At 28.9% G+C, this 57671-nt stretch carries 57 protein-coding genes and 4 tRNA genes (2 of these 61 only partly in view); 24 read left to right on the top strand and 37 right to left on the bottom strand.

Features of this window, described 5'->3' with window-relative positions; genetic code table 11:
• Positions 1 to 159 carry the 5' end (the start) of a type I restriction enzyme HsdR N-terminal domain-containing protein gene (locus BLV71_RS01250; protein WP_093868786.1) on the bottom strand. It extends 285 nt beyond the left edge of the window, so the window shows 159 of its 444 coding nt (coding positions 1-159); its start codon is at positions 157 to 159; its stop codon lies off the left edge, out of view.
• Positions 160 to 215: 56 nt separating this feature from the next.
• On the opposite strand from BLV71_RS01250, the gene holA reads away from it, so the two are divergent.
• From holA to BLV71_RS01235, 3 genes are all read left to right on the top strand, one after another.
• Positions 216 to 1220 (top strand): DNA polymerase III subunit delta, encoded by a 1005-nt coding sequence (gene holA, locus BLV71_RS01245; RefSeq protein WP_093868785.1) that lies wholly within the window; start codon positions 216 to 218, stop codon positions 1218 to 1220.
• Between the two features lie 2 nt (positions 1221 to 1222).
• A complete protein-coding gene (locus BLV71_RS01240; protein WP_093868784.1) occupies positions 1223 to 1801 on the top strand; it encodes a Crp/Fnr family transcriptional regulator in 579 nt (192 codons plus the stop codon).
• Between the two features lie 70 nt (positions 1802 to 1871).
• Positions 1872 to 2564, top strand: a complete 693-nt coding sequence (locus BLV71_RS01235; RefSeq protein WP_093868783.1) for a hypothetical protein — start codon at positions 1872 to 1874, stop codon at positions 2562 to 2564.
• 27 nt (positions 2565 to 2591) lie between these two features.
• Here BLV71_RS01235 and BLV71_RS01230 read toward each other — a convergent pair whose 3' ends face one another.
• Positions 2592 to 3293, bottom strand: a complete 702-nt coding sequence (locus BLV71_RS01230) for a hypothetical protein (RefSeq protein WP_093868782.1) — start codon at positions 3291 to 3293, stop codon at positions 2592 to 2594.
• 260 nt (positions 3294 to 3553) lie between these two features.
• Between BLV71_RS01230 and BLV71_RS01225 the strand changes: the two genes are divergently transcribed.
• Both BLV71_RS01225 and BLV71_RS01220 read left to right on the top strand, forming a co-directional pair.
• Complete coding sequence (locus BLV71_RS01225) at positions 3554 to 4360, top strand: GLPGLI family protein (RefSeq protein ID WP_093868781.1); 807 nt, start codon at positions 3554 to 3556, stop codon at positions 4358 to 4360.
• A gap of 41 nt (positions 4361 to 4401) precedes the next feature.
• Positions 4402 to 7116: a carboxypeptidase regulatory-like domain-containing protein gene (locus tag BLV71_RS01220; protein ID WP_093868780.1), complete on the top strand. Its 2715-nt coding sequence runs from the start codon at positions 4402 to 4404 to the stop codon at positions 7114 to 7116.
• Positions 7117 to 7167: 51 nt separating this feature from the next.
• Here BLV71_RS01220 and BLV71_RS01215 read toward each other — a convergent pair whose 3' ends face one another.
• The gene (locus BLV71_RS01215; RefSeq protein ID WP_093868779.1) at positions 7168 to 7419 is read right to left on the bottom strand and encodes a hypothetical protein; all 252 of its coding nucleotides are present in this window, start codon (positions 7417 to 7419) and stop codon (positions 7168 to 7170) included.
• A gap of 305 nt (positions 7420 to 7724) precedes the next feature.
• Between BLV71_RS01215 and BLV71_RS01210 the strand changes: the two genes are divergently transcribed.
• Positions 7725 to 9356, top strand: a complete 1632-nt coding sequence (locus BLV71_RS01210; RefSeq protein WP_093868778.1) for an ABC-F family ATP-binding cassette domain-containing protein — start codon at positions 7725 to 7727, stop codon at positions 9354 to 9356.
• A 16-nt stretch (positions 9357 to 9372) separates the two neighbouring features.
• Here the strand turns inward: BLV71_RS01210 and BLV71_RS01205 are convergent, their stop codons facing one another.
• Complete coding sequence (locus BLV71_RS01205) at positions 9373 to 9912, bottom strand: TPM domain-containing protein (RefSeq protein WP_093868777.1); 540 nt, start codon at positions 9910 to 9912, stop codon at positions 9373 to 9375.
• Between the two features lie 80 nt (positions 9913 to 9992).
• Positions 9993 to 10820: an FRG domain-containing protein gene (locus BLV71_RS01200; RefSeq protein WP_093868776.1), complete on the bottom strand. Its 828-nt coding sequence runs from the start codon at positions 10818 to 10820 to the stop codon at positions 9993 to 9995.
• 308 nt (positions 10821 to 11128) lie between these two features.
• On the opposite strand from BLV71_RS01200, the gene BLV71_RS01195 reads away from it, so the two are divergent.
• The 3 genes from BLV71_RS01195 to BLV71_RS01185 all read left to right on the top strand — a co-directional run bounded on the left by BLV71_RS01195 (position 11129) and on the right by BLV71_RS01185 (position 16344).
• A complete protein-coding gene (locus BLV71_RS01195) occupies positions 11129 to 13105 on the top strand; it encodes a T9SS type A sorting domain-containing protein (protein WP_093868775.1) in 1977 nt (658 codons plus the stop codon).
• Between the two features lie 162 nt (positions 13106 to 13267).
• Complete coding sequence (locus tag BLV71_RS01190; protein ID WP_093868774.1) at positions 13268 to 15007, top strand: amidohydrolase family protein; 1740 nt, start codon at positions 13268 to 13270, stop codon at positions 15005 to 15007.
• A 461-nt stretch (positions 15008 to 15468) separates the two neighbouring features.
• Positions 15469 to 16344 carry a coiled-coil domain-containing protein gene (locus BLV71_RS01185; RefSeq protein ID WP_093868773.1) on the top strand — a complete coding sequence of 292 codons (876 nt, stop codon included), beginning with the start codon at positions 15469 to 15471 and terminating at the stop codon, positions 16342 to 16344.
• 181 nt (positions 16345 to 16525) lie between these two features.
• On the opposite strand, the gene BLV71_RS01180 is transcribed toward BLV71_RS01185, so the two are convergent.
• The 9 genes from BLV71_RS01180 to BLV71_RS01145 form a co-directional block, all read right to left on the bottom strand.
• Positions 16526 to 17665, bottom strand: a complete 1140-nt coding sequence (locus tag BLV71_RS01180; RefSeq protein WP_093868772.1) for a geranylgeranyl reductase family protein — start codon at positions 17663 to 17665, stop codon at positions 16526 to 16528.
• A 55-nt stretch (positions 17666 to 17720) separates the two neighbouring features.
• Entirely contained in the window at positions 17721 to 17957 is a 237-nt protein-coding gene (locus BLV71_RS18790) for an endonuclease/exonuclease/phosphatase family protein (protein WP_255405072.1), read from the bottom strand.
• Between the two features lie 31 nt (positions 17958 to 17988).
• On the bottom strand, positions 17989 to 18735 hold the full coding sequence (locus BLV71_RS01175) for an endonuclease/exonuclease/phosphatase family protein (protein WP_255405071.1): 747 nt from the start codon (positions 18733 to 18735) through the stop codon (positions 17989 to 17991).
• Between the two features lie 65 nt (positions 18736 to 18800).
• Positions 18801 to 19661: a rhomboid family intramembrane serine protease gene (locus tag BLV71_RS01170; protein WP_093868771.1), complete on the bottom strand. Its 861-nt coding sequence runs from the start codon at positions 19659 to 19661 to the stop codon at positions 18801 to 18803.
• A gap of 29 nt (positions 19662 to 19690) precedes the next feature.
• Positions 19691 to 20416 carry a rhomboid family intramembrane serine protease gene (locus BLV71_RS01165; protein ID WP_093868770.1) on the bottom strand — a complete coding sequence of 242 codons (726 nt, stop codon included), beginning with the start codon at positions 20414 to 20416 and terminating at the stop codon, positions 19691 to 19693.
• A gap of 84 nt (positions 20417 to 20500) precedes the next feature.
• On the bottom strand, positions 20501 to 22369 hold the full coding sequence (gene mutL, locus BLV71_RS01160; protein WP_093868769.1) for a DNA mismatch repair endonuclease MutL: 1869 nt from the start codon (positions 22367 to 22369) through the stop codon (positions 20501 to 20503).
• Entirely contained in the window at positions 22369 to 22653 is a 285-nt protein-coding gene (locus BLV71_RS01155; RefSeq protein ID WP_093868768.1) for a riboflavin synthase subunit beta, read from the bottom strand. Before BLV71_RS01155 ends, mutL begins: the two co-directional genes overlap by 1 nt.
• 204 nt (positions 22654 to 22857) lie before the next feature.
• On the bottom strand, positions 22858 to 23364 hold the full coding sequence (gene ribH / locus BLV71_RS01150; RefSeq protein ID WP_093868767.1) for a 6,7-dimethyl-8-ribityllumazine synthase: 507 nt from the start codon (positions 23362 to 23364) through the stop codon (positions 22858 to 22860).
• A 63-nt stretch (positions 23365 to 23427) separates the two neighbouring features.
• Positions 23428 to 24210, bottom strand: a complete 783-nt coding sequence (locus BLV71_RS01145) for a tetratricopeptide repeat protein (RefSeq protein WP_093868766.1) — start codon at positions 24208 to 24210, stop codon at positions 23428 to 23430.
• Between the two features lie 113 nt (positions 24211 to 24323).
• Here BLV71_RS01145 and BLV71_RS01140 point away from each other — a divergent pair, with 113 nt between their 5' ends.
• The 3 genes from BLV71_RS01140 to BLV71_RS01130 are packed head-to-tail and all read left to right on the top strand — an operon-like array spanning position 24324 to position 26224.
• Positions 24324 to 25403 (top strand): DNA replication/repair protein RecF, encoded by a 1080-nt coding sequence (locus BLV71_RS01140; protein WP_093868765.1) that lies wholly within the window; start codon positions 24324 to 24326, stop codon positions 25401 to 25403.
• Between the two features lie 17 nt (positions 25404 to 25420).
• Entirely contained in the window at positions 25421 to 25717 is a 297-nt protein-coding gene (locus BLV71_RS01135; protein ID WP_093868764.1) for a DciA family protein, read from the top strand.
• Positions 25718 to 26224 (top strand): hypothetical protein, encoded by a 507-nt coding sequence (locus tag BLV71_RS01130; protein ID WP_093868763.1) that lies wholly within the window; start codon positions 25718 to 25720, stop codon positions 26222 to 26224.
• A 62-nt stretch (positions 26225 to 26286) separates the two neighbouring features.
• Here the strand turns inward: BLV71_RS01130 and BLV71_RS01125 are convergent, their stop codons facing one another.
• Both BLV71_RS01125 and BLV71_RS01120 read right to left on the bottom strand, forming a co-directional pair.
• Complete coding sequence (locus tag BLV71_RS01125) at positions 26287 to 26706, bottom strand: nucleoside-diphosphate kinase (RefSeq protein WP_093868762.1); 420 nt, start codon at positions 26704 to 26706, stop codon at positions 26287 to 26289.
• A gap of 61 nt (positions 26707 to 26767) precedes the next feature.
• Complete coding sequence (locus BLV71_RS01120; RefSeq protein WP_093868761.1) at positions 26768 to 27772, bottom strand: alkaline phosphatase D family protein; 1005 nt, start codon at positions 27770 to 27772, stop codon at positions 26768 to 26770.
• Between the two features lie 79 nt (positions 27773 to 27851).
• On the opposite strand from BLV71_RS01120, the gene BLV71_RS01115 reads away from it, so the two are divergent.
• The 8 genes from BLV71_RS01115 to ettA all read left to right on the top strand — a co-directional run bounded on the left by BLV71_RS01115 (position 27852) and on the right by ettA (position 36012).
• Positions 27852 to 28880 (top strand): DHH family phosphoesterase, encoded by a 1029-nt coding sequence (locus BLV71_RS01115; protein ID WP_093868760.1) that lies wholly within the window; start codon positions 27852 to 27854, stop codon positions 28878 to 28880.
• Positions 28870 to 29397, top strand: coding sequence for a gliding motility-associated peptidyl-prolyl isomerase GldI (gldI, locus tag BLV71_RS01110; protein WP_093868759.1), 528 nt, complete (start codon positions 28870 to 28872; stop codon positions 29395 to 29397). The genes BLV71_RS01115 and gldI overlap by 11 nt, the downstream gene beginning before the upstream one ends.
• Positions 29398 to 29403: 6 nt before the next feature.
• The gene (locus BLV71_RS01105) at positions 29404 to 30135 is read left to right on the top strand and encodes an FKBP-type peptidyl-prolyl cis-trans isomerase (RefSeq protein WP_093868758.1); all 732 of its coding nucleotides are present in this window, start codon (positions 29404 to 29406) and stop codon (positions 30133 to 30135) included.
• Between the two features lie 89 nt (positions 30136 to 30224).
• On the top strand, positions 30225 to 31265 hold the full coding sequence (locus tag BLV71_RS01100) for a peptidylprolyl isomerase (RefSeq protein ID WP_093868757.1): 1041 nt from the start codon (positions 30225 to 30227) through the stop codon (positions 31263 to 31265).
• Between the two features lies 1 nt (position 31266).
• Positions 31267 to 31842 (top strand): phosphatase PAP2 family protein, encoded by a 576-nt coding sequence (locus BLV71_RS01095; protein ID WP_093868756.1) that lies wholly within the window; start codon positions 31267 to 31269, stop codon positions 31840 to 31842.
• A gap of 128 nt (positions 31843 to 31970) precedes the next feature.
• Positions 31971 to 33998 carry an NADPH-dependent 2,4-dienoyl-CoA reductase gene (locus BLV71_RS01090; RefSeq protein ID WP_093868755.1) on the top strand — a complete coding sequence of 676 codons (2028 nt, stop codon included), beginning with the start codon at positions 31971 to 31973 and terminating at the stop codon, positions 33996 to 33998.
• Positions 33999 to 34110: 112 nt separating this feature from the next.
• Positions 34111 to 34287 (top strand): CAL67264 family membrane protein, encoded by a 177-nt coding sequence (locus BLV71_RS01085; protein ID WP_093869210.1) that lies wholly within the window; start codon positions 34111 to 34113, stop codon positions 34285 to 34287.
• A gap of 33 nt (positions 34288 to 34320) precedes the next feature.
• Complete coding sequence (gene ettA / locus BLV71_RS01080; protein ID WP_093868754.1) at positions 34321 to 36012, top strand: energy-dependent translational throttle protein EttA; 1692 nt, start codon at positions 34321 to 34323, stop codon at positions 36010 to 36012.
• A gap of 43 nt (positions 36013 to 36055) precedes the next feature.
• Here the strand turns inward: ettA and BLV71_RS01075 are convergent, their stop codons facing one another.
• The 8 genes from BLV71_RS01075 to BLV71_RS01040 form a co-directional block, all read right to left on the bottom strand.
• Complete coding sequence (locus BLV71_RS01075) at positions 36056 to 37276, bottom strand: radical SAM protein (protein ID WP_093868753.1); 1221 nt, start codon at positions 37274 to 37276, stop codon at positions 36056 to 36058.
• Positions 37277 to 37348: 72 nt separating this feature from the next.
• The gene (locus BLV71_RS01070; protein WP_093868752.1) at positions 37349 to 37585 is read right to left on the bottom strand and encodes a hypothetical protein; all 237 of its coding nucleotides are present in this window, start codon (positions 37583 to 37585) and stop codon (positions 37349 to 37351) included.
• 270 nt (positions 37586 to 37855) lie between these two features.
• A tRNA-Gly gene (locus tag BLV71_RS01065) sits at positions 37856 to 37928 on the bottom strand.
• 45 nt (positions 37929 to 37973) lie between these two features.
• Positions 37974 to 38046: transfer RNA gene (locus BLV71_RS01060), tRNA-Gly, on the bottom strand.
• A 45-nt stretch (positions 38047 to 38091) separates the two neighbouring features.
• Positions 38092 to 38164: transfer RNA gene (locus tag BLV71_RS01055), tRNA-Gly, on the bottom strand.
• Positions 38165 to 38209: 45 nt separating this feature from the next.
• Positions 38210 to 38282: transfer RNA gene (locus tag BLV71_RS01050), tRNA-Gly, on the bottom strand.
• A gap of 240 nt (positions 38283 to 38522) precedes the next feature.
• Positions 38523 to 39221, bottom strand: coding sequence for a LytR/AlgR family response regulator transcription factor (locus tag BLV71_RS01045; protein WP_093868751.1), 699 nt, complete (start codon positions 39219 to 39221; stop codon positions 38523 to 38525).
• Positions 39199 to 40005, bottom strand: coding sequence for a sensor histidine kinase (locus BLV71_RS01040; protein ID WP_176974324.1), 807 nt, complete (start codon positions 40003 to 40005; stop codon positions 39199 to 39201). Before BLV71_RS01040 ends, BLV71_RS01045 begins: the two co-directional genes overlap by 23 nt.
• 481 nt (positions 40006 to 40486) lie before the next feature.
• On the opposite strand from BLV71_RS01040, the gene BLV71_RS01035 reads away from it, so the two are divergent.
• From BLV71_RS01035 to BLV71_RS01025, 3 genes are read left to right on the top strand one after another with little or no spacing between them, the layout of a single operon-like run.
• Entirely contained in the window at positions 40487 to 41356 is an 870-nt protein-coding gene (locus tag BLV71_RS01035) for an SMP-30/gluconolactonase/LRE family protein (protein ID WP_143032744.1), read from the top strand.
• Positions 41346 to 43526, top strand: a complete 2181-nt coding sequence (locus BLV71_RS01030; RefSeq protein ID WP_093868748.1) for a DUF5916 domain-containing protein — start codon at positions 41346 to 41348, stop codon at positions 43524 to 43526. Before BLV71_RS01035 ends, BLV71_RS01030 begins: the two co-directional genes overlap by 11 nt.
• A 3-nt stretch (positions 43527 to 43529) precedes the next feature.
• Complete coding sequence (locus BLV71_RS01025; protein ID WP_093868747.1) at positions 43530 to 44564, top strand: DUF4405 domain-containing protein; 1035 nt, start codon at positions 43530 to 43532, stop codon at positions 44562 to 44564.
• A 295-nt stretch (positions 44565 to 44859) separates the two neighbouring features.
• Here the strand turns inward: BLV71_RS01025 and BLV71_RS01020 are convergent, their stop codons facing one another.
• The 13 genes from BLV71_RS01020 to BLV71_RS00965 form a co-directional block, all read right to left on the bottom strand.
• A complete protein-coding gene (locus tag BLV71_RS01020) occupies positions 44860 to 45516 on the bottom strand; it encodes a hypothetical protein (protein WP_093868746.1) in 657 nt (218 codons plus the stop codon).
• 175 nt (positions 45517 to 45691) lie between these two features.
• Positions 45692 to 46393, bottom strand: coding sequence for a suppressor of fused domain protein (locus BLV71_RS01015; RefSeq protein WP_093868745.1), 702 nt, complete (start codon positions 46391 to 46393; stop codon positions 45692 to 45694).
• 69 nt (positions 46394 to 46462) lie between these two features.
• Positions 46463 to 46942: a DUF4265 domain-containing protein gene (locus tag BLV71_RS01010; RefSeq protein ID WP_093868744.1), complete on the bottom strand. Its 480-nt coding sequence runs from the start codon at positions 46940 to 46942 to the stop codon at positions 46463 to 46465.
• Between the two features lie 45 nt (positions 46943 to 46987).
• A complete protein-coding gene (locus BLV71_RS01005) occupies positions 46988 to 47839 on the bottom strand; it encodes an IS3 family transposase (protein WP_143032743.1) in 852 nt (283 codons plus the stop codon).
• Positions 47839 to 48210, bottom strand: coding sequence for a transposase (locus BLV71_RS01000; RefSeq protein ID WP_093868742.1), 372 nt, complete (start codon positions 48208 to 48210; stop codon positions 47839 to 47841). Before BLV71_RS01000 ends, BLV71_RS01005 begins: the two co-directional genes overlap by 1 nt.
• A 189-nt stretch (positions 48211 to 48399) precedes the next feature.
• Entirely contained in the window at positions 48400 to 49923 is a 1524-nt protein-coding gene (locus BLV71_RS00995) for a serine hydrolase domain-containing protein (RefSeq protein ID WP_093868741.1), read from the bottom strand.
• Positions 49924 to 50121: 198 nt separating this feature from the next.
• On the bottom strand, positions 50122 to 51402 hold the full coding sequence (locus BLV71_RS00990) for a tetratricopeptide repeat protein (RefSeq protein ID WP_143032742.1): 1281 nt from the start codon (positions 51400 to 51402) through the stop codon (positions 50122 to 50124).
• Positions 51359 to 51958: an HNH endonuclease gene (locus BLV71_RS00985; RefSeq protein ID WP_093868739.1), complete on the bottom strand. Its 600-nt coding sequence runs from the start codon at positions 51956 to 51958 to the stop codon at positions 51359 to 51361. Before BLV71_RS00985 ends, BLV71_RS00990 begins: the two co-directional genes overlap by 44 nt.
• Positions 51959 to 52638: 680 nt before the next feature.
• Positions 52639 to 53556: a PhzF family phenazine biosynthesis protein gene (locus BLV71_RS00980; RefSeq protein WP_093868738.1), complete on the bottom strand. Its 918-nt coding sequence runs from the start codon at positions 53554 to 53556 to the stop codon at positions 52639 to 52641.
• Between the two features lie 65 nt (positions 53557 to 53621).
• Complete coding sequence (locus tag BLV71_RS00975) at positions 53622 to 54194, bottom strand: hypothetical protein (protein ID WP_093868737.1); 573 nt, start codon at positions 54192 to 54194, stop codon at positions 53622 to 53624.
• A gap of 27 nt (positions 54195 to 54221) precedes the next feature.
• Positions 54222 to 54398 carry a hypothetical protein gene (locus BLV71_RS18415; RefSeq protein WP_176974323.1) on the bottom strand — a complete coding sequence of 59 codons (177 nt, stop codon included), beginning with the start codon at positions 54396 to 54398 and terminating at the stop codon, positions 54222 to 54224.
• An 877-nt stretch (positions 54399 to 55275) separates the two neighbouring features.
• Complete coding sequence (locus tag BLV71_RS00970) at positions 55276 to 55656, bottom strand: DUF4345 domain-containing protein (protein WP_093868736.1); 381 nt, start codon at positions 55654 to 55656, stop codon at positions 55276 to 55278.
• A 68-nt stretch (positions 55657 to 55724) separates the two neighbouring features.
• Entirely contained in the window at positions 55725 to 56426 is a 702-nt protein-coding gene (locus tag BLV71_RS00965; RefSeq protein WP_093868735.1) for a helix-turn-helix transcriptional regulator, read from the bottom strand.
• A gap of 325 nt (positions 56427 to 56751) precedes the next feature.
• On the opposite strand from BLV71_RS00965, the gene BLV71_RS00960 reads away from it, so the two are divergent.
• Positions 56752 to 57671: the 5' portion of a sensor histidine kinase gene (locus BLV71_RS00960; protein ID WP_255405067.1), read on the top strand. Its footprint extends 361 nt past the window's final position; the window shows 920 of its 1281 coding nt (coding positions 1-920); it begins with the start codon at positions 56752 to 56754; its stop codon lies off the right edge, out of view.

Here is a 57671-nt window from a genome sequence, read left to right as displayed (position 1 = left end):
ATATTTTTTTTCATTAATTAAAAACTGAACAAAATGTTGACGAACCCATTCTTCAGGAGTTAGTACCATGTATTTTTTTCGTAAACTATCAAAAATAAGCGTCTTATTTTCGTTACTTTTGAGCTTGAAAGGATATGTAGGTAAATTCAGTTTTTGCATTAGTCAAAAATATAAAAACTTTCAATATTTAATTTTCAATTGTTTACTTATTTTAAATGAACGACGTAACACATATAGTTAATGATATAAAGAACGGAGCTCTTAAGCCTATTTATTTTTTAATGGGTGAAGAACCGTATTATATTGATAAAATTTCTGAATACATTGAAAAAAATGTTTTGGACGAATCTGAAAAAGGGTTTAATCAAGTAGTAATGTATGGAAGAGATGTTTCTATAGATGAAATAGTATCATCAGCTAAACGATATCCTATGATGGCAGATCGCCAAGTAATTATCGTAAAAGAAGCACAAGATTTAAGTAGGACTATAGATAAAATTGAAAGTTATGCCAGTAATCCACAGCCAACTACTGTATTAGTTTTTAATTACAAATACAAAAAACTTGATAAACGTAAAAAGGCATACAAAGCAATTGCTAAAAATGGCCTGATTTACGAGAGCAAGAAGTTGTATGAAAACCAAGTTGCAGATTGGATTCGTAAAGTTTTAGGAGGAAAAAAATACAATATTGAACCTAAGGCTTCACAGATGTTGGTTGAGTTTTTAGGAACAGATTTAAGTAAAATAAGTAACGAATTAGATAAGTTAATTTCTGTATTACCAGCTGAAACAATTATTAATCCTTCTCATATAGAAGAGAATATTGGAATATCTAAAGACTTTAATAACTTTGAGTTAAGAAAAGCTGTAGGTCAAAAAGATGTGGTTAAGGCTAATAGAATTATTAATTACTTTGCTCAAAACCCTAAGAATAATCCTTTAGTAATGACTATTTCATTATTGAATAGTTTTTTTACACAAATGTTAATGTATCATGGTTTAAAAGATAAATCTAAAGGGTCAGTAGCTAAAACTTTGGGTGTGAATCCTTATTTTGTTGATGATTATGCTACTGCAGGACGAAATTACCCCATGCGAAAAGTGTCTCAAATAATAGGGTTATTAAGAGATGCAGATGTTAAAAGTAAGGGGGTTGGAGCTAATGCTATGCCACAATCAGACATTTTAAAAGAGTTGTTATTTAAAATTCTACATTAATAATGAATGATAATGATCTTTTATTAAAAGAGTTTGAAGGGATAGGTTTTACAAAAAACGAGTTAGAAAGTATTGCTTCAGGGTATAAAAAAACTACTGTAAAAAAAGGAGATTTTCTCTTAAAAGCAGGTCAAATTTCTGATGCATATTATTTTATAACTGATGGGTTCATTCGTTCATTTGTTATAAATTATGAAGGAGAAGAGGTTACTACTAACTTTTTTTCAAAGAACAGTTTAATCATAGAAGAAAGTTCATTTTTTTTAAAATTACCATCTAAGGAATATATTCAAGCGTTGTCAGATTGTATTTTGTGGAGTAAACACGTTACTGTTTTTAATGAGCACTTTAATGAGTTTGAAAAATATAGAGACTGGGGTAGAGAACATTTGGTTAAAAATTTCTTTGCCTTAAAAGAAAGAAGTTTGGCAATGATAACAGATACTGCTACTTATAGATATCAAAACTTATTAAAAAACAGACCAGAAGTTATCCAAAAAGCACCTTTAAAGCAGATTGCTTCTTTTTTAGGAATAACAGATACATCGTTAAGTAGAATTAGAAAAGAGTTAGCTAACTAGTATTTCTTGTCATATGACAAGATTTTTTTTTACGTAGTAGATTATTTTTGGATATCTAATTTTATGAATTATGATTCCTAATTTACCAATATATATTTCTGTATCTTTTTTAATAATAACTTTTTATGCTCTTTTCTTATTCGAAAAATCAAATCAATTAAAAAATAGTACTAAAGCTTTAATCATTTTTTGGATAGTATTTATTTCTGTAATGGCATACAATGGAGTATATCATTTTAAAGAAGGAGATGTTTTTTCTAGATTTTTATTTGTGCTTTTGCCTGTAATTTTTTTTATCATTTTTCTGGTTAATAGAAGTGTTGTTTATCAAAAGAGAGATTTACGATGGAGTACGGCTGTTCATATTCTTCGATTTCCTGTAGAACTTTTATTATTTCAGTTAGCAATACATAAATGGATTCCTATTGAAATGACTTATGAAGGATGGAACTATGATATTATTCCTGGTGTTACTTCAATTGTATTAGTTATTTTATTAAATTTTAAAAAAATAAGTGATAAATTATTGCTGTATTGGAATATAATAGGGTTGGTTTTTATACTATTTATATTGACTAATGGGTTTTTATCACAAGAGTTATTTTATACAAAGTTTGGATATTCAGTACCCAACAGAGGAATAGCGTACTTTCCAATTATATTGTTGGCTGGGGTAATTGTACCAATAGTTATTTACACTCATATTACTGATATTATAGTGTTAAGAAATAAAATAAAACGTGATTTAAAAAAACACCATTAAAATAATGGTGTTTAAAAAAATGAATTTTTATTTCCAACTACTTCCGTTAGAATTTACTTTATTATTTGGATGTTGTTCATTCCAAAGTCTTGATAAGTAGCGTTTATCAGCTAAATCTTTTTGCCAAAAATTTAACCACCTTAAGTGTTTGTCTTGAGCATTTTCAGAGTTTAATGGATCACCAGGATCTAAGGTTAATATTTTACCTGTAGCGTTATCAAATCGTACTTGAAAATCTGGAACATCAGCTTTTTTAATTTGCGGAATTAAAAGCTCAATACTTTTAATGGCATTTTCTCTTTTTATTTCAGCATCTTCTATAGTAGGTTGAGTTGCTATAAATTTAAGAATTTGAATACTGAATTTTTTAACTTCATCTTCTGAAAAAGCGGTGCCAGCTCTAGGTATTTCAAATCCATCAATTTTTTCTTCAATAAAAGCAATTTTTTTCTCAGTATTTTCTTGAACCTCAAAAATAGCTTCATCAGTAGTTGAAACTCCTAAGTCAGGTGTGTAAACACCATTTTTCTTAAGGGATAAAATTTGATCAATTTCTGCTTTAATTAAACGCTCTTTTGATTTAGGAGCACTCAATACAATCCAAGGAGAATTGTTAATTCCGTATGCTTTCTTATTTACCCCACCTCCAAATGGAGTAAAATAAGTTTTATCAGTTAAATTTTTAGTTGATGCTAGTTCTTTTACTTCTCTAAAAGATAATTTACCCATATAATTAGATTTTTTTAATGCTTTTGGTTTGTGATTTTAAGCTGAGAAAGCATCAAAATTTAAGCCAAATGAACAAATTTTAACATAATTGTTTTATTGATTTCTCTATGTTTTAACTCTAAGACCTCCACTAAACATGCATAAAATATTGGTTTTTAGTATCTTTAAATCCTGAGTAAATGTTAAATTTCTTTAAAGAAATATTGTTTTGTTTAATGTTTATGTATATTTGTTAAACAAAAATTAAATCAACTCTCATTATGAAACCAATTCTTTATAAATTAAGTTTTCTTATTTTTTTCATTCTTGTATCTTTTAAACCAACAGCAAAAGAGTTTACTGGTCAAGCAGTATATTTTTCTAAATCTAAAATGGAGTTAGGCCGATGGGGAGCAAGAATGAGCGAAGCTCAGAAAAAGAAAATTCAAGCACGTTTAAAAAATAGATTAGAAAAAACATATGTATTAAATTTTAATAAAAAAGAATCTTATTTTAAAGAAGAAGATAAGTTAGATGCTATTTCTGGAGCAACAGATTCTTGGGGGAAAAATTTTACACAAGGAGAACAATACAAAAATGTAAAAGAAAATACATTGGTACAAAGTCAAGAGTTTTATGGGAAAAAATTTTTAGTAAAAGACAAGTTACAAGTAATTAAGTGGAAACTTGGAAAAGAATCTAAAAAAATAGGAAAGTATTTGTGTTTTAAGGCTACTGCGTCTATACCAACATCAGAGTTAACGTGGTATAATTTTTCATGGAGCGATTTAAGGCCAAGTAAAGATAAAGAAGAAACTGTGAAAATGACAGATGTCGAAGCTTGGTATACACCACAGATACCCGTTAGCCATGGTCCTGCAGAATATTGGGGATTACCAGGACTTATACTTGAGGTAGGAGCTGGAAATACCATTATGTTGTGTTCTAAAGTAGTTTTAAATCCTAAAGAAGAAATAATTATAGAGGCTCCTGAAAAAGGAAAAGAAATAACAAAGAGTGAATACCAAAAAACTATTAAAGGAAAAATGATTGAAATGAGAAATAACAGAGGAAGAAGAAGGAGATAGTTAAAATAAAACTTTTTATAAACCATAAGTCATTTCACATCATGAAAAAAACAGTTAGTTTCTTGTTTTTATTTATAATAATCAATTCCTACGCACAAATAAGTTTTCAAGGAATTGTAAAAGATAGTTTAAATACTCCTTTAGAATTAGCAAATGTAATAGCTATAAATAAAGCAACAGATTTATTAGAATCATATGGAATTACCAATTCTGATGGTACATACAAGTTAGAACTTAAAAAGAATGAAACATATAAAGTTCAAATAAGCTATGTGGGAATGAAAACGTTAGAAGAAGTTTTGGTTACTAAAGAAAATAAAATTATTAAAAACTTTACACTGCAGTTAGATAATACTTTAGATGAAGTAGAAGTTACTTATGAAATGCCAGTGACTATAAAAGGAGACACTTTAATTTATAATGCAGATTCTTTTAAAAATGGAACAGAAAGAAAGTTAGAGGACGTTTTAGAAAAGCTACCAGGAGTAGAGATAAATGAAGAAGGACAAATAGAGGTAGAAGGTAAGGTAGTTAATAAGTTAATGGTAAATGGAAAAGATTTTTTTGATGGAGACACCAAATTAGCAACGAAAAATATTCCTTCAAAAGCAGTAGATAAAATTCAAGTTCTACGTAATTATTCAGAAGTAGGTCAACTAAGTAGTGTAAGAAATAATCAAGATAATGTTGCTTTAAATATCAAGTTGAAAAAAGGAAAAGAGAGTTTTTGGTTTGGTAACGTAACGGTAGGAGCAGGAACAGCACCACAGGAAGAACTTTACTTAGTACAACCGAAGTTGTTTTATTATACACCTAAGTACAGTGTAAATTTTATAGGAGATGTTAATAATATTGGAGAAGTAGCTTTAAACCGAAGAGATATTAGAGGTTTCGGAGGAGGTTTTAGAGCTCCAAGTAGAAGTAGTGGGACAAGTATAAATTTAGGAGATAACAGCCTTAATTTTTTAACTAGCCAAGGGAATGCTTTAGAGATTGAAAATCAACTAGCAACAGCAAACTTTAGTTATTCTCCTAAAAAATCATTAGATTTAAGTGGTTTCCTTATTTACAATAGTAGTCAAATACTTTCTAAAGAAACAAGTTTTGTTCAATATACAAATAAAGATTTGGGAATTCCAGATGAAGCTACTGAACAAACTAGTAATGAACGTTCAAATCAAGGATTGTTAAAACTAAGTGCATCTTACAAACCTAATGTAAATAATCAAGTAGATTACGATGTGATTGGAAGAATATCAAATGATAGACAAAATCAAAACATATTTTCTACAGTAGTTGGTAATACGAATCAAATAGATGAAGTTACACCATATAGTATCAATCAAAATATAAACTACTATTACACTTTAAATGAAACGAATATTTTTGCTTTAGAGGCTCAGCACTTAATCAAAAATGAAGATCCATTTTATAATGCTGTGTTAGTAAATGATCCTAATGCTAATGATCCATTTGATACAACAGCAAATGCTTTAGGTTTAGATACATCTTTAAATACATACAATCTTGCTCAAAACAGGCGCATTAAATCCAATCAATTAGATGCTAAATTAGATTACTATAATATTATTAATACTAAAAGTAATTTAAATCTAACATTAGGAACTATTTTAAGTAAGCAAGAATTTAATTCAACTATTTTTCAGTTTCTTGATAATGGATCAAGGTTTAATCCTACTCCTACAATCAATAATGGGAAGGCAAGCAATGATATTGAATATAATTTTAGTGATATATATTTAGGAGTTCACTATCGTTTTAAAAAAGGAAAGTTTACTGTTACACCTGGTTTTTCGGTTCATGCTTACGGAAATAAGAATATTCAATTTGGAAAAGTATATGAAGATAATTTTTTTAGAATTTTACCAGACTTTGAAACCAGAATACAATTTAAAAAAAGCGAGGCTTTAACATTACGCTATGAAATGCGAAATCAATTTACTGATGTAACACGTTTAGCTGAAGGCTTGATGTTGAATAATTACAATAGTATTCAATTTGGTGCCCCAGAACTTCAAAATGCATTATCACATAATATTAGTCTTTTTTACAGTAGTTTTAATTTGTTTAATTATACTAATGTATTTGCAAGGGCAGCATATTCAAGTAATATTGATCAAGTAAGAAGTGTAACAAACTTTGAAAATGTAATTAGAACCAGTACTTTTTTTAATTCTAATTTTGCAGATGAAAATGTGAATGTGTTTAGCCGTGTACAAAGAACATTTGGTAAAATAAGAGCAAGTTTAAGTACAAGTTTTAATTATAGTAAAATTAATCAATTTATTCAGGGAGTACAATCATTAAATGAAAGGTACACTCAAAGCTATACGCCTGGTATTCGTACAAATTATTTAAAGGCACCTAATATAAATTTAAGATATCGTTATAGTGTATCTACAAACAATCAAGGAAGTCGTAAAACAACTTTTGTAACCAATGCACCTTCAATTGAGTTTGATGCCTATATATGGAAAACAGTTTCTTTTCGTACTAATTATTCATATACTAATCAAGATCTTGGAAATGGAGAATCACAGTCTTTTCAAAACTGGAATGCAACTCTTTCGTATAGAAAAAACAGAGATGCAAAATGGGAATATGAAATTAAAGCAACCAATTTATTAAATATAGATTCTCAAATAAGAAGTAGTGCTAATAATTTTTCAGTATTTAGTTCTGAAACATTTATTCAGCCCCGTTTTGTTACTTTTAGGTTTGTTTATACCTTATAAGTATAAAATAGTTTTTTTAATGCATTATAATATTAAAGAAGGAAAACTTAGTTAATAAAACCGGAACCTATCATGGCTTTCAAAATGAGTAACAATCTGGTGTTTTACTTTTCCGCTTAGTTTGTCGTTTTTTATAACAAAATAAACAAGAGAGTTTTTAGCAGATAGAGGTTCAGAACGTATAACAGAAATTTCCAATACTAATCGTAAACTTGAAAGACTAGAAATGGAATTAATTTCAAGAGATAATTCATCTGAATAAAGAAGACCAGCTGCGGCGTTTTGGAAAAATAAATTGATCATTTAAAGAAATAATTTGCAAGTATTAAAAACACTGATTTTGAGTATGTATAACTAAAAACAGATAAAAATATTTCTTTATAAGAGAGTTATATGTGTTACAAGGTACAACTAATATAAAAATAAATAGATATAAATAACATTTATTAAGTAAGTGATCGAATTAGTTTTGCTTATATATTTAAATAGCAGTATAAACGGAACTCAAAATTTTATTAGCTAGTAATTAAGTTAATAAAAAACCTATTTAAATAATCAAAATAGACACCAACAAAATTAGTATTTTCGCGATTCAAAATGAATAATTTATGATTACTGTAGATCAATTAACAGTTGAATTTAGTGGAAAGGCTTTGTTTAGTGATGTGTCTTTTGTTATTAATGAAAATGACAAAATTGCCTTAATGGGTAAAAATGGGGCAGGAAAATCTACTATGATGAAAATTATAGCAGGAGTTTCTAAAGCTACTAAAGGAGCCGTAAGAAGTCCTAAAGATACAGTAATTGCCTATTTACCCCAGCATTTATTAATGGAAGATAAATGTACAGTACGTGAGGAAGCATCCAAAGCTTTTGAAGCAATTTTTGCAATGAAAAATGAAATGGAATCGCTAAATAAACAGTTAGAAACACGTACTGATTATGAATCGGAAGAGTACATGAAAATTATTGAGCGTGTTTCTGATTTAGGAGAAAGTTATTATGCGTTAGAAGAAGTTAACTACGAGGCTGAGGTTGAAAAAGCGTTAAAAGGATTAGGTTTTAAGCAAAATGATTTTGAAAGATTAACTTCTGAATTTAGTGGAGGTTGGAGAATGCGTATTGAATTAGCTAAAATACTATTGCAAAAACCTGATTTAATTTTATTAGATGAGCCTACTAACCATGTGGATATTGAGTCTGTAATTTGGTTGGAAAACTTTTTATTGAATAAAGCGAAAGCAGTTGTAGTAATATCACATGATAAAGCATTTATTGATAATATTACTAATAGAACTATTGAGGTTACTATGGGGACAGTTCATGACTATAAAGCTAATTATTCCCATTATTTAGAGTTACGGAAAGAACGTAGATCACATCAGTTAAAAGCGTATCAAGAGCAACAAAAAACAATTGCTGATATTAAAGGGTTCATAGAACGTTTTAAAGGAACCTATTCAAAAACGAATCAAGTAGCATCACGTGAGCGAATGTTAGAAAAAATTGTTCCTATTGAAATAGATGAGGTAGATACAACTTCTTTAAAATTACGCTTTCCACCATCTCCTCGTTCTGGAGATTATCCAGTAAAGGTTGAGAACTTAACTAAAAAATACGGTGATTTAATAGTATTTAAAGAAGCAAGTTTTTCAATTGCACGTGGAGAGAAAGTATCTTTTGTTGGAAGAAATGGAGAAGGGAAGTCAACCATGATAAAAGCTATTATGGGAGAAATTGATTTTGAAGGAGAATGTGGATTAGGACATAACGCTAAAGTAGGATATTTTGCGCAAAATCAAGCTTCGTTATTAGATCCTGAGTTAACTGTTTTTCAAACGGTAGATGAGGTTGCAGAAGGAGATGTTCGTACACAAATAAAAAATATTCTTGGTCGTTTTATGTTTGGTGGCGAGGATATTGATAAAAAAGTAAAAGTACTTTCTGGAGGAGAAAAAATACGTTTGGCGATGGTTAAGTTATTGTTAGAGCCTGTAAACGTATTGATTTTAGATGAACCTACAAATCATTTAGATTTACGTTCAAAAGATGTAATTAAAGAAGCATTGTTGCATTTTGATGGAACATTAATACTAGTATCTCACGACCGTGATTTCTTACAAGGATTATCACAAAAAGTATTTGAATTTAAAGACCAACGTGTTATTGAGCACTTTGAAACTATTGATGCTTTCTTGGAACGTAATAATATCAAGGCGTTAAAAGAAATAGATTTGTAGTAGTATAATTATTTATCTACCACTTATCAATTAATTCAAGTAGTCCATTTTTTAAACCAGTATAATAATTTCCTTGTTTAAATTCAGGGATTATTTTTTCATCGATTACTTTTTTACAAATTTCATCAGTTAAAATCAATTGAGTACCGGTACCAGTTACAATGGTGATTTTTTTACAAGATTTACATAGTAAGATTGTAAGGCCATTATTTTTTTCAGAAGTTCCAACACCCCAATAGTTTGATAAATCGGTAGCGTATTTTTGAATATCAGTATATGGGGTAATATTGTCAATGGTTACAAGTACTATTTGTCGTGTTGTTTTTAAATTATAGTTATAAATAATATCTGAAAGTTCGTTTATTTGAACAGTAGTAAATAGGTTATCGTAATCGTTAATAAATAATCCTTTAGATTTAGAATTCCTAAATTTCTCAATGGTTGAGAAATCAAACACAGTCGTTAATTGTTGATTTTTAGTATTTTGAACTAGATTTTTACAAGACTGTAAGTTGAAAATTAATAAAAGGGCGCATATTTTAATAACTGCTTTCATGGTATAGCATTTTGTGCTAATTTATATAAAAAGATATTAGAACTTGAAAATTGTAATAGTTAGTTTCGTTTATTAATTGTTTACCCATAGTACTTCTTAAGGTATTTTGCTTGATTTTCAAGTTCAGGGAACAAGGTAGACTCATTAATTCCTAATACATTTAATTCGTTGATTATATTTTCTTTACTATCGTTGTTAATGTTGAAATCTACACCTGTTGAATCAAGATTTAATATCCATTCATTGGGTATTTTAGCTGGTTTGGTTTTATGTCCGTCAATACCAAATATTAAAAAAGCACCACTTTGTTTAATTATCCTATTATTACTCTGTTTTACTTTCACAGCAACAACTCGTTCAATGTCTTCAGGATTGATTATTGATTGAAAGTAAGATTTCTCTTCTTTAATTTCGTGAATCAAGTATCCTATTTCATCGTTAAACTCTTTAGTACTTAAATCCCTTATTTTCTCAACTGAAAAAGAGCTAGGTCTTTTAGCAATGTTAGCAATAACACTTACGGTATCACTGTCGTAATATTTGATATCTTTCTTAGGTACTTTAAAAGCAACTACTTTTCCATCTCTTTTTCCTTTACTGCTGCTTGCAAAGTATAAAGCAACAAGCGGGTTAGTTGTAATATCTAACAGTCGTGTGGGTAAACCATAGTGTTGCATTTTCACTAGTTTTTCTAAAGCACTTTTCTCATTTAAAAAATCTGAAGGGGTTCTTAAAATAAATTCTTTGAACAGTTTATTTTCATTAGATATTAATCTTTTATTTCTATAAATGCTTGGTTCTAAACCATAATTCAAATCAGAGTGCCCTCTGAAAAAGAGCTCATAGTTCTTCATTTTTGGAATATTCTGTAATTCCTTTACAAAATCTGCTATATTTCCTATTGCCATTTAGTTTAGGTATTTATAAATAATTTACATCGAAGTTTAAGCATCTAATTTAAGCAATTACAAATCGAATGAGAAACTTAAGAGTACAGTTTCATCAAGTAATAAATTATCACTTTTAAGTTTAGTAAGAAGGCCTATTGTAAAAATATTGAAAAGTGTAAGAAATTTTAACTTTGTAATAGTTGCAAAGAATGTCTTCATCTTATATAAAACGAAGAAAGTTACTTAATAACTTCAAAAGCTAATTTAGGTAATTTGTAAACAATGAATATTTTATTAATTTTGCTCAAAATTTTTAAAAAAAAACTATGAAACAGTATTACTTTTTAGTAGTAGTATTTTGCTATGCTTCTTTTTTAACTGCTCAAAACGTTTCTATTCCTGATGCCAATTTTAAAGCATATTTGGTAGGAAATAAAACTATAAACACTAATGGAGATAATGAGATACAAGTGAGTGAAGCGAAAGCCCATAATGGACTTATTTGGTGTATGAATAAAAATATTACTAACCTAACCGGTATTGAAGCATTTACTTCATTAACAGAATTAAACTGTTCAAATAATCAATTAACAAGTTTAGATGTTTCAAAAAATGTAGCTTTAAAAAACTTGTATTGTGATAACAATAAACTTACGAGTTTAAATGTTTCTGGAGCTACTGAATTAAATAGGTTAAAATGCCCTATAAATAAATTAGGAAGTTTAGATATTTCAAAAAACACAAAACTTACTTGGCTAGATTGTAATACAAATCAACTTGCAAACCTAGATGTTTCAAAAAACACCTTATTAGAAGGATTAAGTTTTTGGAGAAATGAGCTTACTGATATTGACGTTTCAAAAAATATTGCAGTGTATTTTTTAAGATGTTCTGATAATCAGTTAACTAGTTTAGATGTTTCAAAAAACAAGGCTTTAGATAGATTATGGTGTAATAAAAATTATATAAAAAGTATTGATGTTTCTAATGCTAGTAAATTAACTTGGTTAAATTGTACAGATAATAAGTTAACTAGTTTAAATTTAAAAAATGGGAACAATAGCAACATGATTATGTGGGCTGATATTAATCCAAATTTAACCTGTATTCAGGTAGATGATAAAAATACAACAAAACCTAGCTGTAATAAAAATGGGAATGCTGGCTGGTGTATAGATAGTACAGCTAGTTATAGTGAAGATTGTAATACTGCATCTCAAAATGTAAGTATTTCTGATGCTAATTTTAAAAAATACTTATTAAGTAATACTAGTATTAATATAAATGGCGATTCCGAAATTCAAATAACCGAAGCAGAGAGGTTTACAGAAACAATTGATTGTTCTTTTAGAAGCATTAGATCATTAAAAGGGATTGAAGCTTTTATTAATTTAACGGGGTTAACTTGTTGGGGAAATCAATTAAGAAGTATAGATATTTCTAAGAATATAAAATTAACCAATTTACAATGCTTTCGAAATTTAATAACAAATTTAGATGTTTCAAAAAATAAGTTACTAACAAAGTTAGTATGTTCTGATAATTATTTAAGCAGCTTAAATGTTGCAAATAATACTGCTTTGACTGAACTATTTTGCTATAATAACCAATTAAGAAGTATAGATGTTTCTAATAATAAAGAATTAATAAATTTATACTGTTATAAAAACAGGCTGAAAACTCTTAATGTTTCTAGTAATAAAAAATTAAAAGCATTATCTTGTTATGAAAATCAATTAACAACTCTAGAAGTAAAAGGTACTACAAGTTTAGTTAGTTTATATTGTATGGAAAATCAACTAACCAGTTTAGATGTTTCTAATAATAAATTAATTCAAAATTTAAATTGTGGAGATAACAAATTAGTGAATTTAAATGTTAAGAATGGTAATAATGGTAGGATAAGAACAATGTTTGCTAATAATAATTCAAACTTAATATGTATTGAAGTAGATAATAAACAGGCTACTTATCCTACATGTTATACAGGAACAAATTACAGAGGTTGGTGTAAAGATACTACAGCTAGTTACAGTGAAACTTGTACTGCTACAGCTAATATTGATGATGTTTTTACTCAAAGAATTTTAATAGCTCCTAATCCAGTAAATAACAAGTTGTCTATTAATTTTTCTAAGGTAGATAAAATTAAAAGTATTAGTGTATTTAACATCTTAGGAGAAGAGCTCATAAAAAGTAAAGAAGTGATTATTGATTTTACAAATTTACCTAGTGGAATCTATTTATTAAAAATAGAAAACACCAATAGTAAAGTGGCTTTAAAAAAAGTATTAAAAGAATAAGTTCGATTCAAAATAACATAAAAAAACTCCAATTGGAGTTTTTTGTGTTTATAGAAGAAATGAATTTTCTTGAACTTTAATATTTATATTCGTTAACTGTAACACATTACAAAAAAAGCAGTACTTATAAAAGTATGTAACCCTAATCAAACAAAATATAATATGAAAAATAAGTTTTTAAGAGTGTTGGCTCTAGTAATTTCATCTGTGCCACTGTGTGCACAAACCTATATTACAAATGTTACAATAGTTGATGTAGAAAAACAAAGATTAGTATCTAATCAAACTGTAGAAATTACAGATGATATTATTACTTCGATTAAATCTAGTAAAAAAATAAAAATACCTTCTAAAGGGAAAATAATAGACGGAACAGGAAAATTTTTATTTCCTGGATTAACTGATGCTCATATCCACTTTTTTCAAAGTGGAGGACTCTATACACGACCAGATGTAATAGACTTGCGAAAAGACTTGCCTTATCATAAAGAAATAAAAAATTCTCACACTAAAATGGAGAATAAAATGCAACGATATTTACAGAATGGGATTACAAATGTAATAGATGTTGGAGCAACTTATAATTTATTAAAAGCAAGAGATAAGTATAAAGAAAATAAGAAGAGTCCTTCTGTTTATATGACAGGACCTTTGTTAACAACATATTTACCTAAAGCCTATAAAAACTTAAAAAACGATGCTCCTTTTAATTTAGTAAAAACTAAAGAAGATGGAGTTAAAATGGTAGAAGAACAATTAGCATACAAGCCTGATTTTATTAAAATTTGGTATATAGTTGGTACTGATGGACTTTCAAAAGAAGAGAGTGCGCGAAAAAATTTACCAATAGTAAAAGCAATTATAGATAAAGCTCATGAAAATAATTTGAAAGTTGCAGTTCACGCTTCTCAAAGAATTACGGCTCAGTTGGCGGTAGAAAACGGATGTGATTTTTTAGTGCATAGTGTGGATGATGAAGAGTTAAAAGATGATTTTGTTCAGTTATTGTTAAAAAAGAAAACAGTTCTTTGTCCAACATTAGTAGTGTATGATGGTTATATGAACACATTAGGACAAAAGATAAAAATGAGTCATCATGAGTTAGAAAAAGCAGATCCTGATCAATTAGGGTCGTTACTTGATTTAAAACACTTACCAGATACTCTACTTATAAAACGTTATAAGAAAAGTGTTAATTCCAAAGCAAGTATTGCTCGCTCTAAAAAAAGTAGGTCAATAATGATGACTAATCTTAAAAAGTTGTCTGATGCAGGAGTTTTAATAGCTACAGGAACTGATGCAGGAAATATTGGAACGTTACATGCTTCTTCTTATTTAGCAGAATTAAAAGCGATGCATAAAAGTGGAATGAATAATTGGCAATTAATAACTGCGTCTACTATAAATGGTGCTAAAGTTCTTAATAAAGAAAAAGAATTCGGAACCGTTAGTGTTGGAAAAAAAGCAAACCTTATTTTATTAGATGCGAATCCAATTGAAAATATAGAGAATATAACCAAGATTAATAAAGTGATAAACAAAGGAGAGGTTTTTACACCTTCTAAAATACTTCAAACCACTCCTGCTGATTTAGCACAAAGGCAATTAAATGCTTATAACTTAAGAGATATTGATGCCTTTTTAGAACCATATGCAGATGATGTTGAGGTATATAATTATCCAAATAAATTACAATATAAAGGTAAAGAAACAATGAGAAAAGGATATGCTCAAATGTTTAAAAACACACCGAACTTACATTGTGAATTAGTTAGTAGAATTAGTCAAGGAAATATTGTAATAGATAAGGAGCGTGTTCAGTTTGGAAATAGAATATTAGAAGCAGTTGCTATATATCACATAGAAAATAATAAAATTAAAAAAGTTTACTTTATTCAATAACTTTAGAGTAGTTATTTATAAAAGATAAAAGCAAGCCTTATTTATGGCTTGTTTTTTTTTGTTATTTGAATTGCTAGAACCCTTTTTTAATGATTAATCAAATGTGTTTTTTATCATTAAAGTAAAAATATCAACTCTAAATATATTACAATAGACTAAAATACAGTAATTAAAAAAAATAGTAAGATAATCAATAAGAAATACTAGGAGTTAAAACGAAATAAAAAGACTAAAAAAGTGTTAAATTTTGAAGGTTTTTAGTTTGTGTTTCATTTATAGCTTCATTAACTAAATAGATGTATAACAGATTGTTGATTGTTTTTTTTGGTGTTAAAATAATTAGGAATTGTAAAATAATATTATTTCATTTGTGCCCACAAAAGTTAAATGAAAAAATGTGACTAAAATTGCTAATATGTGTCGCATTTCAAGTAAATGTTATTTAAATTAAATTTAATAAAATGAGAATATTAAAGTTCATTATCCCTTTAATTGCTTTTTTGAGTTTCGTAAATGTACAACAAGCAACTGCTCAAGAAACATCAAAAGAAATTAGAAAAAAAATTGGAAATTTAGAAGAAGAGATTCGCGTTAACGAAGAAATGTTAGTAAGTGGAATTGATGGTTTAGAAAGAATCAAGAAAAGATTTTCAAATACAGAAAAAACTAAAAAATCTACACGAAAAGAAATTGAAAGAAAACGTAAAATTTTTGCTAATGTTCAAAGTAGATTAAACACTTTAGATAAAAAAATAAAGAAGCAAAAAAGAACTTTAGTTAATTATAAAGAAGATTTAGGGAAAAAAACGGCTAAAAAAGGAGTAACAAAAGTAGCTAAAGTTAAAACTAAAGTTGAGAAAACTGCATTTCTGAATAACGAAAAAGAATTAGCTGAACGTCAAGAAAGGTTAAAAATAGCAAGAGAAAAGTTAGAAAGAGAAAGAAAAGAAAGAGAAGAGAAATATCGTAAAGAGCAAGAAGAACTTTTAAAAGAAGCTGAAAAGTTAAATAGACTTGATAGTGAGATAAAAGTAGAGAAAGAAAAAATAATTAAGCAAAAAGAAGCAATTAGAAATCAGAAAATTGAAGCGAATCGTGATAAAATCAATGAGTTAGAAGATGATATTATCGTTAATGAAGAGATTTTAATAAGTGGTCAAGAAGGTTTAAAAAGAGCACAGGCTAAATTAGCTAAAGTTAAAGCTGATGATAATGCTACTCAAAAAGAAATAAATAGAAAAGCATCTATAGTTTCTAAAATAAACCAAAGATTAGATAAAATAAAAGCTGAAATTCAAGAGAAAAAGGCAGCAATTGAAAAATTGAAGAACCCTTAAGAATTTAATAGGTTTCATATAATAAAACACCATCAACATTTTGATGGTGTTTTTTGTTTTATGTAAGTACTATTAATTAGAGTAAACTTATGTTTATATGAGTTTTAGTATTTAATAAAAAACGCTCTAAATATTCATTTAGAGCGTTTTTTTAAAAGGTATTATTTTTTGGTACTTAGAATTAGAATACTAAATCCTTAATTCGTTGTTTAATTGTTTTCTTAATGTCTTTAGGATAACTTCTGTCACCATGAAACACATCAGCCATTGCTTCACTAAATTGTTGACCGAATTTTTTTAGTAAAATATTTCTAACTGTTTTTTGTTCGTAAAACCATTTAGAAAGCCATAAACCAGTTTTAATTTCTGGTAATAAGTTTTCTTCTATTTTTTCTATATATAATTTACCAGCAAGCTCATTATTTTTATTACTTTCAATAATAGCTTCAGCAGCTAATTTCCCACTGTAAATTGCATTAGAAATACCTTCAGCGGTTATAGGGTCAGCAAAACCTGCAGCATCTCCAATTAAAAAGACATTGTTTTTAACAAAACCATCAGTACGAGGAGATACAGGAATTTGAAACCCGTGTTGAGATTCACTAATTACATTTGTAATACCAAGTGTTTCCATATATTCTTGGTAAAACTTTTTTAAATTAATTTTAGTTCTTCTAGCAGAAGCAACTCCTATAGATAAATGATTTTTTTTAGGGAAACTCCATGCGTATCCATAAGGAATAGCATCAATATCAAAACGAACTTCTTTTGATAAACGTTCAAAATCTTCATCAGAAACTTCAACCTCATACTCTAAAGCTGGAATTAATTTTCGAGTATCTTCTTTCCAACCAGCCATTTTAGCTGTAGGGCTTAAAGCACCATCAGCAGCAATTACAAAATTAGCAGTAATATTACCTTGTGATGTTTCTAAAGTGATTAGATTACCTTCAAAAGATAATCCTTTTAACTTGTGATTTTCTAATAAAGTAGCTCCAAATTCTTTTGCTTTTTGAGTAATAAGATTATCAAAAGAGTCACGCATAATCATAGAAATAGTTGGATCTTCTCTATGAGTTTTAAAATGTAGTTTGTCACCTAAATAAATATCAACAGTATGAAATTCTTTTTCAACTACTTCGTCAATCTCAAAAGGTAAATTTTTACGTCCTCTAAAAACAAAACCACCACCACAAGTTTTATAACGTGGTAACGTTTCTTTTTCTATAATAACAGTTGAAATTCCTTTTTTAGCTAAATGAAAAGCTGTTGAAGCGCCTGAAGGGCCACTACCAATTACAGCTACATCGTAATGTTTCATATGTTTTTATTTGGTGCAGGCAAAAATACATTATTTTTAAAAATAAGAACTAAAATTACCAATTTAAACGACTCATAATAGGGTAGTGGTCAGAAAGTTTATTGTCATTGTATGTTTTAAACTGATTTATAACAGCACTTTTGTCTGTTAAAATAAAGTCAATTCGCATAGGGTATATATAACGAAAGGTTTTTCCAGAACCCAAACCTCCTTCAATAAAAGCATCTTTTTTGTTTTTTGATAATTTTCGATATACCCATGAGTAAGAAGTATTATTAAAATCACCGCACATAATTTTTTTACCTTTCCAGCTATATTCGTGTTTAATAATACTTTCGGTTTGACTTACCTGTTTTTTTAAATCCGTTAGATAAACGTTTGAATAAACGTTCAGAACTCTTTTCTCCAAAATTTTCTTTATTAGGATTAATTTTTAAAGATTCGAGGTGTGCATTATATATACGTATGGTATCCATGTTTTTTACAATATCAATAAAAATTGTATTGTTAGCGCTATTTTTAAAATTTAAAGAACCCGAATTTACAATTGGATGTTTTGAATAAATAGCAAGACCAAATTTATTAGTAGCAGATTTTGTTTTTATATATTTATAAGGAAGTTTAATATCTAATAAATCTGATTGATAAAACTCTTGTAGTGAAATAACATCTGGAGATTCATTATTTATAAACTCATAAATTTTTTGTTCAGTAGTAACATCATCATTCCACTTGTAATAATTAAACATCCTTACATTATAACTCATTACTTTTAAATCATTAGTAAGAACTATCTCCTTGTTAGAAAATTTAAGAAGAGGCGGAGCTACAAACCAGCCTATAAGTAAAACAAAAGCTGATAAAAGTGTGTTTTTATGAAGCTTAATTAACCAGTAAATAAGGAATCCTAAATTAGTTAGTACAAGGAAAGGTACAAATAAGCTAAAAATGGTTAATGCGGGTACTGTTTTTGGTGAAATGTAAGGCAGTAAATAAGATAATAACAAAGCGGTTGCTAATATCGAATTAATAAAAAGTAAAAGAGGGTTTATAATTGAAAGCTTTTTCACACAAATAAATTTTAAAAGTTATGGTCTTATAGTATTTCTTTGGGGAATTCTTAATAAAGAGTTATTTAGTTCTTTCCTTGTTTAAACAAAAACTCTTTTTCTTCTTTAGAAAGTGTTTCGTATCCTGATTTACTTATTTTTTCTAAAATCAGATCAACTTCTTGTTGTGTTTTAGATTTACGTTTTGTTGCAGTAGAGTACGTTGGTTTTTTACCAGATTTATATACAGTTTTTAAAGGTTTTTCTTTTCTTTTAAATAAATCGGTAAAAGGCTTAAAGATACTAAATTGTTTATTACTAGCATATTTTACATACATAAAACCAAATAAAGATCCACCTAAATGTGCAAAATGACCACCCGCATTATTTCCTGATAATTGTATTAAGTCTAATAATACCCATATAAGGGCTAGTTTCCACAAATGTATGAATCCAATAAATCTAATTTTTAATTGATAATTTGGTATATAACTAGCTATTCCTATAAAAATAGCTGAAATACCTGCCGATGCTCCAACAAGAGGTACTAATTGATTTTTAAAAAGAGGGATATAATTATATCCTAATAAAAACAATATACCTCCAGAAACTGTCCCTAGTAGATAGAAATTAAGAAGTTGTTTTGAAGTGAAGTATTGTTTAAATAAATGACCTATATAAAACAGGGCAATTAAATTAAATAAAATATGAATGAAGTTAGCATGTAAAAAGCCGTAAGTAAAAATAGTCCAAGGTTGTGAAACAAATACATCAAAACTCGAATTAAGAGAAAACCATTTTACAATAATATTTTCACCAGTTTTAAACCATTTACTAAAAACATCGAACATCAATGTAACAAAATAGATGATAAGGTTTACGTAAATTAGTTTTTCGACTATGCCTGCGTGTTTAAATCTATGCTTTATGTTTTCTAATACATCCATCTTTAATAAACGAAAATTAATAGGTAAATTTAAAGAATTTTAAATTGATTTTTTTTCCAATACCAAGCGATTATAAAACCAATAATAGCACCTCCTATATGTGCAAAGTGAGCAATGTTTCCAACAGAGTATTTAGTTAATCCAAAAAATAAATCACTTAAAATAATTAATGGAATAAAGTATTTAGCAGCTATTGGTACAGGAAAAAAGATCATTGCTAGCTTAGCATCAGGAAAAGAGATAGCAAAAGCAACTAAAACTCCATAAATAGCTCCAGAGGCACCTACTGCGGGTGTATGATATAAAGAATAAAATTCACTCATTGTTTTATTAGACAATGTTATTATGTCATCATTGTATTTACCAAATTCTAAAATTTGTTGAATATCAGAAGAAGAAAGACCAAGACTAATTAATTGCTCATAAATATCATTAAATTGATAATAATTAACAAAAGTATATATTAAGCCTGCTCCAAGTCCTGCTGAAAAATAAAAGAATAAAAACTTGTTTTTTCCCCACATTTGCTCTAGCGGAGTTCCGAAAGCCCATAAAGAATACATGTTGAATATTAAATGCATTGATCCACCATGCATAAACATACTAGAAATATATTGCCAAAAACCAAAGTGTTCATTTGTTGGTAGATGTAGTGCAAAAATATTTGTTAAATCCATTTTTAATAGCAATGGAGTTGCAAACATGATTACATTTATAATAATTAAATGCTTAATAGCATCTGTTAATTTAGGCATCTTAAAAAAGTTTTAAAGTGTTCTGAATCATTTAAATAAAGAACGCATATAAAATTAACTATTCTTTTTAATTTTAAAAATTATTTATTTGTTAAAAATAGCATCAATTTCATGTAAGGTTAATGTTTTAAAAATTGGTTTACCAAAAGGAGAAACTGAAGGTTCTTTACAAGAAAATAAATCGTTTACTAAGTTTTCTTGCTCCTTTGTTGATAATAAAGTTCCTGTTTTTATAGCCAATGATTTAGCAAATGACTTAGCCATAACATCAAAATGACTAAAACTTGCGTCTGGAACTTCTAACTTAATATCGTCAAGTAATTGTTCCAATATAAGTGTAATTTGACTTTCTGTAATAGAGGTTGGTATTCCTCCAATTACAACACTCTCCTTGGTGAATTCATCAAACATAAAACCAGCACTTTCTAAATCTGATTTTATGGTATATATCATTTCAATATCAGAAGTAGAAAAAGAAATACTAACTGGGAATAATAGTTGTTGACTACTAGCTTCTTTAACGGTAATGTTTTCTAAAAACTCTTCATACAATATTCGTTGATGTGCTAAAGATTGATGTATTAAAACAACTCCAGATTTTATTGAACTTAACAAATATTTTTTTTGAATTTGAAATGTTTTACCTGTTTCAGTTTCTTGATAAGATTCAAAAAGTTGTTCTTGAGGTACAGGATCTAGAGGTTCAATATTACTAGTGTATAAGGCCTCCCAATTACCTGGGTCTTTTTTAAAGTTAGCCTGATAACTTTGGGTAGAACTTGAAGAAGTATTACTTGAAGAACCAGAATTAATAGTTGGAGTTGATTCGTACTGAGTCTCTGTTTTAAAAGGATTAAAATTAGGGTCTACAGTTATTGGAGGAACAGAAGGAGTTCCTTTTTTACTGTAATCATAAGGTGTGTCTAAATTAGCATCTCTTTCAAAATCTAATACAGGAGCAACATTATATTGACCTAAACTATGTTTTATAGTAGCTCGTAAAATTGCATATAAAGCTTTTTCATTATCAAACTTTATTTCTGTTTTAGTTGGGTGAATGTTAATATCAATGCTGTTTGGAGGTACATCTAAATATAAAAAATAAGAAGGATGTGATCCATTTTCTAAAAGACCTTCAAAAGCATTTACTACAGCGTGATTCAAGTAAGAACTTTTAATAAACCTATCATTAACAAAAAAGAATTGTTCTCCTCTTTTTTTCTTAGAAAATTCAGGTTTAGCTACAAAACCAGTAATAGTAATGATGTCTGTATGTTCTTGGATAGGAACCAGTTTTTCATTCATCTTTGGACTAAAAATAGCAACAATACGTTTGCGTAGGTTACTTTTTTTAAGATGATATACTTCATTATTATTATGATGTAATAAAAAAGTAATATCAGGATGTGCTAAAGCTACACGTTGAAATTCGTCAACAATATGTCGAGTTTCAATAGTGTCAGATTTCAAAAAATTACGTCGAGCAGGGATGTTATAAAATAAATTTTTAACAGCTAAACTAGTACCTTTTGCTGTTGAAATAGTGTCTTGAGAAGTAATTTTACTTCCTTCAATTTTTATTTGTGTACCTAACTCTTCATCTTCTTGTTTTGTTTTTAACTCAACATGCGCAATTGCAGCAATAGAAGCTAAGGCTTCTCCTCGAAATCCCTTGGTATTTAAGTTAAATAAATCTTGAGCGTCTTTTATTTTAGAGGTAGCATGGCGTTCAAACGATAAACGAGCATCAGTAGTACTCATGCCTTTTCCGTCATCAATTACTTGAATAAGCGTTTTACCAGCGTCTTTTAAAAGCAACTTTATAGAAGTAGCACCAGCATCAATAGCATTTTCTAATAATTCTTTAACAACAGAAGCAGGTCGTTGTACCACTTCGCCTGCAGCAATTTGATTTGCTACATGATCGGGTAATAGTTGTATTATATCAGACATTAATTATCTTTTGATAAAAATATGGATAAGTCAAAATCAATTATAAATAAAAAGAACAACACAAGAACAGCTATAATAATAATTATAGTACTGTTAAGTCCTCCGTTCTTAGAATTTTTAAATTCATCAATAGCTGAATTTAACTTTCCTTTTAAACTTTTTCTCTTTCCTACCGTAGTACGAAATTCATCAAATTTATGTTTAACTTCATACGGATTTCCATCTCCTTTGTAATAACGAGGCGTATAATCGAATTTTTTATTTTCTCTTTTAATAAATCCCATAAAAATTGTTGTTTTTTAGATGAGTTTCTGCAAAAATCACACCATAAAAAGTAAAAAATCAAAGTTACTGAATTAAAGATTGGTGTTCAAACAATGTTGATAAAATAGTATGTGATAAGCAATGGTATTTATCGGTCATGAAAAAGCCAAAAGAAAAATAATTATTTTTCTTTTGGCTTGTAAATACTTTTTGAGCTTGTAAAATTAAAAACCTAATGAACTAGATTTTCTTTCTTGATTTTTAATAGCAGCCATTTTAATAGCCGCAACTGCACATTCAATACCTTTGTTACCTAGTTTTCCTCCAGATCTTTCAATAGATTGCTGTCTGGTATTATCTGTCAAAACACAGAATATTACAGGAACATCGTATTTAATGTTTAAATCTACTATTCCTTGAGTTACACCTTCACAAACAAAATCAAAATGTTTAGTTTCTCCTTGAATTACATTTCCAATAGCTATGATTGCATCAAGTTTTTGAGATTCAATCATTTTTTTACAACCATATACTAATTCAAAACTTCCTGGAACTTCCCATGAAATAATATTTTCTTTTTCTGCTCCACAATCAAGAAAAGTTTCAATTGCTCCTTGATGCATGCTGCCTGTTATTTCTGGATTCCATTCAGAAACAACAATCCCAAACCGAAATGATTTCGCGTTTGGGATTGAAGCTTTATCGTAATGTGATAAATTTGTTGTTGCCATATTTTATTTTTTGCTATTACTAATTAAAAGTAATATTAATTGGTAATGGCAGATTTTTTTTAATTATTGTGCGTATTTAGCACTGTTAATGTATTTTTCAATATCTCTTCCTTGATCAGTATTAGAATACTTTTCTTTAATAAGAGAAAAATGTTTTTCAGCTACACTATACTTTTTTAAACTCATAGCAGTTTGACCTGCTTTGAATAAAAATAAAGGTGCTGTGAATTCATTATCTTTTTTAGTAGCAGCTTTTTCATAGTATTCTAAAGCGTCTTCAGCTTGGTTGATATCTGCAAAAGCATCTCCAATAGCTCCTAAAGCAGTAGGGCCTAATAATTCATCATCAGAAGAAAAATTACTTAAATACTCGATAGCCTCTTCGTATTTTTTCATTTTTAAATATGAAATACCAGCATAATAATTTGCTACATTTCCAGCTTTAGTACCACTAAATGTTTCTGCAATATCAGGAAAACCATATTTTCCATCACCACCAGTTAACGCTAAGTTGTATAAAGAATCTGCAACTTTTCCACTAGAAGTAGCAGCCTTATCAAAAAATGTTCTAGGGTATGCTAATTCATTTGAAGCCTCTTTTTCAGTAGGTTCAGCAATAAATTTATTATATCCTAAGTATATTAAAATTAAAGCAGCAACTGCTACTAAACCATAAAACAAAGGTTTGCTGTTGTTTTCAATCCATTGCTCAGATTTATTAGCGGCTTCATCTAAATTATTAAAGACTTCAGCAGTAGTACTTTGTGTTTCGTCAAAAGTTTCTTCTACTTCCTTTACAATCTTTTCTTTTTTAGGTTTATAACCTCTTTTCTTATATGTAGCCATAATTGCTTAAAAATTAGTGCCGACAAAAATAGTTTTTTTAATTGGATTTTAAAAATCGATTTTTCGTAAATTTTCAATAATTTGCGCTACCTTTTTAGAAACACCTTTTTTACATGTATTTGCAGAAAATTTCATTGGTTAATTTTAAAAATATTGAAGTACAAACATTTAATTTTCAAAAGAAGATAAATTGTTTTGTAGGTAACAATGGTATTGGTAAAACAAATGTGTTAGATGCTATATACTATTTATCTTTTGCTAAAAGTTATTTCAATTCTGTAGCTGGGCAAAATATTAGACATGGTGAAGATTTTTTTATGATTGAAGGAGATTATTTATTAAATGAAAGAGTTGAAAAAATTATTTGCTCATTAAAAAGAGGTCAAAAAAAAGTTTTAAAGAGGAATGGAAAGGCGTACGATAAATTTTCTGAACACATTGGTCAATTACCATTGGTAATAATATCACCAGCAGATAGAGATTTGATTACTGAAGGAAGTGATACAAGAAGAAAGTTTATTGATGGTGTTATCTCTCAACAAGACAAAGAATATTTACACAACTTAATATCTTATAATAAAGTACTTGTACAGCGTAATGCGCTATTAAAATATTTTGCTGCGAATAGAACATTTGACGCATTAAATTTGAAAGTATATGATGAACAGTTAATACAGTATGGATCTGTGATTCATAAAAAAAGAAAATTGTTTTTAGAAGAATTTGTACCTATCTTTAATGCAAAGCACTTAATAATTTCTGGAGCTAATGAAAAAGTAGATTTATTCTATAAAAGTCAGTTGAACGATACTTCTTTTGAAGACTTATTAGCACAAAGTTTGGAAAAAGATAGAATGATACAGTACACAACAGTTGGAATTCATAAAGATGATTTAAGTTTTGTAATAGAAGAGTATCCAATTAAAAAATTTGGATCTCAAGGGCAACAAAAATCATATTTAATAGCATTAAAATTAGCACAGTTTGAATTTATAAAACAACAAGCCAATGTGGTACCAATTTTATTATTAGATGATATTTTTGATAAGTTGGATGAAAATAGAGTTGGTCAAATTGTTGATTTAGTTAATGATGATGAGTTTGGTCAGATTTTTATTACTGATACTCATGCTGATAGAACTGAAAATGTAATTAAAAAAAGTAATAAAGAATACCAAATATTTAAACTTTAATATTAAAAAATTAAGAGATGGCAAAAAGAGAGAATGATAGTTTTTCAGTAAAAGACTTAATGGGAAGTTTTATTAAAGAAAATAATTTAAATAAAGGGTTTCAAAAAATTCATATTGAAGAAGCATGGGCAAAGTTAATGGGAACTGGTGTAGCTTCTTATACAGATGGCGTGAAATTACAGAATGGAACGTTAATTGTACGTTTAAAATCTTCTGTATTAAGAGAAGAATTGAGTTACGGTAAAGACAAAATAATAAGAATGATTAATGAAGAAATGGGAGAAGATTTAGTAAAGAAGTTGATGTTGGTTTAAATGAATAAAATAGTAACATTTTTAATACTAATATTGATTTTTTATGTAGGTGTTATTAATTATACAATTTTTTCTTTAACAGGTTTTTATAGTGATGTTTTCTTTGCAATTTTAGTATCAGTAATCATAATAATTTTAACCATAATAAATTGGAAGAAATCATCATTAGTTAATAGAACTTTAAAGTATTTTTCAATAATAATTTCTTTTGGTGTTATGATATTAACTTTCTTGGTAGAAGGTATGGTTGAAGAAGAGTTTATTGTTCTTGATACTATTGAAATTAATAAAATAAAATATAGAGTTCACTATTTTCCACCACAAGGAGTATGGGAATTTGAAAATGGAAAAATTTATATAACTAAATTGAATGAGATGCTCCCGTTTATAGAGAAACATTATTTTTATGGGATTCCCAAATTTATATTAGAAGATGATTTTCAAAAGAAAAATAAAAAAACACAACATAAAAAGGTAAAGAAATTTATAGAAAATGAATTAATTTAACACTAAATAAAAAAACTCGCTACATATTTGTAGCGAGTTTTTATATTTTTTAATGCTTTTAATTAAAACATTTCTCTACCAGAAAAATGGAAAGCACCTTCAATAGCTGCGTTTTCATCAGAATCTGAACCATGAACAGCGTTTTCACCAATTGAAGTAGCAAACATTTTACGTATTGTTCCTTCAGCAGCTTCAGCTGGGTTTGTAGCACCAATTAATGTTCTAAAGTCTTCTACTGCATTTTCTTTTTCTAAAATTGCAGAAACAATAGGACCACGAGTCATAAATTCAACTAATTCACCAAAAAATGGACGCTCATTATGAACAGCATAAAATGCTTCAGCATCACTTTTTGTCATTTGTGTTTTTTTAAGAGCTACAATTCTAAATCCTGCAGCATTAATTTTTTCTAAAATTGCACCAGTATGTCCGTTTTCAACTGCATCTGGTTTAATCATTGTAAAAGTTCTATTTGTTGCCATCTTAATAATCTTCTTGTTTTTTAATCGGCGCAAAAATACACTTTTTAATGTTATTAACAAGTTAAGGATACGTTTGACCGATTTCTTGAAGGATAGCATTGTTTTTACCTCGCATTTGAAAAACAACTTTATTACTTGTTAAATCAATAGATAACACACCAAAAGATAAAGAACTTACAACTTTTCCGGTTCTGAATTTATTTTCTTCCGATTTAAAAGAAGTGTAAGAATGTGTTAATCCACTAGAAGTAAAATCGATAATTGGATACGGAACTTCCTTTATTGTAGTTTTAGAAAATTCAGAAATATGCCTGTCTCCTGAAAGAAAAATAACATTTTTTGCTTTTGAAGTTTTAATAAGCTTAAAAAGTTTAGTTACTTCATTTGGGAAGTTTCCCCATTTTTCAAAACCATGTTCTTTTGATAATACTTGAATACTACTTACAATTATATTAAAGTTAGCATTTGAGTTTTTTAATTCATTTTCTAACCATTTCCATTGCTGAGTTCCTAAAATAGAACCATCTTCATGAGTGTTAGGTTGGAATCGTTTACTTCCAGTGCCTTTTGTTAGTTTAGTTCTAAAGTATCGAGAATCTAATACTATTATTTTAACACTATTGTTTTTTGTTTTAAAGGTTTTAGTATGATAAATTCCTTCTTGTTGTCTTCTAGGAGAGTTTTCAGGAACATCTAAAAAATCTAAAAATAATTGTTGGCTTTCTTTCTTCTTTTTGTATTCGAATCCTCCGTCATTTTTTCCGTAATCATGATCGTCCCAAGTTCCTAAAATAGGAGTTGTTTTAGTTAATTTATTATAAAAGAAGCGATTTTTTTGTTGAGTGTATAATCTTTTCATTTTACGCATGCTATTAGTATCGGCATAAATATTATCACCGCCCCATATCCATACATTAGGTTGTAAAGAAGTGATGTCTTGCCAAAAAGGATTTGGCAAATTTTGATTATTACAAGAACCAAAAGCAATGGTGAATTTCTCTTGACAGAAAGAGTTAGTAGTAAATAATAAAACTAGAAATGGTAAAATAAATTTATAACGAATCATGTGTTTAATTTTTTCTGAAAGAAACAAAAAGAAAAGGACAAAAAGATTAATAAAACATTAATTTGTATCTTCGCCACTTATGATTTTGAAACAATTTAAGGAATTAAAAGAATTCTTATCACGGCCTCAAGAAGTGGTAATAATAGGGCATAGAAATCCTGATGGAGATGCAGTTGGATCTACATTAGGTTTAAAACATTATTTAGATAAAAAAGGGCATAAAGCACAAGTGTTAATGCCTAATGAATATCCTGATTTTTTACAATGGATTCCTGGCTCTGAAACTGTATATAGATTTGACAGACAGAATAACCAAAGTGTAAAAGCATTAAAAAAATCTACCATTATATTTTTATTAGATTTTAATGCATTGCATAGAGTTGGTCATGACATGCAAAATACTTTAGAAAAGTATGAAAATGATTTCGCATTAATTGATCATCATCAACAGCCTGATGATTTTACGTATATGTATTCTGATACGTCAATGTCTTCAACTTGTCAAATGGTATATAATTTTATTGAGATGATGGAAGATGTGGATATGATAGATAAACACATTGCTACCTGTTTATATACCGGTATAATGACAGATACAGGCTCATTTCGTTTTCGTTCTACAACAAGTAGAACACATAGAATTATTGCTGATTTAATAGATAAAGGAGCGGAAAATGATAAAATTCATAGCAATGTTAATGATTCGAACACGTATAGCAGATTGTTGTTATTAGGACAATCGTTGAGTAATTTGGAAATTTTACCAGAATATAAAACAGCTTTTATAACACTTTCACAAGAAGAAAAAAAGAAGTTTAATTATGAGAAAGGAGATACTGAAGGTGTTGTAAATTATGCTTTATCATTAAAAGGAATTGTATTTGGAGTTATTTTTATAGAAGATGAAGAGCAGGGGATCATAAAAATATCTTTCAGGTCTAAAGGAAAGTTTTCTGTAAATCAATTTGCAAGAAATTATTTTAATGGAGGAGGACATGATAATGCGTCAGGAGGAAAAAGTGAATTAAATATGGAAGATACGATTGCTAAATTTAAATCGTTATTACCTCAATATATTGACGAATTACAAACATCTTATGAAGTATAAAAGTGTATTTTTTTTAGTAGTAATTATACTGTTTTCTTGTAACGAACCCAAAGCAAGAAGACCTAAGAAGCATGGCACACAAAACTTTTATAAAGAAGTATTAAAAGAGAATAAAAAAATAAACGACCTACAAAAAAAGCGTATAGAGTTATGGATATCTAAAGATACAATTCATGATTTTATTGAAAGTACCAAAGGGTATTGGTACTATTATGTAAAAAAAGATACGCTTCAAAGTAATACTCCTAAATTTGAGCAATTTGTTGATATAGAGTATAATGTAAAGAGTATGGTTGGTGATATTATATACGAAAAACAACAAAGAACATACAAAATAGATAAAGAAGATTTTATTCCTGCTTTACAAGATGGAATAAAGTTGATGAAAATAGGAGAAACCATTACATTTGTGATCCCTTCATACAGAGCTTATGGTATTACTGGTGATGGAAATAAAATAGGTGTAAATCAGCCTATACAAAGTACAGTAACATTAATTGACATTAAAAACAAATAAATAAAAATGAAATTAACTAAAATTTTAGCAGCTTCAATTATAGGCTTATCAATAGCTTCTTGTAGTAATGGCAGCGGTCAAACAAAAACTAAAAGTTCATTAACATCTGAGGTAGATTCAGTAAGTTACGCTATTGGTTTAGATATGGCAACAAAGATAAGGGCTAACTTTAAAGACATGGATAATGATTTATTTATTCAAGGTTTTAAAAACGGAATGGATTCTACTAATATGTTAATGGAAAATAAAGATGTAAACGTTGTTTTACGTAACTATTTCCAAAAACAACAGCAAGAGAGAATGAAAAAAATGCAGGAGGAGCAAACTAAGAAAGCTGAAAAAGAATTTGGAGAGTATAAAAAAGAAAACGAAAAGTTTATAGCTGATAATAAAACTAAAAGTGGAGTAGTTACTACTGCTAGTGGATTACAATACGTAGTTTTAAAAGAAGGTACTGGAGATACTCCTAAGGCTAACTCTAGAGTTAAAGTACATTATCACGGAACTTTAATTGACGGTACTGTTTTTGATAGTTCTGTAGAAAGAAAAGAGCCATCTGAATTTGGAGTAGGGCAAGTAATTAAAGGTTGGACTGAAGGTTTACAGTTAATGAAACCAGGAGCTAAATACAAATTCTTTATACCACAAGAATTGGCTTACGGACCTCAACAAAGAGGTAAATTATTAAAACCATTTTCTGCATTAATTTTTGAAGTAGAATTATTAGAAATTAAGTAATTTATCACAACATATTTAAAAACAATTAGGCTAGTGAATTCACTAGCCTAATTGTTTTTTAGTACTTTAGCTAAACTAAAAATAGAGAAATGAAATTAGTAAAATATTTATTAATTATTACAGTTGTATTAACTGCTTGTAAAACAATAAAATATCCAGATTTAGAAAACGGTTTGTATGCTGATATACAGACGAATAGAGGTGATATATTAATTAAACTTCATGATAAAGAAGTTCCAATGACAGTTGCTAATTTTGTGTCTTTAGCAGAAGGTGACAATCCTAAAGTAACCGATTCATTAAAAGGAAAGCTTTATTTTGATGGAACAAAATTTCATAGAGTTATTAAAGATTTTATGATACAAGGAGGAGATATTACAGGAACTGGTGGTGGTAATGCTGGATATAAATTTGGAGATGAGTTTCCAATGGATGCCGAAGGAAAATTAATTTATAAACATGAGAAAGCAGGTGTTTTATCTATGGCTAACTCAGGTAAAAACACAAATTCAAGTCAGTTTTTTATTACGCACAAAGCTACACCTTGGTTAGATGGAATGCATTCTATATTTGGAATGGTGCAAAAAGGACAGTCTATTGTTGATACTATTCAGAAAAATGATTATATAAATCATATTGAAATTATTAGAGTAGGTAAAGAGGCAAAGAAATTTGATGCCCCAATAGTATTCAAAAATGAATTAGCAAATGCAGCTCAAAAAGAAGAGGAACGCAAAAGAATATTAGAAGAATTAAAAAAGAAGTATCTAGAAAAAATGGGAATAGATAAAGCTATTTCTACTGAGTCTGGATTGAAAATATTATCATTACAAAAAGGTAAAGGTAAGAAAGTGAATCCTGCTATTCCAACTACAGTTCATTACACACTTTATTTAATAGATGGGAAAAAAATAGATTCGAGTATAGATAAAGGCAGGCCATTTACTTTTATAATAGATGAAATGGATTTAATTGCCGGGTGGAAAGAAGGTGTTAAAACGATGAGGGAAGGTGATAAGTCTAGGTTTTTTATTCCTTATTATCTAGGATATGGTGAAGATGGATTAGGGCCAATAATTGGGAAATCTGATTTGATTTTTGAAGTTGAAGTTTTAAAAGTAGGTAAATAGTTTGGTAGAGAGTATTTTACAAAAAGATAGAGAGCTGTTAATCTTTTTAAATAATTTAGGAAGTGAGCAATATGATGGTTTTTGGTTAACAATAACTAATCAATTTACTTGGGCTCCTTTATTTGCTTTTATTTTATTTTTAATATTTAAATATCTAGGATTCAAAAAAGGAATTTTTACTTTTTTATTCCTAGTTTTATTAGTTGCTTTTTCTGATCAGTTTACAAATTTAGTTAAAAACTATTCAGAGAGATTAAGGCCTTGTAATACTGAAAGCTTACAGCAGTTATTAAGAACATTTTCATATAAGCCGGGAGGGTATAGTTTTTGGTCTGGGCATGCATCACTGTCTTCAGCATTTACTGTATTTATAGTGTTCCTGCTTAGAAACAGAACTAAATTAATATACTTGTTATTTATATTTCCAGTAATTTTTGGGTATAGTAGAATATATTTAGGGGTTCATTATCCAGTAGATGTAACGTCAGGTTACTTAACAGGTGCACTTATTGGAACTGTTTTTTATCTGTTATACAAGCTATTGTTTAAGGCTGTTTTTAAGGAGAAATATAGTTAGTAAATAGTAGAATTAGAATAAATAGAGCATTTTCATTTGAAAATGCTCTATTTATTTATAAGATATTTAAAATATTAGTATCTTGCATTTATTATGCATGCATAATAAAAATAATAAAAAATTATATCATGACTAAGTACAAACATATTTTTGAGCCATTAGATTTAGGATTTACAACTTTGAAAAATAGAGTTTTAATGGGGTCGATGCATACAGGTTTAGAAGAAGAGAAGAATGGAATTGAAAAGATAGCGACTTACTATGCTGAAAGGGCTAAAGGAGGAGTTGGATTGATAGTTACGGGTGGAATAGCACCAAACATTCAAGGATGGACAGCACCTTTTTCAGCAAGAATGAGTACAAAAAAACATGCTAAAGAACATAAAGTAATAACTGAAGCTGTACATAAAGAAGGAGGGAAAATTTGTATGCAAATTTTACATTCTGGTCGTTATGGGTACCATCCATTTACAGTAGCTCCTTCGAAAATAAAAGCACCAATTAATCCTTTTAAACCATTTGCTTTAAAGCAATCTGGAATACGAAGAACAGTGAAAGATTTTGTTAATTGTGCTAAATTATCTCAAGAAGCTGGTTACGATGGAGTAGAAATTATGGGTTCCGAAGGGTATTTAATTAATCAATTTATAGTAAAAAGAACAAATAAGAGAGAGGATACCTATGGAGGTGTTTATGAAAATCGTATTCGTTTGGCCGTTGAATTGGTAAGTAAAATAAGAGAAGAAGTAGGAGAGAATTTTATTATCATTTATCGCTTGTCAATGTTAGATTTAGTAGAAAATGGTAGTTCATGGGAAGAAGTAGTTCAATTAGGAAAAGAAATTGAGAAGGCAGGAGCTACAATCATAAATACAGGAATTGGATGGCATGAATCTAGAATTCCTACAATAGCAACTTCAGTGCCTAGAGCAGCTTTTACATGGGTTACTCAAAAAATGAAAGAAGAGCTTTCTATTCCTTTAATAACATCTAATCGTATTAATATGCCAGATGTAGCTGAAAAGGTTTTGGCAGAAGGGCATGCAGATATGATTTCTATGGCTCGTCCATTTTTAGCTGATCCAGAATGGGTGAATAAGGCTAAAGAAGAAAAAGATGATGAAATTAATACCTGTATAGCTTGTAATCAGGCTTGTTTAGATCATGTTTTTGAAAAGAAAATAGCAAGTTGTTTAGTAAATCCTAGAGCGTGTCATGAAACAGAATTAAATTATACTGCTACAAATAATAAAAAACGTATAGCGGTTGTTGGTGCTGGACCTGCAGGTTTAGCAGCGTCTACTGTTGCAGCTCAAAGAGGTCATGAAGTAACACTTTTTGATGCCGATAAAGAAGTAGGAGGTCAGTTTAATATCGCTAAACAAATTCCAGGAAAAGAAGAGTTTTACGAAACAATTAGATATTTTAAAAAACAGCTTGAAATACATAATGTAAACATTCAATTAAATACAAGGGTTTCAGCTGAAGATTTAGCAAAAGGTAATTTTGATGAAGTAATTTTAGCAACAGGTATTACTCCAAGAACACCAAGAATAGAAGGTGTCGATCATGAAAAAGTATTAAATTATATCGATGTTTTAAAATTGAAAAAAACAGTAGGTAAAAGAGTTGCTGTTATAGGAGCTGGAGGTATTGGTTTTGATGTTTCTGAATATTTAACTCACGAAGGTGAAAGCACAAGTCAAAATATAGATGCTTGGTTAAAAGAGTGGGGAGTTGATAAAACAATGGGAGCACGAAGTGGTATTGAAGGTGTTAAGCCTGAGTTTCATCCTTCACCAAGGGAAATATTTATGTTTAAACGAAGTAAAGGTAAATTCGGAAAAAATCTAGGGAAAACTACTGGCTGGATTCATAGAGCTAATTTAAAAAAGAAGAATGTACAGTTTATAAATGAAGTTCAGTATACGAAAATAGATGATCAAGGATTACATTATACTCAAAATGAAGAAGAAAAGATATTAGAGGTCGATCATGTAATTATTTGTGCTGGTCAAGTTCCTTTTAAAGAGTTGTTCGAGCCTTTAGAAGCAAAAGGAGTAAATGTTCATTTAATTGGAGGAGCTGACGTCGCTGCTGAGTTAGATGCCAAACGAGCTATAAATCAAGGTAGCAGATTAGCTGCTAAATTATAAAAAAGAAATCCTGCAATTTGCAGGATTTCTTTTTTATAAAACCTGAATTTATTGATAAATCTAAATATTTACCGATATTTGTGATATTATTACAAAATACAATAGAATGGCAATGAATAAAAACACAGTTCTTGGTTGGGCTACATTGATAATGATTTTAATGGGGATTTTACTTGTAACTTTAGCAGTATTTAAATACGATGAAATAGCAGGGTATGGATTTGGCGCAGTTGGTCTTGGTTTTTTTGCAAATGCATGGGTGTTTAATGCACTAAAAGGTAGAGTATAATAATATCCACTAATTTTTTAAAGAATAATTATAATGAGTGACGATAAGAAAGTAATCTTTTCGATGAATAAGGTTTCTAAAACCTATCAAAGTACAGGAAAACAAGTTTTAAAAGATATATATTTAAGTTTCTTTTATGGAGCTAAAATTGGAATTCTTGGTTTAAACGGATCAGGAAAATCTACATTATTAAAAATCATTGCTGGTGTTGAAAAAAACTATCAAGGTGATGTAACTTTTTCACCAGGATATAAAGTTGGTTACCTAGAGCAAGAGCCTCAACTGGATGAAACTAAAACAGTAATGGAAGTTGTAAAAGAAGGGGTAGCTGAAACGGTTGCAATTCTTGATGAGTACAACAAAATTAATGACATGTTTGGTTTAGAAGAAGTATATTCTGATGCTGATAAAATGGATAAGTTAATGGCTCGTCAGGCTGAACTTCAAGATCAGATAGATGCTTCGAATGCATGGGAATTAGATACCAAGCTAGAAATAGCAATGGATGCTTTACGAACACCAGATTCAGATAAATTAATAGGTGTTTTATCAGGAGGAGAGCGTCGTAGAGTTGCTTTATGTAGATTATTACTTCAAGAACCAGAAATTTTATTATTAGATGAGCCAACAAACCACTTGGATGCAGAGTCTGTTCACTGGTTAGAGCATCATTTAGCACAATATAAAGGAACAGTTATTGCGGTTACTCACGATAGATACTTTTTAGATAATGTAGCTGGTTGGATTTTAGAATTAGATAGAGGTGAAGGAATTCCTTGGAAAGGAAACTATTCATCTTGGTTAGATCAAAAATCAACAAGATTAGCTCAGGAAAGTAAAACAGCTTCAAAACGTCAAAAAACTTTAGAACGAGAGTTAGATTGGGTACGTCAAGGAGCAAAAGGTCGACAAACAAAGCAAAAAGCACGTTTGAAGAGTTATGAGAAATTAATGAGTCAAGACCAAAAGCAAACTGAAGAAAAACTTGAAATTTATATTCCTAACGGACCACGATTAGGTACTAATGTAATTGAAGCTTCAGGTGTTTCTAAAGCTTTTGGAGATAAATTATTGTATGAAAACTTAGAGTTTAATTTACCTCAAGCTGGAATTGTCGGTATTATTGGTCCAAATGGAGCTGGTAAAACTACTATTTTCAAAATGATAATGGGTGAAGAAACTCCTGATGCTGGAACCTTTAATGTTGGTGAAACTGCTAAAATAGCCTACGTAGATCAAGCGCATTCTAATATAGACCCTGAAAAATCAATTTGGGAAAACTTTTCTGAAGGACAAGATTTGGTAATGATGGGAGGTAAGCAGGTGAACTCTAGAGCTTATTTAAGTAGGTTTAATTTCGGAGGGAGCGAGCAGAATAAAAAAGTAAACACATTGTCTGGTGGTGAACGTAATCGTTTACATTTAGCAATGACTTTAAAAGAAGAAGGAAACGTACTACTTTTAGATGAGCCTACCAATGATTTAGATGTTAATACGTTAAGAGCTTTAGAAGAAGGTTTAGAGAATTTTGCAGGTTGTGCTGTAGTAATTTCCCATGATAGATGGTTTTTAGACAGAGTTTGTACTCATATTTTAGCTTTTGAGGGAGATAGTCAAATTTATTTCTATGAAGGATCTTTTTCTGAGTATGAAGAAAATAAAAAGAAACGCTTAGGTGGTGATATAATGCCTAAACGAATTAAGTATAAAAAATTAATTAGATAAATAAAATGTAAAGACTGTCCTTTTAAAGACAGTCTTTTTTTTCTTAAATACTATTTGAAAATGCTTCTAATTCTTTAGAATAAGAATGTGAAGATCTTGAAGGAATCGTATTTAGGTATTCAATAATTTCAGAAGGGTTAATAGCTTCAATATTTTCCTCTTTATGTAATTCAGGAAGTGTATTCATAAAGTAATTTTGAATATGAGCTATGAAAGTAATAAGGTCTTTACAGTACACTGAAGGGTTGTTAAAACCATTTTTCTTACTATATCTATGAACTAATCGTCCTCCTTTACAAATTTCGTTTAAAGGACATTCCATACATTGGTTGCACAATTTACTTCCATGGCTTCCAAAATATAAACTTCCTAAAGGAGAGTTTTTTATATCTGAAAACTCATTGTTGTTTATGCTTAACCCAGTTTTAGTAAAACCATTACCACATGCTTTTAATGAGTCGATAGCTTCTATTTCACCATTAGTTTCTATGACTAATACTTTTGATTCATTTTCAGTATTTTCAGTAATTCTTAGTAAGCTATTAATAAAACCGATAAACATTGGTATTTTATATCTTTCAGGATCGTTAATCCAGATATCAAATAACTCAATTAGCCAATTTGACATTGTATTTTTGTCCTTGTTAAAAGGGAAATTATCGTGAGTATAGTCAGGAATTAAGAAATTCACTAAGCTTACATTCATTTTTTTAAAACTATCGTAAGTTTCTTTTGGATTCTCCTTTGTATTAATTACACAAGCTATATCAGCGTGTCCCATTTTGTTTTTAAGAAGAGATACTCCCTTAAAAACGTCTTCATAACTCCCTTTACCTTTATGATCTACTCTAAACATATCATGTGCTTTTGGGGTTCCATCAACACTAACACTAGGATAAATATTAAGTTCTTTAAACAAGTTCAACCAGCTGTCATTAATAAGTACACCATTGGTTTGCATTTCATAGTAAAAAGTAACCTTATCAAGGTTTTTTTGTAACTGATTGGCTTTCGATATAAAGAGTCTATAAAATTCTTCAGAAGCTAGTAAAGGTTCACCACCATGGAAAAGGAAAGTGAATTTTTCTTTATTAAATTTTAGGATATATGATTTTACTTTCTTTAAAATATTGTCTACAGTAGTGTCTGACATAAATTTTGGTTGATTTTTATAGGTTGTATCACCAAGATTATACATAAAACAGTAGGAACAATTTAAGTTACATCTACTAGCAACTTTTAAAACTAAAGCATCGAAAATCATAATATTAGATAGGTTAAGTTTATAAAAAAGGAATTATATCTAACATTCAGATATAATTCCCTATACTTTAAATTACATGCTGAATCGTACTTCTTTCTTTTCTTCAACTGCAATTCTAGTAACACATTTACTTAATGTTTCAGACCAAACCATTCCATCTGGACAACGTCTACCTCCACCACCTGTTGGTATGTAAATAATATCATCAGTAACTGGACCGATAGCACCACCTTTAAACTTGTCTAAACTTTTAATTTCTAAATTTGAAAATTTGTCTAACCCTTTAGGTAAAAAAAACTTTTTTTTCATTGTATTAGTATTTGTTTATTATCGTGCTTACTCTATTAATGATTTTCAGCTTCCTCAATTTTATTAAATGCGCATTTAATAATTATTCTTTCTAACTAGTATGAGGAGCTTTATAGTATTACCCATTTTTTTTATTTAATTTTAAATTAATAGATAATAAGCAAGAATAAAAGGAGTGTGTTTTTTATTCTAAGAGAAGATTAAGCTAGTATTGTATTGGCCTAAGTTTTATGTAGTAAAAAAACCGAAACAATATTGTTTCGGTTTTTGAGCGAGAGACCAGGTTCGAACTGGCGACATTCAGCTTGGAAGGCTGACGCTCTACCAACTGAGCTACTCTCGCATTTGGTAAAGATTTTTGTACAATTTCTTGTACTATTTTAATTAGAGCGAGAGACCAGGTTCGAACTGGCGACATTCAGCTTGGAAGGCTGACGCTCTACCAACTGAGCTACTCTCGCATTTGGTAAAGATTTTTGTACAATTCCTTGTACTATTTTAATTAGAGCGAGAGACCAGGTTCGAACTGGCGACATTCAGCTTGGAAGGCTGACGCTCTACCAACTGAGCTACTCTCGCATTTGGTAAAGATTTTTGTACAATTCCTTGTACTATTTTAATTAGAGCGGGAGACCAGGTTCGAACTGGCGACATTCAGCTTGGAAGGCTGACGCTCTACCAACTGAGCTACTCCCGCAGTAAAGCGGTTGCAAATATAATATAGTTTCTAGAATTTACAAGAGTTTTTTTTGGGTTTTTAATAGAATTTATTACCAGTATAGGTAACTTTCAGTAAATGAATGTTATGGCTTTAGATATAAAGTAAGTTGTGCTAGTTTAGATAAGCATTCTGAAGTAAAACTATAAATAATATTCTCCCCCCCCCCTTTGGATAGGTAGTTTACGAAAATTCCTGTAAATATTTATTTGATTTTCATTATGTAATTTGATTAACTAAAGTTGTTTTATAACTTTCTCCAATAGGGATTTCAATCTTTCCAATTTCAATATCATGTTTGGTATAGGCAGTTACTTTATCTTTATTAATAATAAATGAACGATGAACTCTAAGAAAACGAGAATCTAAAACATTTTGAAATGCAGATATACTGTATTTGACAAGATGTGATTTATTTTCTTTTTTAATTTTAATATAGTTTTTTATACTTTCAATAAATAGTATTTCGTCAAAAAGAATTTTTACTTGTTTTCTATCTTCTGTTACAAAAATATAGCTGTTATTTTGTATCTTATTATCATTGATTTGTATCTCTGTTTTACTATTTTGTGATGCTGAAAACTTTTCAATTGCTTTAAAAAATCTGCTAAATGTTATAGGTTTTACTAAATAATCAATGGCATTTAATTCGAAACCGTCAACAGCGTATTCGCGATAAGCAGTTGTGAAAATTACTTTAGGTTTTTGTACAAGGTTTTTATAAAAATCTGTACCCAATAAAACAGGCATTTCAACATCTAAAAAAAGTAAATCGATATGTTGAATGTTTAATATATTGATAGCTTCTATGGCACTTTTGCAAGAAGCCACAACTTTAAATGTTTCAATCTTGGCGAGATGGTTTTCAATGAGCTGTCTTGCTAATTTTTCATCGTCAATTATTAAACACGTATACATTTTTTTGTTTTTTGAGTTTTAAATTTACTGAAAAACTTTCTAAAGTTTCTTCAATCTTTAAATCATAAGAGTCAAGATATAACAAGTTAAGTTGTAACTCTACATTAGTTAAACCAATTGATTTTTTTTTAGTTGATTTTTCGATGTTTAATAAAGGTTTAGTATTAAAAATATTAAAAAAAATATGATCATCATCAGTCGATAAATTAATTTTAACGGTTGCCATTTTTAATTCCTGACTAACACCATGTTTAAATGCATTTTCAATAAAGGTTAGTAATAATAAAGGTGCAATTTTATAATTTTCAGTTATCGAATTTTTAAATGATACTAAAACTCTATCTTCATAACGTACTTGTTCTAAGGCCAGATAATTTTCAATAAGTTCTATTTCTTTATAAATTGGTACAAATTTAGTATCACTTCCGTATAACATATAATCTAATATACTAGAAAGTTTTTCAATGACTTCTGGTGCTTTATCTGATTTTTCAACAGACATAGCGTACAAGTTATTTAAAGTGTTAAATAAAAAATGAGGGTTTAACTGATGCTTTAATGCTTTTAATTCCAATTCTTTTTTCTGTTCTCTAATTTTTGAAAGTTTGTATTGGTTTTCATAAAATGTTAGACCAACTAAAAAGAATAAAGGTTGTAAATAAAACAGGGGCAAATGAATGAAAATTGTTTTTACATCAAATATGCGTTCCCAAAACGTAATGTTTCCGTTGTTGTCTAAAAATACCTTATAACAATCGGGATATGCTTTTTCAAGAAAAGACATTCGGATCGAAACATTTAAAAAGTTTATAACGAAAAATACTAGAATAATTAAAAGTAAGAGTTTTAAAATACTTCTATTCTTTTTATAATAAGGTATAATAAAATGCAAAATAGTATAAGCAATTATTATTTGATACAGTACATGAAAAGTATAGGTAACTAGAACTTCTTCGGTAGTACCAAACCGTTCTCTTGCTGATGTTGTGTAAAACAAGAAAACCACGATCCAAAAGAGTATGTACTTATAAATAGAGAGATTAAATATTTTTAAAAAACGCTTCATTTTCAATTCATAAAAGTACAATAAAAACAAGTTATTGTTAGTAATTAGTGTACAAACAATGTAAAAGAGAATACAGACAAGTATTGAAGGGTTATAAATGTATTATAGGAAGTATGTGTACAAAAATTGAAGATTTGTCCTCTTTTTAAAATTACAATTTAAGTAAGTTATAGTTTTGGGGTATAAAACAATTACAAATATGAGAACTATTTTAATTTTCGTAGTAATCACTACTTTTTATCTACAATCGTGTATGCCACAAAAATTAGGTTTCACAAAAACTTTAAAGAATCCAAAATTGACAAAACTATGGGAAACCGATACAGTTTTAAATGATTTAGAATCGGTTATTTATGATAAGACTAATAATATACTTTATGTTACCTGTATTAACGGGCATTGGTTAAAACCCAATGGGAAAGGGTTTATAAGTAAAATAGATTTAAATGGTGAAATTATAAGTCATAAATGGATTGATAAAATTGAAGGGCCAACCGGAATGACTATATATAAAAATAAATTATTCGTTGCTGATTTTGATACAGTTTTAGAAATAGACCTTATTACATCAAGGATTATCAAGAAGTATAAAATTGAAGGTACAAAGCGGATCAATGATTTAACTGTAAGTGAAGATGGAACCGTTTATGGGAGTGGTACAAAAAGCGGAAAATTATTTGCATTGAAAAAAGGAAAGGCAATCATCTTAAAGAATAATTTAGAATGGCCAAACGGAGTGCTTTATGAAGATAAGAATATACTAATTGGTTTGGGTGATAAAACTATAAGCAGTTATAATTTAAAAACAAAAACTTCAAAAATAATAGCAAAAAATATATCTAATCCAGATGGAATTGTAGCTATAGGTAACGGTGATTATTTAATATCCAGTTGGGAGGGAATGATACATTATGTAACTAAAAACGGTACTAAAATCTTACTTTTAAATACTACTAAAGAAAAAGTAAACGCTGCTGATATTACTTATATACCAGAGTTAAAAATGATACTAGTACCTGCTATGTTAAAGCATAAATTAATTGCTTATAAACTTACAGATGAAAACTAAACTATTCACTTTTTTAACAATCGTTGGTATATGTATTTATGGATATTCACAAAATAAAACAATTCATTTTATTAATAAATCAGCAAAGATAGATGGAAAGTTAAACGAATTAATGTGGCAAAAAGCACAAGTATTTAGTAATTTTAATAATTATTACCCTAATGATACAGGTAAATCAGAAAATAAAACTGAAGTTAGAATGTATCATGATGGGACAAATCTATACATAGGGGTAGTATATCATGATACAACATCAAAAAGTAAAATTAGCACATTAAAACGCGACAATCATGGCGATGCTGTTGTGAGTAGTGATGCTTTTGGAATAGTATTAGACCCCTTCAACAAAGAAAATAACGGTTATTATTTCACATTAAACACTGGAAATACTCAAGTAGATGCTTTGGTAGATTTTAATGGAACTGATTACAGTTTTAATGAAAGTTGGAACTCAGTTTGGTATTCGAAAACCGGGATTAAGGGCACTAAAAAAATATACGAAATAGAAATTCCGTTTAAAGCTTTAAATTTTGATATAAATAACAATACTTGGGGTGTTCAATTTTTTTACAGAGACTTTAAGACTAATAAATGGATGACTTATACCGATATGTCACGCAACTTTTTTCAGTTTGATTTACGCTTTACAGAAGATGTAATTATTCAAAATTTACCTCAAACAAATACATCAAAATTTGTGTTAGTACCATCAGTAACTTATAATTTTGAAAAAGATGTTACTAAGAGCATACAAGAGTCTACTTTTAAACCAAGTATTGATGCGCAATATAATATAACTTCTTCTTTGAGGTTAGAGACTAGCATTAATCCTGATTTTTCGCAAGTAGATGTTGATCAACAGGTAGTTAATTTAACACGTTTTGCGATTAATTTTCCTGAGCGGCGAAACTTTTTTTTAGAAAATAGTGATTTGTTTAATAATTTAGGAACTTCTGGAGTTAATCCGTTTTATTCTCGAATAATTGGAGCTACAACAGATATGCAATTTGGATTAAAACTTTCGGGAAATATTTCTCCAAACACACGTGTCGGAATTTTAAGTGCTCAAACCAAAAAAACTGGAGGAAATCAAGCGCAAAATTATGCGGTTGTGGTTGGTCGGCATAAATTATCAAGAGACTTTACTACTACTGCTTATTGGGTTAATAGACAGCAAACTAACGGAGTCAAATTTAAAAATGATTACAACCGTGTTTTTGGTTTAAACTTAAACTATAAATCAAATAACAAGCTATGGTCTGCACAGACAAACTATGGTAAGAGCTTAAGTAATAAGATTGAATCTGATAATAGTTTTTTCAATGTTGAAGGACAATATAATTCAAGAAAGACATATGCCAAGGGAGCATTTAAAACGGTAGATAAAAATTTTATAACAGATGTGGGGTTTACACCTAGACTTTATAATTACGATGCTATAAACAATCAAGTTATTAGAAAATCATATTTAGATTCGTATTTTGTTTTTCAGAAAACGTACTATCCTACAAAATCTAAAACGATAGACCGTTTTCGTTATTTATCAGTAGTAAATGATGCATTTTGGAATAGAGAGGGGAAGCTTACCGAGATGTCTACAGTAATTGGGAATTCGATTTGGTTTAAGAAGAACTTATCATCTTTATATTTCAACTTAACACATAATTACTTCAATCTTCAATATGGGTTTGATATTCTAAACAATGGAAAACCTATACAACCAGATGTTTACAATATCTTCGATATTAAAATTGGTTACAATAACCGTTCAAGTAACAAAAATATATATTATGGTACCGAAGTTTTTTACGGTGGATATTTTAACGGAAAAAGAAGTGGTTTTAATTCCGAAATAGGTTATAGACTTTTACCATTTGCACAATTAAATATTAATTATTCTTTAAACAATATTAATCTTTATAATCTAGGAAAAGAAACCTTTCATTTGGCTCAATTTACAGGTGAAGTGTTTTTTAGTAATCGTTTAAATTGGACAACTTATGTACAGTATAACACACAGAGAAATAACTTTAACATTAATAGTCGTTTACAATGGGAATATAAACCATTGTCATATATCTATTTTGTAGTGACAGATAATTTTAATGAACAGGTTACAAGAACCAATTGGGGCATAGCATTTAAGGTTAATTATAGATTTGATTTTTAGAATATGAAGTTAAGAAAATTAATAAGTACCAGCATTGCTGTATTGTTTTTAGTATTAGGTGTAACTGGAGTTTTGATGTATATAAAACCTTATAACAAATCCATAGCCTCTATACATACAGTTTTCGGTTTTTTGTTTTCGATAGGGGTGATTTCTCACATTATTAATAATATAAAATCCCTAAAAATGTATAGTATAAATTCAAAAAATAACTTTTTAAATACTCATTCTGTAGGGTTATTATTTGTAACTGGGATATTATTAATGGGATTATTTTTTAATATTAAAGGGTTTAATACAATATATGATTTTGGGAATGAGTACAGGAATAGTTTACAGGGAAAAGAAACATTAGAGGATGGAAAGCAAAGTATTACTGTAAAGAAAGAACTTAATGATATTTCGGTTGAAATTGATGTAAAGAAAGGTGATGCGTTTCGTTACGCAATGATGGTAGTTTGGGTTGAAGATATTGATGGTAATTATATTGAAAGTTTATTTGTACCTAAATCAATTGCTACAAGTAAATATGTAAATGGTCAGAAAAATGAAAATGGAATTTGGAAATCAGCAATTGTTCGTAGACCAGAGTCATTACCGTATTGGGCACATAAAAGAGGGATTAGAGCTTCAGACGGATTATACATTCCGTTAGGGAAATCTTATGATATAGACGCTGTTTCAGGAGCAACACCAACAGATGATTTTATTATTAATTCAAAAGCAAAGATTGGAAAGTTAAATAAATTTAGAGTGTTAATGGAAGTCAATCAGTCATTTAATTGGAATAAATATTACAGTAAAGATCGTTTTCCAAATGATAGTATTTATAGTGGTTCTGGAAGAGTTGGCCAACCCGCAATTGTATATGCTATTGATGTTTATTTAGATAAGATAAAAACTTCAAAAAATTATTTTTTTGAACCAATTGGACACAGCCATCATTCTGGTAAAAATGGTAAGCTATTTAAAGAGATGTCGAAGATAACAACGGCTTTAGATATTATTGATAGAGGTATTGTGAAGGTGATTAAATAATTTTAAGAAATGAACTTTGTCTAGTCCTGAAATACGGTTACAGGTTAAGATAGACTTTAGGCTGTAGTCGTATTTCAGGACGGGTCATACTTGCAGGTAACGGTCTTGTGTATGAAACGTAGCGTATAAAAAGACACTAACTTTTCGGATAAACACAGAGCCGAATTTTTATATTTTGTTTTTAATTTTTCTCTTTTTAAAAGCCAAATTAAAAATTTAGCGGGCTTCATAAATATACACAAACCTTTCGGTTTAGCCTTTATTAGCTATGTTTTATATACCGTGTTACCTGCAGTTATTTTATGAACTGTTTTAATTTTTCAATTTCAGGTTTAAATTCAATCTCTTTTTCAATTTGAGACATCAATTTGCGTGCTTGTGTTAAAGGGTGGTTTTCAAAATCTAAATCATAAATAGGGTCTTCAGATTTATTCATCAAAGTTCCACCACTATAATTACTATCATATGGATCAGAAAACCAGTTTTTATATCCATTCTCTCCAATATCTATTTTTCCCTCTTGCATTAATTTGTCAGCTATAATAGAATCTCTTATTCCAGTCATTCCTATTTCAGGTGCTTGTATTTTTATAACATAACTACAGTTTTTAAAAGGAATTGTTAATGAAGCTAAGTAAACCATACCAGAAGGCTCTTGAGGTATTTTAAATATTGTTTTGATAGCTTGATGTTTTATATCAGAATAGTCAACTTGAATTAATCCTCCATTTGCTTGAGAAATCTGACCTCTGTAAAAAGCTCTAACTACGTCAATCTTTTTTAATGAAGGTAAGTCAGGTTTTAAGTCAAAATAATTTAAGGATAAAGCGATTGTTTGTTCAGCGTTAATCCATTGAATTATACTTTTGTCTGCTTTTTGTTTTTTCCACCCAAAATCAGGAATTACAATTGAATTTATATTTGATTTTGTTCGGTTGAAAAAGTTTATCATTTGTGAGTTAGTTTTTATTGCTGGTAACGGTCTAGTATAAGAATAGTGCGGTTTTGTGTGCGAGGATTTTCCGTAGGAAAATCAGACGTAACAAAATTGCACTAACCTTTAATTAAGCACCTAATTTAGCATTATTTTTATACATTGTTAGGCACTGGCTTTTCTTTTCGGTTAATCACTTGCCTTTAATTTTATCCCAAAACGATTTTTTAGAAATCAGATTTTTTCTATTCAAATCCAAGACTTCCTTTCCGTTCGCTTTTATTAGTAAATCCAATAATTTACTATATCCGTTTTCTATTTTAAACTCCATCTCGTTTTTATAGAGTGGAAGAACGTTATAAATATTTATTTTTCGTCCGTTTTTATTGATTTCAGTAAAATCCTTTTCGAAAGTAACAGAAGGAAGAATTAATGCACCAACATAATCGGTATCATTACCATAAGGTGTCAAATCTTCTTCTGCCTGTATTGTGTGTCCAATTCCTATCCAAGTGTCGTAAAAATGTGCGAATTTGGCTGTTCTTTTAAGAATTGAAATAATCCAATCATTTTTATTCTTCCCAGAGTAAACTTGTCCGAATTCAATACTTTTCGGAATTAGCATCATTAATTCGGCAAACTCCAAATTTTTTGGATTTTCTGCTTGTTCATCGACATTCATTTTTAACATACTCATTCCAGAAGTTAGAAGTATATTAAATGATGAATTTTCAGGTTTTATTAAATAAACATCAAGATGTAAATCCAATGTTGGGATTTCGTGAAATACGGAAACCAAGTTATCATCAAAGAATTTACTTAAATGGTCCTCAATCCATTCAGCGTGTTCGTGATAATGTTTTTTGTCCGAGAACGGATTTTGATATTCAGCCATTGGTTTTTTCAGCTTGTGCCTAACGGTTTGGCTAAGCTGCGTTTTAATGCAGTTTAGGTTTTGTTGTGCTTAGTTATTTATTTCATTTCTGTGTTTATCAGACAGACAAGGTTCAGCATATTCAAATATACCTTGATTTTCATATTCCTCTAATTTGGTTTTAATTTTCAGATAATTAGAAGATGCTAATATTTCCATAGAAAAGTATCTATCATTAAGTCCTTCAGAAGTACAGTTCATTGATTTGAATTCCTCACGAATTATCTCCTTATCAATTCCCTCTTTTATAATCGAAATCAATACAATTGAATTCCCTGAAAACTTGGTTGTTTTCCTGTAAGTTAGCATCTGTTCTAACTCATCATACTCAGCAAAAAATTCATCATCTGTTGCAATTTGGGGGCCATAAAAGGGAATACTATCCAACTTATAAATTCCGTTTTTCTCGTCAACTTTTATCGCCCACATAGTCTCAACAGTCGTTTCATCTAAAACATTGCTGTGGTATCGGAATAAAACCTTTGTGTATTTATTATTTTTCTTAGTCATTTCTTATGTCTCGTCCTGAAATATGGCTACAGGTTAAAATTGAATTTACGCTGATAATTTGTATACCATATTAGGTGTTTTATAGTCTAAAGATAAGTGTAATCTTATTTCGTTGTATAAATTAATTGCATTTTTTGTAGCTCTCTTTGCTTGTGCTACGTTATCAAAGGTTTGATCGAGATAAAACTCATCTTTTAGTATCCCATTTACACGTTCTGCCATGGCATTTTCATAACAATGATTTTCTTGAGTCATACTAATATCTATCTTTTTTCTTTTTAATATTTGCGTGTATACATTACTGCAATATTGTATACCTCTGTCTGAATGATGAATAAGTTGTTTAATATTTTTAGCTTGGTAAATGGCCTTGTTTAGTGCTCTTACACATCCTTTTAGTTCAAGACTATCGCTAAGATCATACCCAACTATTTTCCTAGAATGCATGTCAGTTATTAAGGCTAGGTAACAAAAACCTTTTAGGGTTCTAATGTATGTTATATCTGAGACCCAAACTTGATTAGATTTAGTAACTTTCATATTCTTTATTAGGTTATTGTACTTATAAAAACGATGATAAGAGTTGGTTGTTCTGGCACTAGTTTTCTTTCTTAGTGTTAGCATTTGATGTTTTCTAAGGACATTAAATAAAGTGTCTCTACCAACTTTAATATTCCCTTTATTAAAATCTACATCTAATGATTTTACAAGTTTACGTACGCCTTCTCTAGGAAGAGATTTGCGTCTTTTTCTAACTATTTTTATAATCTGTTTCTCGAGTTCTAAACGTTTATCAGCTCTAGATTTGTATTTGTAATACGCATCACGTTTAAGCCCAAAACAATGTGTTATAGTAGTTAAAGAAGCAAATCTCTTAGCTTTTTCTTTAGCTTTAATTAAGGCTTTATACTTAGCTTTTTTTTTAGTTCATTAACTGATTTGTACCCAAGGTCTTCAGCTGCTACTTCAAGGTAAGAATCCAATACCATAGCATCGAGATCCTTTTTAAGTAGTAGTTTTTTAAGCTGTTCAATCTCTTTTTGAAGTGCTTTGATTCTAGATATTTCGTCTTTAGTTTCCACTTTTACTCTGGTGTTCATTAAGTCTTTACGATTGTATTTTTTAATCCATTCGTTTACAGTTGTAGGTGCAATGGAGTAGAGTTTACAAAGTTGGCTCTTTGTGTGTTTTCCGATTGTAAGTTCGGCTAAAATTTTTAATTTGAAAGGTTCACTGTAACGTCTAATGACTTTGTCATTTCTATACATAATGTTTAAAATTATGTAGCCTTATTTCAGGACGGGTCATAATGTGTGGTAACGTGTTTGTATATGGTTTGTTACGTGGTTTAATCAACTAATTTAGTAAATAAATACTGACAAAGAAAATCCGCGAGGATTTTCGTAATTAGGTTTACCTAGCAATTAATTTTATACGATGTTACCTTTTCGTTGTTTTTAATGTGTCATTTTGGTAAATGTTAGTCCTTTCCAGATAGCTTTTTCTACCTTACCATCGTTTACTACAAATTGGACTACTGAACCTTCCTCACCCATAACAACTCTAATAGCATTAGTTCTGTGTGGTGTTGCTATATCAGATTTAAGGTTTCCAATTGTAACTATCAATTTATTTTCTTCAACTTCTTTTACTAGTAGTGTACCAAATAAATCACTTGTATAGGTTCCAGCATATAAAGAAAAAGGCAGTTCAAGTTTCCAAGTTCTTTTCGCCAATTTAATCATATATTCAGTATCTGATTTTTTCTTTTTAGTGTAGTTTTCGTGATACTCTTTTAGTTTATCTTTATAGTGAGTATCGAGGTTTTCTCGTTTAGAGAAATAATCAAATACATACGCACTAAGGAGCATATTAAGATCATAACTAATTTTTCCTTCATTTGCCATTATAACAACACCTACTCCGGTTTCTCGTACGAATGAGAATTGAGGATGCATTCCGGTAAAACTGCCAAAATGGTGTACTAGTGTATCTCCTAACGGAGTTGTCGCGATGTTCCAACCGTAACCATAACCGAATCGTTTAAGATCATACCACATTCTATTCTGCTTAGCATGTTTTAACTGGCTATTCTTAACCAAATTTGAGTCAATTACTTGTTCTCCATCGATTTTACCATTGTTTAATGCTACGACCATATATCTAGCCATATCTTTAGCAGTTGATAGTATACCTCCAGCGGCATGCATTGTATTGTCTTTTTTTTCTAAAAAAAGACGGACTAATTTATTTTCATCATTATTCTGTGTATGTGGTTTTGCAATTTCCAAACCTTGCTCAATAGCCTTAGACATTTGGGTACTTGTATGCTTCATTTTTAAGGGTTGCAATACTTCCTGCTGAACTAAAGATTTCCAATCAACCCCCAATTCTTTTTCCATAATCATTCCTAAGATGATGTATCCTGTATTGGTATATTCAAATTTACCAAAAGGAGCATCTTCGTTAACTACAGTGAATTTCTCCAATATAGTTTGTAAATTATTTTTGTCATATGAGCCTGAATAAGCTTTTAAATTCCTTAATGGGTTATTTTCTATTCCAGATGTATGTGTAATTAAGTGTTCAATTTTAATACTATCAGCTTTAAGGTCTGGAGCAAAATTAATTTCAGGTAATAATTCGGCTAATGATTTATCAAAATCGAGTTTTCCTTTAGCTTCAAGACGTAAGGCAGCCATTGCAGTAAAAGATTTGGTGATTGAAGCGATGTAAAAGAGGGTGTTTTTGCTAACCTTTATGTTTTTATCTACATCAGCCATTCCGAGATATTTCTCAAATATGATACGGTCGTCTTTTACGACCGATATAGCCATTCCATACTTCGCTCCGTATTCATTTGTAACTAATTCTATGAAATTAGTATATGCTTTATTGAACTCAGAATAGTTGGTTTTCTTTGTTTTTGTACAAGAAAAGAGTAAGATTGTGGATAAGAATAATGTTATTGTTACTTTCATAGGTATTTTATTTAAACGTTTTAATTAGAGCGCAAATTATATTTTGTAAAGGTTAAAAACTTTTTAATTTAAACATTCAATAAAATGATTACTTTTTTGTGTTTAATTAGTGAACTTTCAATTTTTCATAAATAATGAAAGGTAACGCCCCGGCTATGAAGCGTATCCCGTAGGGTATGCTTTATAGGTTTTGTTGGGCTACGTTTTTATTTTTTCTTCACAGTATATTAGTCTTTGTTCAAATACATCCATGAACTCTTTAGATTCATTCATTTCTTTTTTCATTATACTTTTGAATAGATTGATATCATTTTCTAATTCCTTTAAGTTTTTGATTTTGTCGTGAAGTAATAGATCAATTTTTATATTAAGTGCGATTATTAAATCTTTAAGATAGTTTTCATTAATGTCAGTAATTTTAATTAATAATTGTACAGACTTAGTAATTTTCAAAAGGGCTTTATCCAATTTATTATTACTTATTAAATCCATAACATAAATCCTGTATACATTAGCTATTAAAGGCTCATATATGTTTTTGTCAAATTTTATTAGTTCTTCTTCTTGCTTTAATATGTTTTCGTATAATTTTTCTTTTTGTTCTAATTTATCTATTGATCCGGCATAATCAATTTGAGAAATAATTTTTTCTCGTAGATACTTGTTTGGATTTTGTAAAGATAATTCTGAATAGAGGTTTAAAGCTTTTTTACAATAAGATTTGTCCGCTGTCAATCTGGATAGCCAAGAATATAGTTTTGCTAAAGTACTTTTACTTTTTTCATTATGATTTTGCTTGCTTTCTAAAATATTCAAGGCTTCATCGAGATTTTTTTTTGAATTAACACCATCTTTTAAGTTGTAGTAGTTGATTCCCAAATTAGCTAAACACGATGCTCTTTCATAAGAATTTGGCTCAAAAATTAAGTCTGTTAACTCTAAAGCTTTGTTGTTAAATTTCAGAGCATCTTTGTGTTGTCCATTTTCGATAAGTAAACTTGCCTGTATAGATAGTGTGTTAATGTGGTAATCTATCTCTTTTGGATTCTTTTGGATTAAGTATTTTTGAAATTCTAATGAGTTATTAATATACTGTGTAGCACTTTTGAGGTCTTTGAAAGACTGGAATATTTGAGCAAGAAATAAGCAAGTTCTATTTAGAATATGAATTGTTGAATAGTCAAGTTTTGTTTCTTTAACTGATTGGTCATTTTCTGGGCCAACAATTCGTTTAAATGTTTTAATGGCTTCAGTATAATGACCATTGATATATAGAAATTTACCAAAATAAAATAGATTTTCTAAATAGCCATAAATCTCAATAGACTTTTTGTAGTTTATTTTAGCTTCAACAATTTTTCCTTGCGCCTCTTTTACTTGGGCTATTAATAACCTTTTTTGAGAAATAACCTTTTCTTCTACTAATGAATTATTTTCATTGATAATGTTCAAAGTTGCTTCTAAATCGTTTTTTTTCAAAAAAGCATTTTTTAGCTTCATCAAGAGATTTATTCGTGGTTAATAATGACCGTTCTATATCCTCTATTTTTTCTTTGAATTGTTGTTTTTCTTTCTCTGCATTTTTTAATTCTATGGCAAGTTCAGAATTATTCATTTTGCTTAACTCATCCTTTAAATAGTATATTTCAAATTCGAGTTTTTGATATTCAGTAAATTTGGTGTAATTAAGTTTACCAGAAAATAAGTCCGATTCATGTTGCTCCTTTAAACCATTTAAAAATTTAACAGTATAATGCTTATCGTCAGAATCGATTTTTTTATGACATTCCCTGCATAGCCAAATTCCGTTTGCAACACTAGACAAAAATTCATTTGTAAGGGATGAATCGTATCTTTTGTTTGGAGCATCATTTTGCCCATTAATATGTGCGGCCTCTCCAAGGTTAATAAACTTATCTGGATTCGTATGAGGTATAGAAGTCAGGCGTTTACAAATAGAACACATTTCACCAGCTCTTTTTCTAAGAGTATTAATGGTTTTTTGTTTAAAATCTTTATTCAACAGTGTTTTCATTTATGGAGCCCAACTCGTTATATAGAGAACAAAGTTCTCGTTTATTGGTTTATAGTTCCGGATAAAAGGAACTTTAGGTAAATATATAAAGAAGTACTAAGATAACTTAATGGGTAACCGTAGTTCTTTGTTTTTAGTAAAAATACAGCCTAAAAAAGTGTAGATATAGCAATTTTGTATCCGTACAATTTTTTGTGTTTCAAACCTAAGAAATATAATTGCTTTTTGCAACTAGTAAAAATAAAAAAATGGCTGTAACCTATTTTGTAGATTCAAGTTCTAATTGTTCTCGCATATAACTATTTAAAGCGTCCTTTTTTATACCAAGAAACTTTTTAATAGCTGTATAATAGTTAGTGTTGGTTTTTCCACTTTTCATAAAATTTTTAGGCAAAAGACCAGCCTCCTTTACCTAATGTTTTTTAGCAATAAGTCCATCCAATACATAGTGCTAAGAAGTTGTAGTATTTACGTTTTTTAATTGTAGCATATTGTTTAGTCAATTTCAGGATGCTTTTTTTAATATAAGTTGGTACGTTGTATATACCATTTTAATGCTCTACCTCGGCTACCACTTACTAAAGTAGCAATACCTTCAGAAACCCAAAAATGTTTGTTGGGATAATGTACATTTACCAATATATGAAAAACTTTTTATTTGAATAATAATATTAATTAACTTAAACATTCCATATACCTTTACTTAATTCAATAACCTGACCACCAATTTTTATACTGTAGGTATCACTGGTGCATTCCCCGTTTAAATGTATATATGATTTTCTTCCCATTTGGAACCCTTGTTCTACGATAGCTGATATTTCTGAAGATTCATTTTTTAACAGATACGAAAGAAAACAACCATTTGCACTTCCTGTAGCGGCATCTTCTAGCAGGTTTTCGTTTTCAATACAAAACATTCTAGTATTAAAACTGTTTGTTTTTTCAAAAGTTTCATCAGTTACAAAAAATAAAGAAGTTGTTAGTCCAGTTGAACTGTTGGTTTTGTATTTTTTATGTAAACGTAAAAACTCGATAACTTTTTTTGAATCCAATTTTAGTTGATTAATTTCTGCTAAATTGATAATAGGAATGATTATATAGGGTAACCCCGTGCTTATTTCTTCTATTGGTTTTTTAGTATTTAATGCAGTTATATTTATTCCAAGTCCGGTAACAATTTCTTGATAATTAAAGGTTGCTATAAACTCTGGCTTTGCTTGTTTCATGATAAAATGACTACGCTCAACGTCTTTGGGTGTAGTTAAATCAATACTAATATTAGCATATTTTAAATTTAGCGATATTCGTTCTTTTGGTGTTGGTAATACGTATTTTGAAATAATAAAGGCTGTTCCCAATGATGGATGTCCTGCAAAAGGAACTTCATATTCAGGAGTGAAAATTCGAACATCAAAAGATTGGTTGTTATTATTTTTTTTAATGAACGTTATTTCAGGAAAATTAAGCTCCTTTGCTATGTTTAACATGTTTTTAGTAGAAACGTTATTTTCAAAATCAATGAAAACGGCAAGCTGATTACCTCCATATTTTATTGATGTGAAAACATCTACTAAATAATATTCTAGTTCTATCATTTTTTGTTAAATGTCAAATTTATGGTAAGGGGGGGTAAGTAAAATTAAATAAAAACGTATGTTTTTCAATTTTTTAAAGTGTCATTGGTTACTTTCTCAATTTTTGATTCAATTTCTACTATTTTTTGATGCCAATATTTTTGTGCTTCCGTGGCATTAAATTTCGGTTTTTTATCAGTGCCAGTTTTCATCTCATTAGGAATTTTCTGAAAATACTCCCAATTATAATGCCTGTCTTTTGCTATTTCGCTTTGGCTTTCTGGATCCGATTTTCGTCGTGCCCAAAATCGTTGGTGCTCAATATAATCTGCTTTTATTTTTGAAAAGTAACGAAGTAGATCATTAGAGTTCGATGGAATATAACCTGGTCCACTGCAGCCACAGGAGTGAAAAGTAATTCCAACTTCATAAAGCGTAGCCATATGCTCCCAAGATTTAATATCTTTTTTCTTAGGAGACTCAAAATCTAGCCCCATATTAGCCATAAGATCTCCACATTCAGGACATTTAGCAGGGTTTTGTTCTCTGTATTTATTATAACCATCATAAATATCTTTCTCTAATCTTCTTTTGAATGTTTTTCTACATTGAAAACACGCATAATGAGATTTATAGATTGTCATTCCATATCTACACATATTTTTGATTTTATTTAGGATGATAGTTTAGATAGTAACTTTTATGCTTTCTTCAAACTTCAAGATAACATTTTTAAATTCTTCAACTAATTTTGGAATGTTAATCTCTAATTTTGGACGATCCCAACTATCATATTTTTCTTGATCATTAAATCTTGGCCAAAAAATAAATTCATAGTAATACTCCCAAGCTTCTCTTATCAATCCATTATCAATATATATTTGAAGATGATTGTTTTTTTTATCTTGATGTATAAAGTCATCAAATAAATTAATGAATTCCGCAAAGCCTTCAATTGTTTTTTCTTCTAAAATACCTTTTTCTAAATCAGTAATTACTGAAGCTAGGTTGTAATTTATAGATTCAACCGCTTTTATTTCTTTAATAGCTGTTAACCATAAATGAATATGATTAGGAGCTATAAGTTCATTTCGTTCAGTATATAGTTTTTCTTTTAATTCTATTAAAGAAGTAGCTGTGAAAAAACTACCATTTTTATAAGTTAAAATTTTCTCAGTTTTATTGAAATCATTATCTCTATACCAAATTAAAAATAGTGGTTTTGCAAAGTTTTCTGAATGATATTTAAATATCCAAGTAGAAAATTACTCACTTAGATCTTCTAATTTTTTAATGTCTTGACCATTAATCATTATTGTTTATTCTGTTTTTAATGGAGGGATAAGTTTTGACGGAGTAAGAATATCAAATTTCTCATGTAATTCAATATTTATACCTTTTTTATTAGTGATACGTTCATAAGACTGAGTCAACCAGTCTTCTTGTTAAATGAACATAGAGTTTTTCAGCACAATGTTTTTTTAGCTTTTCTATTACTTTTTCTTTTTTCAATTATTTTAAATTTTGATGTTACTAACAACTTTATAGAGAATAAAATTTTATTTATTCTGTTGTAATTCCGAATAAATGGAATTATTGGTAAATATAGAAAAATAGTACCTTTACTCTTAGCTATGATAAAAACCAAATTGTTTTAAAATGAAAATAGCAACTTAGTTTAAAACCAAGCTGCTATTGTTTATAAGTTGTGTTTATTTTAAGTATTACCTTATAATAAAATTAGGCATTAATTAAATAAAATAAATTTGCTAAGCCAAATACAACTTCAAATACAATTCCTTGAGTAATTTGTATACTTGGTTTGCCATCCGCTTTTAAGCTAATTAATCTCCCAATAGCAAAACCTAAAAAAATTAATGAAGCAACTAAGTGTGAGTTAAAAGTTAATTTATCAATAAATATTCCAAGTGAAATAATAAGTCCGGCGCAAAGCATAACTGCAGAAATTCCTCTCATTTCATTTAATAAACTAGCATCGTTTTTAAGTGCAATTCCTGAGTTTTTTAAAAATGTTTGTATTGGATTTGTTAACCTTGCTACTCCAACAAATGCCAGTAAGAAAGCTGATAATGATAATACTATAATTCTGATAATTTCCATCTTTAGATATTTTAATTTATATATCCGCAAATTTAAATTAGGGTAGTGACAAAGATATGTCAAGGGTACTATTGGTTTTTTATATATTTTTCAAAATACTCTTTTATAGTCATCTTGTGAGGTGTGAAATATTGCTTTTCAGTTCTTATTTTTTCAATAGAATCTATTCTAAAATGTCTAAAATCATTTCGTAACCTACAAAAGGCAATTAATAAAAAGTTTCCACGAATACTATAAATAGCAAAAGGCTCAATACTCCGAGTGCTTTGTTTCTTTTCTGGTGTAATATAATGTATTGATACTATCTTATATTGAGTAATAGCTGATTGAATTTGCATTAGATTATTACTCGTTTTTTCTTCACTGTTATTACCACTAAAATAAATTCTATCAGCTAATAAGTCAGCATTTCCTTTTTGAGAATAACGTAAAATAGCTTTTATTTTTTCTAATGAACTGGTAATATTATCAACTAATGATTGGTCTTTATTTTTTATAGCCAGTTGTTCTAATGTAATTAAAGCATTTGCTTCATCTTCTGAAAATATTACAGGAGGGAGGTGATACCCTTCCATAATTGAATAGCCTTTTCCTTCTTCAGTAACAATAGGAATTCCTGATTTTTCAAGTGTTCTAATATCTCTATAAATAGTTCTTAAACTTACAGCATGTTTTTCAGCAAGTTGTCTAGCTGTAATAATCCTTTTCGATTGAAGTTGAGTAAGGATAGCAGTTAATCTTGAAAGTCTTGGTTTTTCTTTTTCTTCCATTGTATTAATTCTATTTGTTGTAAATATCTCAGGGAAACATAGTGGTGAAATAGTAATTACATACTTTTAATTTCAACAAAAGTCCTTTTTAGTCTGCTATTATATTTTTAAAAATAATACTCTAAATTATCAGGTTTCATTTTAATATTTTTTTATTCCAATTATTTCAATTATTTCAAAACAAAAAGGTTTTATGAAATTTGAAAACTTAAAAATACAGTTTGGGAAAAATACCTTTTTAATTTGTTTTTTTATAGTAAAAATTGCTTTTAAAATGAAATACTTATCTTTAAAATCCAATTAATATTAGTTAATGATAGTTGCTATGCTAGACTTTTTAAAAAAAACAGGTAAGCTAGAACCTTTCGAAATCAAAAATAGTAGTTTGGTTTTGTGTTTAGTAGCACCAGGCTTGTACTTATATTCTGTTTTAATATTTCACTATAATTTAAAAGCTCAAGAAATCCCTTATATGAGAGAGATTTTAGGAGTTGTATTTTTTATGGTCGGCTTAGCTCCATTAACAAAAAAAAGAATAGTAATTAATTATTATGGTTTATATGTTTTTTTCGCACTTTTTATATTTCAACATTATCTAACCTATACAGTTGCACTTAATAATTTTTCGTTAGATTATTTATTAGGAACTTATGTGGTAATGTTTGGGGCTATATTAATGCTTAACAATAGAGGGTTGATATTGGTCTTTAGTGCATCTCAGCTTTTACATATGGGATACAGAGTGTTAACATCTGATATAGATATTGTAACAGAAGGCGCTATTTTAATATCAACAACTACCATATTCATATATTCATTTATTATACTCAATGGTTTTATTAGATATCGTCAAGGCTTGTTAGAAGTAAATCAAAATCTAGAAGATAAAATAAAGCAGCGTACTTTAGATTTAGAAAACAGAGCTAAAGAACTATATGAACGAAATAAAGATTTAGAAGAGTTTGCTTATGTGGTATCTCACGATTTAAAAAGACCACTGCGTAATATACATACCTTAGCAAGTTGGGTTATTGAATCCGATAGATCCGATGAAGATAAAACACAAGAAGTGTCTGAAAACTTAATCACATTACAAGAACAAGTTGATCAAATGGATTTACTGATTAATGGAATATTAAATTATTCTCTTCAAATGGATAAAGAAAAAGACGTGAAACTTGTGGATGTAGATAAATTAGTTAAAAGAATTAGTAAGGTTAATTCAACGAGTACATGTATTATTAA

This window comes from Tenacibaculum sp. MAR_2010_89, from assembly GCF_900105985.1.
In the GTDB taxonomy this organism is placed as follows: Bacteria; Bacteroidota; Bacteroidia; order Flavobacteriales; family Flavobacteriaceae; genus Polaribacter; species Polaribacter halocynthiae.
Note: the sequence above shows the minus strand (reverse complement) of the source record. Positions and strands in the feature narration are given on the sequence as shown.

What these genes read in the sequence shown, in the direction of transcription:
- BLV71_RS01020 (WP_093868746.1), bottom strand. Translation starts at nt 45,516, where the DNA reads ATGATAAACTTTTTCAACCGAACAAAATCAAATATAAATTCAATTGTA.
- BLV71_RS01025 (WP_093868747.1), top strand. Translation starts at nt 43,530, where the DNA reads ATGAAGTTAAGAAAATTAATAAGTACCAGCATTGCTGTATTGTTTTTA.
- BLV71_RS01235 (WP_093868783.1), top strand. Translation starts at nt 1,872, where the DNA reads ATGATTCCTAATTTACCAATATATATTTCTGTATCTTTTTTAATAATA.
- BLV71_RS01015 (WP_093868745.1), bottom strand. Translation starts at nt 46,393, where the DNA reads ATGGCTGAATATCAAAATCCGTTCTCGGACAAAAAACATTATCACGAA.
- BLV71_RS01100 (WP_093868757.1), top strand. Translation starts at nt 30,225, where the DNA reads ATGAAATTAGTAAAATATTTATTAATTATTACAGTTGTATTAACTGCT.
- BLV71_RS01040 (WP_176974324.1), bottom strand. Translation starts at nt 40,005, where the DNA reads ATGTCTTTTCTTGAAAAAGCATATCCCGATTGTTATAAGGTATTTTTA.
- BLV71_RS01105 (WP_093868758.1), top strand. Translation starts at nt 29,404, where the DNA reads ATGAAATTAACTAAAATTTTAGCAGCTTCAATTATAGGCTTATCAATA.
- BLV71_RS00985 (WP_093868739.1), bottom strand. Translation starts at nt 51,958, where the DNA reads ATGAAAACACTGTTGAATAAAGATTTTAAACAAAAAACCATTAATACT.
- BLV71_RS01140 (WP_093868765.1), top strand. Translation starts at nt 24,324, where the DNA reads ATGTATTTGCAGAAAATTTCATTGGTTAATTTTAAAAATATTGAAGTA.
- BLV71_RS18790 (WP_255405072.1), bottom strand. Translation starts at nt 17,957, where the DNA reads ATGTGCGGTGATTTTAATAATACTTCTTACTCATGGGTATATCGAAAA.
- BLV71_RS01120 (WP_093868761.1), bottom strand. Translation starts at nt 27,772, where the DNA reads ATGATTCGTTATAAATTTATTTTACCATTTCTAGTTTTATTATTTACT.
- BLV71_RS01180 (WP_093868772.1), bottom strand. Translation starts at nt 17,665, where the DNA reads ATGAAACATTACGATGTAGCTGTAATTGGTAGTGGCCCTTCAGGCGCT.
- BLV71_RS01135 (WP_093868764.1), top strand. Translation starts at nt 25,421, where the DNA reads ATGGCAAAAAGAGAGAATGATAGTTTTTCAGTAAAAGACTTAATGGGA.
- BLV71_RS01225 (WP_093868781.1), top strand. Translation starts at nt 3,554, where the DNA reads ATGAAACCAATTCTTTATAAATTAAGTTTTCTTATTTTTTTCATTCTT.
- BLV71_RS01070 (WP_093868752.1), bottom strand. Translation starts at nt 37,585, where the DNA reads ATGAAAAAAAAGTTTTTTTTACCTAAAGGGTTAGACAAATTTTCAAAT.
- BLV71_RS01240 (WP_093868784.1), top strand. Translation starts at nt 1,223, where the DNA reads ATGAATGATAATGATCTTTTATTAAAAGAGTTTGAAGGGATAGGTTTT.
- BLV71_RS01145 (WP_093868766.1), bottom strand. Translation starts at nt 24,210, where the DNA reads ATGGCTACATATAAGAAAAGAGGTTATAAACCTAAAAAAGAAAAGATT.
- BLV71_RS01075 (WP_093868753.1), bottom strand. Translation starts at nt 37,276, where the DNA reads ATGATTTTCGATGCTTTAGTTTTAAAAGTTGCTAGTAGATGTAACTTA.
- BLV71_RS01035 (WP_143032744.1), top strand. Translation starts at nt 40,487, where the DNA reads ATGAGAACTATTTTAATTTTCGTAGTAATCACTACTTTTTATCTACAA.
- BLV71_RS01085 (WP_093869210.1), top strand. Translation starts at nt 34,111, where the DNA reads ATGAATAAAAACACAGTTCTTGGTTGGGCTACATTGATAATGATTTTA.
- BLV71_RS01205 (WP_093868777.1), bottom strand. Translation starts at nt 9,912, where the DNA reads ATGAAAGCAGTTATTAAAATATGCGCCCTTTTATTAATTTTCAACTTA.
- BLV71_RS01165 (WP_093868770.1), bottom strand. Translation starts at nt 20,416, where the DNA reads ATGCCTAAATTAACAGATGCTATTAAGCATTTAATTATTATAAATGTA.
- BLV71_RS01185 (WP_093868773.1), top strand. Translation starts at nt 15,469, where the DNA reads ATGAGAATATTAAAGTTCATTATCCCTTTAATTGCTTTTTTGAGTTTC.
- holA (WP_093868785.1), top strand. Translation starts at nt 216, where the DNA reads ATGAACGACGTAACACATATAGTTAATGATATAAAGAACGGAGCTCTT.
- BLV71_RS01155 (WP_093868768.1), bottom strand. Translation starts at nt 22,653, where the DNA reads ATGGGATTTATTAAAAGAGAAAATAAAAAATTCGATTATACGCCTCGT.
- BLV71_RS01210 (WP_093868778.1), top strand. Translation starts at nt 7,725, where the DNA reads ATGATTACTGTAGATCAATTAACAGTTGAATTTAGTGGAAAGGCTTTG.
- ettA (WP_093868754.1), top strand. Translation starts at nt 34,321, where the DNA reads ATGAGTGACGATAAGAAAGTAATCTTTTCGATGAATAAGGTTTCTAAA.
- BLV71_RS00965 (WP_093868735.1), bottom strand. Translation starts at nt 56,426, where the DNA reads ATGGAAGAAAAAGAAAAACCAAGACTTTCAAGATTAACTGCTATCCTT.
- BLV71_RS01090 (WP_093868755.1), top strand. Translation starts at nt 31,971, where the DNA reads ATGACTAAGTACAAACATATTTTTGAGCCATTAGATTTAGGATTTACA.
- BLV71_RS01130 (WP_093868763.1), top strand. Translation starts at nt 25,718, where the DNA reads ATGAATAAAATAGTAACATTTTTAATACTAATATTGATTTTTTATGTA.
- BLV71_RS01115 (WP_093868760.1), top strand. Translation starts at nt 27,852, where the DNA reads ATGATTTTGAAACAATTTAAGGAATTAAAAGAATTCTTATCACGGCCT.
- BLV71_RS00975 (WP_093868737.1), bottom strand. Translation starts at nt 54,194, where the DNA reads ATGTGTAGATATGGAATGACAATCTATAAATCTCATTATGCGTGTTTT.
- ribH (WP_093868767.1), bottom strand. Translation starts at nt 23,364, where the DNA reads ATGGCAACAACAAATTTATCACATTACGATAAAGCTTCAATCCCAAAC.
- BLV71_RS01125 (WP_093868762.1), bottom strand. Translation starts at nt 26,706, where the DNA reads ATGGCAACAAATAGAACTTTTACAATGATTAAACCAGATGCAGTTGAA.
- BLV71_RS00995 (WP_093868741.1), bottom strand. Translation starts at nt 49,923, where the DNA reads ATGAAAGTAACAATAACATTATTCTTATCCACAATCTTACTCTTTTCT.
- BLV71_RS01215 (WP_093868779.1), bottom strand. Translation starts at nt 7,419, where the DNA reads ATGATCAATTTATTTTTCCAAAACGCCGCAGCTGGTCTTCTTTATTCA.
- BLV71_RS01230 (WP_093868782.1), bottom strand. Translation starts at nt 3,293, where the DNA reads ATGGGTAAATTATCTTTTAGAGAAGTAAAAGAACTAGCATCAACTAAA.
- BLV71_RS01170 (WP_093868771.1), bottom strand. Translation starts at nt 19,661, where the DNA reads ATGGATGTATTAGAAAACATAAAGCATAGATTTAAACACGCAGGCATA.
- BLV71_RS01030 (WP_093868748.1), top strand. Translation starts at nt 41,346, where the DNA reads ATGAAAACTAAACTATTCACTTTTTTAACAATCGTTGGTATATGTATT.
- BLV71_RS00980 (WP_093868738.1), bottom strand. Translation starts at nt 53,556, where the DNA reads ATGATAGAACTAGAATATTATTTAGTAGATGTTTTCACATCAATAAAA.
- BLV71_RS01195 (WP_093868775.1), top strand. Translation starts at nt 11,129, where the DNA reads ATGAAACAGTATTACTTTTTAGTAGTAGTATTTTGCTATGCTTCTTTT.
- BLV71_RS01000 (WP_093868742.1), bottom strand. Translation starts at nt 48,210, where the DNA reads ATGTATAGAAATGACAAAGTCATTAGACGTTACAGTGAACCTTTCAAA.
- BLV71_RS01010 (WP_093868744.1), bottom strand. Translation starts at nt 46,942, where the DNA reads ATGACTAAGAAAAATAATAAATACACAAAGGTTTTATTCCGATACCAC.
- BLV71_RS01045 (WP_093868751.1), bottom strand. Translation starts at nt 39,221, where the DNA reads ATGTATACGTGTTTAATAATTGACGATGAAAAATTAGCAAGACAGCTC.
- BLV71_RS01190 (WP_093868774.1), top strand. Translation starts at nt 13,268, where the DNA reads ATGAAAAATAAGTTTTTAAGAGTGTTGGCTCTAGTAATTTCATCTGTG.
- mutL (WP_093868769.1), bottom strand. Translation starts at nt 22,369, where the DNA reads ATGTCTGATATAATACAACTATTACCCGATCATGTAGCAAATCAAATT.
- BLV71_RS01220 (WP_093868780.1), top strand. Translation starts at nt 4,402, where the DNA reads ATGAAAAAAACAGTTAGTTTCTTGTTTTTATTTATAATAATCAATTCC.
- BLV71_RS01200 (WP_093868776.1), bottom strand. Translation starts at nt 10,820, where the DNA reads ATGGCAATAGGAAATATAGCAGATTTTGTAAAGGAATTACAGAATATT.
- gldI (WP_093868759.1), top strand. Translation starts at nt 28,870, where the DNA reads ATGAAGTATAAAAGTGTATTTTTTTTAGTAGTAATTATACTGTTTTCT.
- BLV71_RS00970 (WP_093868736.1), bottom strand. Translation starts at nt 55,656, where the DNA reads ATGGAAATTATCAGAATTATAGTATTATCATTATCAGCTTTCTTACTG.